Origin of the sequence: Mesorhizobium sanjuanii (assembly GCF_002529485.1) — a bacterium.
Taxonomy (GTDB): Bacteria; Pseudomonadota; Alphaproteobacteria; order Rhizobiales; family Rhizobiaceae; genus Mesorhizobium; species Mesorhizobium sanjuanii.
Genome location: NZ_NWQG01000001.1, coordinates 1 through 51,599 on the forward strand (window position 1 = coordinate 1; position 51,599 = coordinate 51,599).

General features: G+C 62.7%; 46 protein-coding genes and 1 pseudogene. 27 read left to right on the plus strand and 20 right to left on the minus strand.

Annotated elements, in window-relative coordinates; all coding sequences use genetic code 11:
• The 7 genes from CN311_RS00005 to CN311_RS00035 all read left to right on the plus strand — a co-directional run.
• Positions 1 to 976 (plus strand): phosphoglycerate dehydrogenase (locus CN311_RS00005; protein ID WP_425351036.1); only part of this gene is annotated, 976 nt, incomplete at its 5' end.
• Entirely contained in the window at positions 973 to 1,830 is an 858-nt protein-coding gene (locus CN311_RS00010; RefSeq protein ID WP_097571391.1) for an MBL fold metallo-hydrolase, read from the plus strand. The genes CN311_RS00005 and CN311_RS00010, both read left to right, overlap by 4 nt.
• A gap of 21 nt (positions 1,831 to 1,851) precedes the next feature.
• Entirely contained in the window at positions 1,852 to 2,742 is an 891-nt protein-coding gene (locus tag CN311_RS00015; protein ID WP_097571427.1) for an SIS domain-containing protein, read from the plus strand.
• Positions 2,743 to 2,760: 18 nt separating this feature from the next.
• A complete protein-coding gene (deoC, locus tag CN311_RS00020) occupies positions 2,761 to 3,504 on the plus strand; it encodes a deoxyribose-phosphate aldolase (protein WP_097571428.1) in 744 nt (247 codons plus the stop codon).
• Between the two features lie 40 nt (positions 3,505 to 3,544).
• Positions 3,545 to 5,092: a xylulokinase gene (locus CN311_RS00025; protein ID WP_097571392.1), complete on the plus strand. Its 1,548-nt coding sequence runs from the start codon at positions 3,545 to 3,547 to the stop codon at positions 5,090 to 5,092.
• Positions 5,089 to 6,612, plus strand: coding sequence for a xylulokinase (locus CN311_RS00030; RefSeq protein WP_097571393.1), 1,524 nt, complete (start codon positions 5,089 to 5,091; stop codon positions 6,610 to 6,612). Before CN311_RS00025 ends, CN311_RS00030 begins: the two co-directional genes overlap by 4 nt.
• Positions 6,613 to 6,653: 41 nt before the next feature.
• Positions 6,654 to 7,406, plus strand: a complete 753-nt coding sequence (locus CN311_RS00035) for an SDR family NAD(P)-dependent oxidoreductase (RefSeq protein WP_097571394.1) — start codon at positions 6,654 to 6,656, stop codon at positions 7,404 to 7,406.
• Positions 7,407 to 7,517: 111 nt separating this feature from the next.
• Here CN311_RS00035 and CN311_RS00040 read toward each other — a convergent pair whose 3' ends face one another.
• On the minus strand, positions 7,518 to 8,279 hold the full coding sequence (locus tag CN311_RS00040) for an SDR family NAD(P)-dependent oxidoreductase (RefSeq protein ID WP_097571429.1): 762 nt from the start codon (positions 8,277 to 8,279) through the stop codon (positions 7,518 to 7,520).
• A 308-nt stretch (positions 8,280 to 8,587) separates the two neighbouring features.
• Here CN311_RS00040 and CN311_RS00045 point away from each other — a divergent pair, with 308 nt between their 5' ends.
• The 9 genes from CN311_RS00045 (at position 8,588) to CN311_RS00085 (ending at position 19,334) form a co-directional block, all read left to right on the plus strand.
• The gene (locus CN311_RS00045; protein WP_097571395.1) at positions 8,588 to 10,051 is read left to right on the plus strand and encodes an aldehyde dehydrogenase family protein; all 1,464 of its coding nucleotides are present in this window, start codon (positions 8,588 to 8,590) and stop codon (positions 10,049 to 10,051) included.
• Between the two features lie 5 nt (positions 10,052 to 10,056).
• A complete protein-coding gene (gene xylB, locus CN311_RS00050; protein ID WP_097571430.1) occupies positions 10,057 to 11,577 on the plus strand; it encodes a xylulokinase in 1,521 nt (506 codons plus the stop codon).
• Positions 11,578 to 11,596: 19 nt separating this feature from the next.
• Positions 11,597 to 12,277 carry an HAD-IA family hydrolase gene (locus CN311_RS00055; protein WP_097571396.1) on the plus strand — a complete coding sequence of 227 codons (681 nt, stop codon included), beginning with the start codon at positions 11,597 to 11,599 and terminating at the stop codon, positions 12,275 to 12,277.
• Positions 12,278 to 12,291: 14 nt separating this feature from the next.
• Positions 12,292 to 13,125: a MurR/RpiR family transcriptional regulator gene (locus tag CN311_RS00060; protein WP_097571397.1), complete on the plus strand. Its 834-nt coding sequence runs from the start codon at positions 12,292 to 12,294 to the stop codon at positions 13,123 to 13,125.
• A 38-nt stretch (positions 13,126 to 13,163) separates the two neighbouring features.
• On the plus strand, positions 13,164 to 13,874 hold the full coding sequence (rpiA, locus tag CN311_RS00065; protein WP_097571431.1) for a ribose-5-phosphate isomerase RpiA: 711 nt from the start codon (positions 13,164 to 13,166) through the stop codon (positions 13,872 to 13,874).
• Between the two features lie 245 nt (positions 13,875 to 14,119).
• Complete coding sequence (locus tag CN311_RS00070; protein ID WP_097571398.1) at positions 14,120 to 15,214, plus strand: substrate-binding domain-containing protein; 1,095 nt, start codon at positions 14,120 to 14,122, stop codon at positions 15,212 to 15,214.
• A 109-nt stretch (positions 15,215 to 15,323) separates the two neighbouring features.
• Positions 15,324 to 16,850 carry a sugar ABC transporter ATP-binding protein gene (locus CN311_RS00075; RefSeq protein WP_245440664.1) on the plus strand — a complete coding sequence of 509 codons (1,527 nt, stop codon included), beginning with the start codon at positions 15,324 to 15,326 and terminating at the stop codon, positions 16,848 to 16,850.
• Between the two features lie 25 nt (positions 16,851 to 16,875).
• A complete protein-coding gene (locus tag CN311_RS00080) occupies positions 16,876 to 17,880 on the plus strand; it encodes an ABC transporter permease (RefSeq protein WP_097571400.1) in 1,005 nt (334 codons plus the stop codon).
• Positions 17,880 to 19,334, plus strand: coding sequence for an FAD-binding oxidoreductase (locus CN311_RS00085; RefSeq protein ID WP_097571401.1), 1,455 nt, complete (start codon positions 17,880 to 17,882; stop codon positions 19,332 to 19,334). The genes CN311_RS00080 and CN311_RS00085 overlap by 1 nt, the downstream gene beginning before the upstream one ends.
• A gap of 40 nt (positions 19,335 to 19,374) precedes the next feature.
• Here the strand turns inward: CN311_RS00085 and CN311_RS00090 are convergent, their stop codons facing one another.
• The gene (locus tag CN311_RS00090; protein WP_097571402.1) at positions 19,375 to 20,139 is read right to left on the minus strand and encodes an SDR family NAD(P)-dependent oxidoreductase; all 765 of its coding nucleotides are present in this window, start codon (positions 20,137 to 20,139) and stop codon (positions 19,375 to 19,377) included.
• A 31-nt stretch (positions 20,140 to 20,170) separates the two neighbouring features.
• A pseudogene (locus tag CN311_RS00095) lies at positions 20,171 to 20,471 on the minus strand (SDR family NAD(P)-dependent oxidoreductase); the annotation flags it as partial.
• Between the two features lie 321 nt (positions 20,472 to 20,792).
• Here CN311_RS00095 and CN311_RS00100 point away from each other — a divergent pair.
• The 8 genes from CN311_RS00100 (at position 20,793) to CN311_RS00140 (ending at position 30,717) form a co-directional block, all read left to right on the plus strand.
• Positions 20,793 to 21,293, plus strand: coding sequence for a DUF305 domain-containing protein (locus tag CN311_RS00100; RefSeq protein ID WP_097571403.1), 501 nt, complete (start codon positions 20,793 to 20,795; stop codon positions 21,291 to 21,293).
• A 13-nt stretch (positions 21,294 to 21,306) separates the two neighbouring features.
• Positions 21,307 to 22,761, plus strand: a complete 1,455-nt coding sequence (locus CN311_RS00105) for a YncE family protein (protein WP_097571404.1) — start codon at positions 21,307 to 21,309, stop codon at positions 22,759 to 22,761.
• A 54-nt stretch (positions 22,762 to 22,815) separates the two neighbouring features.
• Positions 22,816 to 23,340, plus strand: coding sequence for a sigma-70 family RNA polymerase sigma factor (locus tag CN311_RS00110; protein WP_097571405.1), 525 nt, complete (start codon positions 22,816 to 22,818; stop codon positions 23,338 to 23,340).
• Positions 23,337 to 24,113 (plus strand): anti-sigma factor family protein, encoded by a 777-nt coding sequence (locus CN311_RS00115; RefSeq protein ID WP_097571406.1) that lies wholly within the window; start codon positions 23,337 to 23,339, stop codon positions 24,111 to 24,113. The genes CN311_RS00110 and CN311_RS00115 overlap by 4 nt, the downstream gene beginning before the upstream one ends.
• Positions 24,114 to 24,471: 358 nt before the next feature.
• The gene (locus CN311_RS00125; RefSeq protein ID WP_165779527.1) at positions 24,472 to 25,308 is read left to right on the plus strand and encodes a universal stress protein; all 837 of its coding nucleotides are present in this window, start codon (positions 24,472 to 24,474) and stop codon (positions 25,306 to 25,308) included.
• An 11-nt stretch (positions 25,309 to 25,319) separates the two neighbouring features.
• Positions 25,320 to 26,933, plus strand: a complete 1,614-nt coding sequence (locus CN311_RS00130; RefSeq protein WP_245440665.1) for an MBL fold metallo-hydrolase — start codon at positions 25,320 to 25,322, stop codon at positions 26,931 to 26,933.
• A gap of 115 nt (positions 26,934 to 27,048) precedes the next feature.
• Positions 27,049 to 29,472: a phosphoketolase family protein gene (locus tag CN311_RS00135; RefSeq protein ID WP_097571408.1), complete on the plus strand. Its 2,424-nt coding sequence runs from the start codon at positions 27,049 to 27,051 to the stop codon at positions 29,470 to 29,472.
• 51 nt (positions 29,473 to 29,523) lie between these two features.
• Entirely contained in the window at positions 29,524 to 30,717 is a 1,194-nt protein-coding gene (locus tag CN311_RS00140; protein ID WP_097571409.1) for an acetate/propionate family kinase, read from the plus strand.
• 365 nt (positions 30,718 to 31,082) lie between these two features.
• Here the strand turns inward: CN311_RS00140 and CN311_RS00150 are convergent, their stop codons facing one another.
• From CN311_RS00150 to CN311_RS00170, 4 genes are all read right to left on the minus strand, one after another.
• Positions 31,083 to 32,228 carry a universal stress protein gene (locus tag CN311_RS00150; protein WP_280954018.1) on the minus strand — a complete coding sequence of 382 codons (1,146 nt, stop codon included), beginning with the start codon at positions 32,226 to 32,228 and terminating at the stop codon, positions 31,083 to 31,085.
• A gap of 96 nt (positions 32,229 to 32,324) precedes the next feature.
• The gene (locus tag CN311_RS32385) at positions 32,325 to 32,699 is read right to left on the minus strand and encodes a hypothetical protein (protein WP_165779528.1); all 375 of its coding nucleotides are present in this window, start codon (positions 32,697 to 32,699) and stop codon (positions 32,325 to 32,327) included.
• 12 nt (positions 32,700 to 32,711) lie between these two features.
• On the minus strand, positions 32,712 to 33,326 hold the full coding sequence (fixJ, locus tag CN311_RS00165) for a response regulator FixJ (protein ID WP_097571411.1): 615 nt from the start codon (positions 33,324 to 33,326) through the stop codon (positions 32,712 to 32,714).
• Positions 33,313 to 34,803 (minus strand): PAS domain S-box protein, encoded by a 1,491-nt coding sequence (locus CN311_RS00170; protein ID WP_097571412.1) that lies wholly within the window; start codon positions 34,801 to 34,803, stop codon positions 33,313 to 33,315. The genes fixJ and CN311_RS00170 overlap by 14 nt, the downstream gene beginning before the upstream one ends.
• 299 nt (positions 34,804 to 35,102) lie before the next feature.
• On the opposite strand from CN311_RS00170, the gene CN311_RS00175 reads away from it, so the two are divergent.
• Positions 35,103 to 35,915 (plus strand): universal stress protein, encoded by an 813-nt coding sequence (locus CN311_RS00175; RefSeq protein ID WP_097571413.1) that lies wholly within the window; start codon positions 35,103 to 35,105, stop codon positions 35,913 to 35,915.
• Between the two features lie 54 nt (positions 35,916 to 35,969).
• Here CN311_RS00175 and CN311_RS00180 read toward each other — a convergent pair whose 3' ends face one another.
• From CN311_RS00180 to arcD, 6 genes are all read right to left on the minus strand, one after another.
• The gene (locus CN311_RS00180) at positions 35,970 to 36,479 is read right to left on the minus strand and encodes a GNAT family N-acetyltransferase (RefSeq protein WP_097571414.1); all 510 of its coding nucleotides are present in this window, start codon (positions 36,477 to 36,479) and stop codon (positions 35,970 to 35,972) included.
• Positions 36,480 to 36,538: 59 nt separating this feature from the next.
• Positions 36,539 to 37,186 (minus strand): helix-turn-helix domain-containing protein, encoded by a 648-nt coding sequence (locus tag CN311_RS00185; RefSeq protein WP_097571415.1) that lies wholly within the window; start codon positions 37,184 to 37,186, stop codon positions 36,539 to 36,541.
• 448 nt (positions 37,187 to 37,634) lie between these two features.
• On the minus strand, positions 37,635 to 38,564 hold the full coding sequence (arcC, locus tag CN311_RS00190; protein WP_097571416.1) for a carbamate kinase: 930 nt from the start codon (positions 38,562 to 38,564) through the stop codon (positions 37,635 to 37,637).
• 1 nt (position 38,565) lies between these two features.
• Positions 38,566 to 39,567: an ornithine carbamoyltransferase gene (gene argF, locus CN311_RS00195; RefSeq protein WP_097571417.1), complete on the minus strand. Its 1,002-nt coding sequence runs from the start codon at positions 39,565 to 39,567 to the stop codon at positions 38,566 to 38,568.
• Between the two features lie 18 nt (positions 39,568 to 39,585).
• A complete protein-coding gene (locus CN311_RS00200) occupies positions 39,586 to 40,818 on the minus strand; it encodes an arginine deiminase (protein WP_097571418.1) in 1,233 nt (410 codons plus the stop codon).
• Positions 40,815 to 42,281, minus strand: coding sequence for an arginine-ornithine antiporter (gene arcD / locus CN311_RS00205; protein WP_097571419.1), 1,467 nt, complete (start codon positions 42,279 to 42,281; stop codon positions 40,815 to 40,817). The genes CN311_RS00200 and arcD overlap by 4 nt, the downstream gene beginning before the upstream one ends.
• An 87-nt stretch (positions 42,282 to 42,368) precedes the next feature.
• On the opposite strand from arcD, the gene CN311_RS00210 reads away from it, so the two are divergent.
• Positions 42,369 to 42,620, plus strand: a complete 252-nt coding sequence (locus CN311_RS00210; RefSeq protein WP_097571420.1) for a hypothetical protein — start codon at positions 42,369 to 42,371, stop codon at positions 42,618 to 42,620.
• Between the two features lie 201 nt (positions 42,621 to 42,821).
• On the opposite strand, the gene CN311_RS00215 is transcribed toward CN311_RS00210, so the two are convergent.
• From CN311_RS00215 to CN311_RS00225, 3 genes are read right to left on the minus strand one after another with little or no spacing between them, the layout of a single operon-like run.
• Positions 42,822 to 43,934 carry an ABC transporter permease gene (locus CN311_RS00215; RefSeq protein WP_097571421.1) on the minus strand — a complete coding sequence of 371 codons (1,113 nt, stop codon included), beginning with the start codon at positions 43,932 to 43,934 and terminating at the stop codon, positions 42,822 to 42,824.
• A complete protein-coding gene (gene rbbA / locus CN311_RS00220; RefSeq protein ID WP_097571422.1) occupies positions 43,934 to 46,702 on the minus strand; it encodes a ribosome-associated ATPase/putative transporter RbbA in 2,769 nt (922 codons plus the stop codon). Before rbbA ends, CN311_RS00215 begins: the two co-directional genes overlap by 1 nt.
• Positions 46,699 to 47,769 carry an HlyD family secretion protein gene (locus CN311_RS00225; protein WP_097571423.1) on the minus strand — a complete coding sequence of 357 codons (1,071 nt, stop codon included), beginning with the start codon at positions 47,767 to 47,769 and terminating at the stop codon, positions 46,699 to 46,701. Before CN311_RS00225 ends, rbbA begins: the two co-directional genes overlap by 4 nt.
• A gap of 374 nt (positions 47,770 to 48,143) precedes the next feature.
• Here CN311_RS00225 and CN311_RS00230 point away from each other — a divergent pair, with 374 nt between their 5' ends.
• Positions 48,144 to 49,127, plus strand: coding sequence for a zinc-dependent alcohol dehydrogenase family protein (locus CN311_RS00230; protein WP_097571424.1), 984 nt, complete (start codon positions 48,144 to 48,146; stop codon positions 49,125 to 49,127).
• A gap of 16 nt (positions 49,128 to 49,143) precedes the next feature.
• On the opposite strand, the gene CN311_RS00235 is transcribed toward CN311_RS00230, so the two are convergent.
• The 4 genes from CN311_RS00235 to CN311_RS00250 form a co-directional block, all read right to left on the minus strand.
• Entirely contained in the window at positions 49,144 to 49,734 is a 591-nt protein-coding gene (locus tag CN311_RS00235) for an NAD(P)H-dependent oxidoreductase (RefSeq protein ID WP_097571425.1), read from the minus strand.
• Between the two features lie 30 nt (positions 49,735 to 49,764).
• Positions 49,765 to 50,151, minus strand: a complete 387-nt coding sequence (locus CN311_RS00240; RefSeq protein ID WP_097571433.1) for a hypothetical protein — start codon at positions 50,149 to 50,151, stop codon at positions 49,765 to 49,767.
• Positions 50,152 to 50,474: 323 nt separating this feature from the next.
• Positions 50,475 to 50,924, minus strand: a complete 450-nt coding sequence (gene trxC, locus CN311_RS00245; protein ID WP_097571434.1) for a thioredoxin TrxC — start codon at positions 50,922 to 50,924, stop codon at positions 50,475 to 50,477.
• 27 nt (positions 50,925 to 50,951) lie between these two features.
• On the minus strand, positions 50,952 to 51,599 hold a 648-nt coding region (locus CN311_RS00250; RefSeq protein WP_115504217.1), incomplete at its 5' end, for an HAD-IC family P-type ATPase.

Sequence of the window (51,599 nt, forward strand, 5' to 3'; positions counted from 1 at the left end):
CTGTCTCGCATCGCTGTCGCGTCGGCAAAAGGGTGATCTCGTGGACCGCATCCTTGTCACGCCGCGATCGCTGACCCTCGACCCTCCGCCGGAGCTTCAACTCCTGGCCGAGGCCGGGTTCGAGCTTGTCTTTCCTCCCGCCGGTCGCCAACCGAACGAGGCCGAGCTGCTCGGCCTTGTTCCCGGCTGCGTGGGCTGGCTGGCAGGCGTCGAGGCCGTTTCGCCAAGGGTTGTGGAAGCTGCCGATCGGCTGCGTGCCATCAGCCGCAACGGTGTCGGGCTCGATAATCTGCCGATGCGGGAACTTGAGCGGCGCGGCATTCGTGTTCTCAAGGCCGAGGGCGCCAATTCGATCGGCGTGGCCGAGTTGACCATCGGGCTGATGCTGGCTGCGCTGCGCCGCATCCCGGCGGCCGACTCCGGGATCAAGGCAGGCGAATGGCCGCGCTATCGCGGTGCGGAAATCGCTGGACGGACGGTCGGGCTTGTCGGCTGCGGTGCGATCGGCCGCCATGTCGCCAGCGTGACTTCGGCCATGGGTGCGAACGTCATCGCGTACGACCCGTTTCGACCGGACTTCGAGACATCGGGTCCGTTCGACTGGCGCGAGCTGGACGATGTTTTTCGCGAAGCCGCAATCATATCGCTGCATTGCCCGCCGCCACCCGGCGGGCAGCCGCTGATCGACGCACGGCGCTTGTCTGAAATGAGGCCTCGTTCCATCCTGGTCAACACGGCGAGAGCCGCGCTCATTGACGAGGATTCGGTGCGAACGGCACTCGATGAGGGTCGCCTCGCCGCCTATGCGACAGACGTCTTTGCCGAAGAGCCGCCGCGTCCCGGCAGCTTCGCCAGCCATTCGGGTGTCATCGCCACCAGCCACATCGGCGGCTTCACGGAAGAGAGCGTTGGCAAGGCGACGCGGATGGCCATTGCCAATTTGCTCGACGCCTTGTCAGCGGAGCGCGTCGGATGAGCACACTGGAGGTTATACCCTTCTCCGAGCCGCTTGCCGAAAGGCTCGCCGGTCCGCCGACAGGCACGGTCCTGTTCTGGCTCGGTCAAGCCGGTTTTGCCATTGCGTCGGCGGGGCGGCTCGTCCTGATCGATCCGTACCTTTCCGACAGCCTTGCACGGAAATATCGGGGCAGGGCCTTCCCGCATGAGCGCATGATGCCGCCGCCGCTGGCGATAGGCGATCTCGGGCCTGTAGACTTGGTGCTTGTCACGCATCACCACACCGATCACATGGATCCGGAGACTCTCGCCCCGATAGCCGCGGCTAACGCGCAGTGCCGTTTCGTGGTCCCACGAGCCTCATCGGGCGAGGCTACCCGCCGCATCGGGGTAGGTTCCGACCGGCTGATCGCCCTCGACGCAACCGATACGGTAGAGCCCTTGCCAGGGTTCACCGTCACCGCGATCCGCGCCGCGCACGAGACACTCGAGCGCTCGCCCGAAGGCCATCATCGTTTCCTCGGTTACGTCTTCGCGACCGGTGGCGCGCGTCTCTACCACTCGGGCGACACAGTGCCCTTCGAAGATCTGGCGGCTGAAGTGTCCGCACTGGCACCCACGGTTGCCTTGTTGCCGGTGAACGGCAGAAGAGCAGAGCTGACCGCTGCCGGCATCGCCGGCAATCTGACGCTTGCGGAAGCGTGCCAACTCGCCGGCGCAATCGGAGCAAAGCACCTGATCGCGCACCATTATGGGATGTTCGCTTTCAACACGCTGGAGCCGGCAATCATCGATAGAGCTGCAATGGAGGCTGGTTGCGCGGTCGATATCCATAGGGCACGAACGGCAGTTGAGTATAGACTGTCGAACTGAGCCCTGATGATGAGGATGGAAATGCCCCCCAAGCCAAGACTTTCCACTCCGACAGACGGAAACGACAACATTCTCGAAGTGGTTCGAGTGAAACGCCACGAATTGCGCAAGTCCGACCGCAAGGTCTGCGATGTCGTGCTGGCGGATCCGAAGCGCATCCTCAATGCCACCGTGGCGGAAACGGCCGAGTGGGCCGAGGTCAGTCAGCCGACCGTCATCCGTTTCTGCATATCGATCGGTTGCCAGGGATACCAGGACTTCAAGCTGCGGCTTGCCCAGAGCCTCGCGCTCGGCACGCCCGCAACGCACTCCGTCATCCTCGACACCGATTCATCAGCCGAGGTAGCCGAGAAGATCTTCGATTACACGATCACCAGCCTCGACTGGGTCCGCAATCGCCTGGATCCCGTTGCCATCGGACAAGCGGTGCATATCCTGGAGAAGGCCAACCGCATCGAGTTTTTCGGATTTGGCGCTTCTGGCATCGTTGCGCGCGACGCGCAGCAGAAGTTCCCGCTGTTCGGTGTGCCATGCGGCGCCGAGACCGATTCGCATCAGCAGATCATGCTGGTCTCCATGCTGAAGCCAGGCGACGTGGTCGTCGTGATCTCCAATACGGGCGCGACGCTGTCGATCATCGAGACTGCCCGGCGTGCGCGCGAACGCGGCTGCCAGGTGATCGGATTGGTCGGGATGAACGGACCGTTGGTCCACTATTGCGATGTCGTCATCGTGGTCGAGACGCTGGAAAACACCAACATCTATACGCCGACCATTTCCCGCATCGCGGCCCTGACCGTGGTAGATGTTCTGTCGACGGCCGTCGCCCTGCGTCGAGGCGCAGAACATGTCGATCGCTTCACCGGGATGAAGCGAAACCTGAGTTTTCTGCGAACCACGGACCGGATTTGAACCCGATTGGACAAGAGCATGCTCCGCAACATCCGACCAAACACCACGTCGTCAATTGATGCCCGCGAACTTGCCGCGCTGATCGACATCAGCGCGGTGCAGGCGTTCCACGGCGAGCAGGATGTTCGCGAGCTTGCCGAAATTGCGATCGCGCAGGGTTTTGTCGCCGCGCATGTTCTGCCACATTTCGTGCCGTTGCTGCGCTCGCTCCTGCCGCGCGAAGGAGCCACGATAGTGGGCGGACCCGTGGGCTTTCCGTCTGGTGGGCACACGACGAAGATCAAGGCAGCCGAAGCCGCCGGCCTGGTCGCCGCCGGCGCTCAGGAACTCGACATGATGATCAATGTCGGCCGGCTGAAGTCCAACGATCTCGCTTATGTCCGCGCCGACATCCGCGCTGTCGTCGAGGCGATTGCGCCGGTTCCGTTGAAAGTCATTCTGGAACTCGCGCATCTGAGCGACGATGAAATCCGCAAGGGCGCGGAGATCGTCGCGGATAGCGGCGCCGCCTTCGTCAAGACCGGCACTGGCTGGACGCCCAACGCGACCACGACGGAGAGACTGCGGCTCATCATCGACACGGTCGGCGGGGCTGTCGGGGTCAAGGCTTCGGGTGGCATCCGTAGCCTCGAAGCCATTGCCGAGATGCTTCGTCTCGGCGTGACGCGCTTCGGCATCAACACCAAGGTCGCGGTCGATCTGGTCCGGCAGTGTACGGAATTGCCGGGTGGCAGGTTCGATCTCGCCCAGGAGACTGCCTGACGGCTTTGCGGAAGGCGCTGGCAGGGAGGAAAGATAGCGCATGTCGGTATCGGTAATGGCGTTCGATCTGGGAACCGGTGGCGTGAAGGCTGCGGTGTTCCGGTCCGACGGGGTCTGCATTGCCGAATGCATCGTGCCATACCAGACCTTCTATCCATCGCCGTCGCGGCATGAGCAGCGTCCGCTCGACTGGTGGGACAGCGTGCTCAAAAGCCTGAGAACGCTTCTGGCGGAACCGGCAGTCGATGCACAGTCGGTGCGGGCGATCGCTATCTCCGGGCACAGTCTTGGCTGCGTTCCGCTATCCGATGCCGGCGAGCTGCTACAGGAGTTCACGCCGATCTGGTCGGACGGCCGCGCCGAGCAGGAGGCTGAGGCCTTTTTCTCGAAGACAGATCGGCTGGGCTGGTATCGCAGGACGGGCAATGGATTTCCCGCATCGCTCTACACCCTGTTCAAGGTGCTCTGGCTGCGTCGACACGAGCCGGATGTCTTTGCGCGCACCCGCACCATCATCGGCACCAAGGATTTCATCAACTACCGCCTGACGGGCCGCATTCTGACCGACCATTCCTATGCCTCCGGCACGGGCGCCTATGACTTGCAGGCCGGCCGCTATTGCGAGGAATTGCTGGCTGCCGCCGAGCTCGATGTCGGATTGTTTCCCGATATCGTCGCTTCGACCGATGTGGTCGGCGAGGTTCTGCCTGACGTGGCAGCAATGCTTGGCCTGCTGCGCGGCGTGGTCGTGGTCGCCGGCGGCGTGGACAACAGCTGCATGGCGCTGGGAGCATGTACTTTCGCCGAGGGCGACGCGTTCAGTTCGATGGGTTCGTCGAGCTGGCTGACCGTTTCGTCGTCGCAGCCGCTGCTCGACGACCGGGTCTGGCCCTATGTCTTTGCGCATGTCGTGCCGGGGATGTTCATTTCCGCCACGTCGATCTTCTCATCCGGGACCAGTCTCAACTGGGTTCGCGACAATTTGTTGCCCGACATTGCGGAGAGGGCAGCGGCCGCCGGCCGCGACGTGTTTGATGAGCTTTTCCAGATGGCGCTTGCGTCTCCGCGGGGCGCGCACGGGCTCGTCTTCCTGCCGGCGCTGGGCGGCGGCACTGCATTCGAAGGCGGGCCGGCGGTGCGAGGCGGCTTCGTTGGCCTCGACCTCAGGCATGACCGCGCCGACGTGATGCGCGCCACGCTCGAAGGCATAGCGCTTGGGTTGCGCGTCGCGCTCGACGAATTGCGGCGGATGACAAGCGTGCGCGCCGAGATGATCATGGTCGGTGGTGGTGCCCGCAGCGCCATCTGGCGTCGGATTTTCGCGGATGTCTTCGGCTGCACGATCCTCAAGACAGGCATCCACCAGCAGGCGACCGCGCTCGGCGCCGCCGCGCTCGCCCTGGTGGGCATCGGCGCCTGGCCCGACTTTCAGCATATCCGCGCGCTTCATGTCGCTGAAAACCGTACCGATCCCGATCCCGAGGCTGTTTCCGTCTACGATGCGGCGCTGAATGCGTATCGACTTGCCGCCGGGCAACAGCTCGCGCTTTCGGGGCCGCTATCCGCGCTTCGGGACCTGTCGTCATGACCGCTGAGCTTTTTCTCGCCGTCGACGTTGGTACCGGCAGCGTGCGTGCCGCCCTGGTCGATCCGCGCGGTAGGATCCTGGCGATCGTGGCGCGCGAGCATGACCAGATCGTACCCGAATTTGGATGGGCCGAGCAGCGGCCGCTCGACTGGTGGGAAGGCGCGCGGGCCAGCATCGCAGCCGTCCTCGATCGGATTGACGGCGCGCGCAACCGTGTCTTGGCGGTCTGTGTTTGCGGGCAGATGCACGGGCTTGTGCTGCTTGATGCAAACGGTGTGCTGACGCGTCCCACCGCATCGCTGTGGAACGACAAGCGCACGGTCGACCTCGTCCGGCGGTTCGAAGAGGAAAACGATCCGGAGAGCTATCTCGCCGAGAGCGGCAACACGCCGACGCCGGCGTGGCCTGGCTTCAAGCTGCAATGGGTGCGCGACAACGACCCCGATGCCTATGCGCGAAGCGCGGTGGCGATAATGCCGAAGGACTACATCAACTATCGTCTGACCGGCGAGATCGCTATGGACACCGGCGATGCCTCCTGCAGTTTCCTGATGAATCCCGAGCGCCGTGATTGGTCGTCCGTGATGATCGAGCGCATGGACCTGGACGGCAGCAAACTGCCTGCGATCCGCAACCCGCTCGATATCATCGGGCACGTCACCAAAGCAGCCGCCCGGGACACCGGCCTGAACGCCGGTACGCCGGTGCTGGTTGGCGGCGCCGACTTTCCCGTGGCGCTCCTCGGCTCGGGAGCGTGCCGTCCAGGCATCGGCTCCGACAGCACCGGTACCGGCGCAATCATCACGGTCATTGCCGAAAAGCCGTTGCTTGATCCGGAAATCTCCAACGTGGCCACGATCGAGGGAAATTGGGGACCCTTCGTGCTGCTGGAGACCGGTGGCGACGGGATGCGCTGGGCGCGGCGCGCCTTTCATGACCGCGCGCTCTCCTACGATGAAATCGTCGCACGTGCCGCCACCGCCCCGGCAGGATCGGACGCGCTTTTCTTCCTGCCCTTTCTCACCGGTGAGCGCCTTGGCAGGCACCGCAACGCCAGGGCTCAGTTCTTCGGGCTCGGTGCCGCGCATGGAATGGAGCATCTGCATCGTTCGATCCTGGAAGGCATCGCCTTTGCCGTCGCGCGCCAGATCCGCATCATGGAGAAGGCGTCGGGAAAAGCGCTTGAACGTGTAATCGCCGCCGGCGGCGGCGCGCGTAACGAACTCTGGCTGAAGATCAAGGCCAGCATGTTCGGGATCCCCATCCTCGTCCCGCGGGAGCCGGAATGTGGGATCGTCGGCTGCGCCGCCATGGCTGCTACCGCGACGGGGCGCTTCGGCAAGGTGGAGGATGCCGCCAAAAGCTTCGTCGCATACGGCAAGGAAATCCTGCCCGATCCCTCATGGGCCGAGACCTACCACCGCATGCAGCCGGTCTTCGACAAGCTCTACCACCACAGCCAGGCGCTCTACGACGACATCGATGCCCTGAACGCTGCTTCGCGCGTGCGGGACCGATGAAGATCGCCTGGCTCCAGGATGATCCAACATAGGAGGAAAACTTGCAGGAGATCATCGACAGCTTTCGGCCTGGCCTCTTCAAAGGCAAGACGATCCTCGTCACCGGCGGGTCGAGCGGCATAGGTCTCGCCATCGCGAAGGGTTTCGCTCGCCTCGGCGGCTCGGTCATCGCCATCGGCAGTTCGGAGCAGAAGCTTGCGGCCGCGCGTGCCGGGAGCCCGGACATTCGCTTCGAGCAGGTCGATGTGCGCGACGCCAAGGCCATCAAGTTGTTCGTGGGAGGTCTCGACAGGCTGGACGTGCTGGTAAACGGCGCCGGCATCGCGCGCCCGGTGTCAGAGTTCGAGGACGAAACCTATCTCGAGGTCATCGACGTCAATCTCAACGGCCAGATGCGTTTTGCCATGGCCGCGCGCCCATTGCTCAAGGCTTCGGGCGGCTCGATCATCAACATCGCCTCGATGCTGAGCTACCTGTCGGATCCCGCCGTTCCCGCCTATGGCGCCAGCAAGACCGGTGTGCTCGGCTTGACCCGGCATCTTGCGCACGCCTTCGGACCGGAGGGCATTCGCGTCAACGCCATCTCCCCTGGCTACCACAAGACCGATATGACGAAAGCGCTGTGGACCGATCCGCTTGCGGCGGAAAAGATTGCCGCCCGCTCCGCATTGAAGCGCTGGGGGACGGTGGACGATCTTGTCGGGACGGCGTTGTTCCTGTCGTCGCCGGCGGCGACCTTCGTGACGGGCGCCGACCTGCCTGTGGACGGCGGCTTCGTGGTCGGCGGATTTTGATGGTAGGCACTGGCCAGAGCCTTTTCCGACGATCAGCAGCTTGCATTGGTGGGGGGCGTTGCATGGCGAGATCATCGCCAGCCGCTATCGCCATGAACTATTTCTCACGGCTCAGATAGAGGTGTAGCCCGCGTCGGCGCTGACGATGCTGCCGGTCATCAGGCTCGAAGCGTCGGACGCCAGGAAGAGAACGACCGATGCGATCTCGTCGGGCCTGCCCATCCGCTTCATGGGCGTCAGGTCGATCCAGCGATCGACCAAGTCCTTGCTCTGTTCCAGGTTCGCAAGCAGCGGCGTCTCGATATAGGTGGGCGCCACCGCGTTGACGCGCACGCCACGCTGTGCCCATTCGACGGCCAGCGATCGCGTCAAGTGATGCACGCCGGCCTTGGAGGCGTTGTAGTGGCATTGCGGCTGCGGCGTGTTGACGATGTCCGCCGACATCGAGCCGATGTTGATGATCGACCCGCGGCCGGCCTGGAGCATCTTGCGCCCGAAGGCGCGGCAGCACTTGAAGACGCCAGTCAGGTTGACGCCGATGACCCGGTCCCATTCTTCGTCGGTCAGATCCTCGGCCGCTATGTTGGAGACGACGCCCGCGTTGGCGACCAGGACATCCAGGGGCGGCAGCGAGCCGGCGAGCTTGTCGAGGGCCTCGCTCCTTGTAACGTCCAGGTCATGCGCGTCGGCCTTCAAGCCGCGGCCCGCGAGTTTTCCGGCGACCGCCCCTGCGCGAGCGCCGTCGATGTCGGTGACATGGACATAGGCCCCGGCTTCAGCCAGCGCCGTCGCACAGGCCTCACCAATCCCCTGGCCCGCGCCCGTTACCAGCGCGATTCGGCCCGTCAGGTCGAATTTGGATATGTATGGCATGGGTTCCTCCATAGTTCGGTCTCCGCGTTCCCGCTTATAGTAGTAGAACTACCATTTTTCGCATCTTCGTTATCGCTATCGCCTTCTGCCAAAGCGGTTGCAGAGCCGAAAACACAATGAAATCCAGGCCGCTCCTCAAGAGGTTAGTTGATTCACATATGAAAAGCAAAGGGTTAGGAAAATAGGGGCAACATCAGAAGATAGACTGCAGGCGCGGCCGGGAAGAGGTTGCGCTAACTAGTAAATCTAGTTTATGAGGATCAGTGGACAAAACCCCGGAGGTGCGGGGCAGGTAGAGGAAGCCGTCCTTGATAACGGAACTTGCCGAGAAGCTTTTCATAGACGGTGCCTGGAAGGTGGGCGAGGGTGCCCGCTCCCCGGTTGAGAATCCCGCGACGGGCGAGGTGCTCGCTCATATTGCCGCGGCGACGCCGGCCGAGGTCGATCTGGCTGTCGCGGCCGCCCGGAAGGCCTTCACGAGCTGGTCGCGAGTCGCGCCGGTCGAGCGCTCGAAGGCGCTCCACCTTCTGGGCGACATCATCAGCGCCGAGGCGGACGGCATGGCCCGCATCATGACGCTGGAGCAGGGCAAGCCGCTCAACGAGGCCAGGGGCGAAATCCTGAAGCTTGCAGAAGCCTGCCATTTCTACGCGGAAGAGGCGGTGCGCATCCATGGTGAGATCGTGCCGAACAGCACGACCGACATCGACAGCCTCGTTGTGCGCGAGCCGATCGGCGTGGTCGGCGCCATCACGCCCTGGAATTATCCAGCGGAGCTGATCGGCTGGAAACTCTGCGGGGCGCTCGCCGCAGGCTGCACCATCGTCATCAAACCGGCCGAACTGACGCCGTTTACAGCACTTGCCATCGCCAGCATGGTCGAGAAGGCCAAGATTCCCGCCGGCGTCGTCAATGTCGTCACCGGTCCCGGGTCGAAGGCGGGGCAGGCGCTTGTGGAGCACCCCGGGGTGGACAAGATCGCGTTCACCGGCTCCAGTGCGGTGGGCCTTCACATCCAGCGGTCGTGCACCACCATCAAGCGACTGTCGCTGGAACTCGGCGGAAATTGTCCCCTCATCGTCACGGCCTCGGCCGATCTTGATGCTGCGGTGAAGGGTGCGGTCCGCCGCTCGTTTCGCAACATGGGCCAGATCTGCATCGCCATCAATCGCATCTATGTCGCGCGGCCGATCGCGGACACGTTCGTGGATCGCCTCGGAAAGGCGGCCGACAGGCTGGTCATCGGCAATGGCATCGAGAGGCCGGATGCTGATGTCGGCGCGATGGCTTCCGCCGAGCCGCTCAACAAGACGAAGGAACATCTCACTGATGCGCTTGCAAAGGGCGCGAAGCTCATCGCCGGCGGCAGTGCGCCGGAGGGTGCCGCCTTCGCCCGCGGCTATTTCTTCCGCCCGACCGTGGTTGCCGGATGCACGCACGACATGAAGGTGATGACGCAGGAGACCTTCGGGCCGCTCGTCGGCGTGATGGTCTTCGATGGGCTCGACGAGGCGGTAGAACTCGCCAACGACACACCTTTTGGTCTTGCCTCCTACGTCTATGCCAAGGACATGGACGAGATCCGCTATTTGTCGAGCCGGCTCGACTACGGCAACGTTGCCGTCAACAATGTCGACGCAGGCATCATGAACGCCCCCTATGGCGGCCGCAAGCAGAGTGGCGTCGGCTACGAGCATGGCCGCGAAGGCATGCTCGAATACCTCAACTTCAAGCATGTCCGCATCCGCTACGACGAGCCGAAGGGGAGGTGAGCGCGGTGACGCAGGCTCTGCTTGGCATCGACATCGGCACGTCAGGCTGCAAGGCGCTGCTCATCGACGCCGATGGCGCAGTGCTGGCAAGCTGCACCGAGACCTATGGGCTCTCGCAGCCGCATCCCGGCTGGACGGAGCAGGATCCGCAGCTTTGGATCGAGGGTGCGCGGGTGGCCGTCGCCGGCATCCTCGCGCGCAAGCCGGATGTCGAGATCGTAGCCGTCGGTCTCTCCGGCCAGATGCATGGCCTGACACCCCTCGACGAGGCGCACAAGGTTCTGCGTCCGGCGATCCTGTGGAACGATCAGCGCAACGGGCCCGAGTGCGACGAGATCAATGAGCGAGCGGGCGGCATCGAGGGGTTGCTGGCGCGCACCAACAACCGCATGCTGGTCGGCTACACCGGTGGCAAGATCCTGTGGATGCGCAACAACGAGCCGGCATTGTTTTCCCGGTTGCGTCATGTCCTGAACCCCAAGGACTATCTCCGCCTGGTGCTTACGGGAGAACTCGCGACCGAGGTTTCCGACGCGTCGGGTACCGGCCTGTTCGACACCCGCAAACGCGTCTGGGCAACCGGCCTGCTCGGTCTGCTTGGGCTCGACTCGTCGCTGCTGCCGCCGTGCCACGAGTCGCATGTCGTCAGCGGGCGTGTCAGCAAGTCCGGCGCGGCGCTGTTCGGGCTCCCGGCCGGCGCCCCGGTGGTCGGTGGTGGCGGGGACAGCGTCATCCAGACGATCGGTTCGGGGGTTATCGCGCCGGGTGAGCTGCAGACCACAATTGGCACGGCAGGCATCGTCGCGACAGCGCTCGACGAGCCGGTGGCCAATCCGGACGGCCGGCTGCAGGTCTTCTGCAACGTGGCCCCGGACAAGTGGCATTGCATGGGCGTTTCGCTCAATGCCGGCGGTGCTATGGACTGGCTTCGGGCGTTGCTCGGCAGCTTCGCGGGCGGCGATACACCGTCCGCCGAGCGAATGGTAGCGATTGCGGCCGAAGCGCCGGTCGGGTCGCGTGGCCTGCTTTTCCTGCCCTATCTCAATGGTGAGCGCTGTCCGCATCCCGACCCTTCCGCGCGTGGCGGTTTCGTCGGGCTGACCGCACGCCACGGCGCCGCGGACATGGCCCGCAGCGTCATGGAGGGCGTGACCCATTCGCTGTTCGACATCTACGCGCTGATGGAGAAGGTCGGCATCGGCCGGACCGTCATCAAGGCCTCCGGCGGCGGCGCACGCTCGGCGCTGTGGCGGCAGATGCAGGCGGATCTCTTCGGCTGCGATGTGGTGACGACGGAAGGGGCGGCGGAAGGCGGCGCCTTTGGGGCGGCCCTGATTGCAGGCGTCGGGGTGGGGGTCTGGCCTAGCGCAATCGAGGCGGCAAGATCGTGTCGTCCCGTCACCCGCGAGACAGCCGATGCCGCCGCAGGCGAATTGCTGCGCAAGGCCTTCGAGATTTACGGCGGCCTCTACGGCGCGCTGGTCCCAAGCTTTGCCGCAATCGGTAAGGCTGGACTCGACCGTTGATGGCAGAGGGAGGCGTCGCATGAGCCTACGCAAGGACAGCTACCAGGCGCTTGTCTTCGACCTTGACGGTACGCTTATCGACAGCGCGCCCGACATCGCCGCCGCTGTGAACAAGGTGCTGGAACGTCGCGGCTGGCCGACGCAGGGCGTCGCCTTCATCGAGACGTTTATCGGTTTTGGGCCACGCAGATTGCTGCTCGACATGTTTGTGGCTCTCGGCCTGCCGAGCGACGATGCGACGGTTGACGAGGCGGTGAAGGAGTATCTCGACAACTACAACCGGGAGCCTGCTGAACGCACGCTGTTCTATCCGCATGTTCGCGAGGATTTGGAGGCGCTCCATGGCGCTGGCGTGCGTCTCGGCATCTGCACCAACAAGCCGCAAGGACTGTCGCTGAAGGTGCTCGAAATCCTGGGCGTCGCGCCGCTGTTCGAAGCGGTTGTGGGCGCCGATGCGGCACCCGTTTGCAAGCCCCACCCAAGCCATCTGCTCGCCGTCGCCGAACGCATGGGCATCACTGGCGAGGTCTGGGCTTATGTCGGCGACACTGCCGTCGATCAGGCGACCGCCACCGCGGCCCGCGTACCGTTCTATGCCGTTTCCTGGGGATGTGGCAAACAGGTCGCCGTGGAATCCAAGTGGCGCCTTGACCGCCTGATCGATCTGGCAGCCAATTCCAGACTTGTTCAGGGCAGGTAGGGAGGCCGGCGGCGATGAGCCTGTTGCAACGCATCGTGCAGGAGAGCGGGGAGATGGGCTCGGCCGAGCGCAGGGTGGCCCGCTTCGTCAGCGCCAATCCGGGCGACGTCATCCATATGAGCATGGCGCGCCTTTCGGAGCAGTGCGCGGTAAGCGATCCGACCATCATGCGCTTCTGCCGACGCTTTGGCTTCCAGGGATACCAGGACTTCAAGCTCAACCTCGCCCAGAGCCTGGTGCCGTCCGCGCCCTTCGCCTACGAGCAGATCGTTCCAGGCGATTCGATCCAGAACGTTGTGCGAAAGACGGCACGCAACTCGCTGAACGCCATTCAGCGGCTGCTGGAAGATATCAACCCGGGCGAGGTCGAAGCCGGAGCGAGGCTGCTGTCCGCCGCATCGTGGGTCGGCATCTATGCCAGTGGTATTTCCGAGATCACGGCGCTCGATGCCGAACACAAGTTCCAGCGCCTGGGCATGCGTTGCGCAGCCCTCATCGGGCGCAAGAAGCAATGGCTGCATGCGGAAACCTCGCGACCGGACGAGGTCGCGCTGATCTTTTCCCAGTCGGGACACACCAAGCAGATGGTTGACGTTGCGACGGCATCGCGCGCCAAGGGGGCGCGCGTGTTGTCGGTCACCGCCGCGGGGAGCCCGCTCGCGCATGTATCGGACGTCCTGATTGCGGTGCTGCCCTACGACCGGACCGAGATCATGACGCCGCTTGCGTCGCGCCTCAACCACCACCTCGTCGTCAACATGTTGGTGACGGCGATCGCCATGACGAGCGGCAGCGAGTTCCCCGACCAGTTGCCGGCTCTCGATTCCTGGCAGACAGAAAAGATTTGAACACTGCCCGCATGCGAGCCGCCGAAAAGGAGACGACAATGAGCGCCCAGGACGAAGCCAAGAAGGCGGCCGGACGCCGCGTGATCGAGGAGTTCGTCACAGACGGCATGAAGCTCGGCCTCGGCTCCGGCACGACCTCGCACTTCTTCGTCCGCGAACTTGGCAAGCATGTCGCGGACGGCCTGAAACTCACCTGCACGACCACCTCTCGCTCTACCAATGACGTCGCCCGCCAGGTTGGCATCGCGCTTACCGATCCCAACGAGATCGGCGAGCTTGACCTGACGATCGACGGTCCCGACGAGATCGATCGCGAATTCAACATGATCAAGGGGGGCGGGGCCTGCCTGCTGTGGGAGAAGATCATTGCCCATGCGTCCAGGCGCATGATCACCATCTGCGATGAAACCAAGATCGTGGAGCGGCTCGGCGGCTTCCCGTTGCCGGTGGAGGTGGTGCAGTTCGCCTGGAAGCAGACCGAACGCATGGTCGTCGAGGCACTGACCGACCATCGCATCAAGAATGCGATCATCGAGCGCCGCATGCGCGATGGCCAACCGGTCGTTACCGACAGCGGCAACTTCATCCTCGATTGCCGCTGCGGTGTCATCCCGTCGCCGGCCAAGCTGGAGACGGAGTTGAACCGTATTCCCGGCGTGGTGGAGAACGGCCTTTTCACGCGCGAGTCGCGAGGAATGGTGGTTGGCCGCCTCGACGGTACGACCTACGTGGCTATGCGTAGCGCGTAGTGAAGTCTATATTTTGATTGATGCCATCGACGGACGCCGGATCAGTACGCGACCGGCCGAGCAGGGCCTGCGTCTTGTGGCGTTCGGCCTAATACTATGAAAACAATCGGGTTTTGTTGAAAATCTGAAACTCGCGAAACCAAACTTTATGAGCGAAGATGCTGGAGATAAGGCGAGCTTGCCCCCTTGCCTTGGTTCTGAATAACTAGTATTGCTAGATAAATCACATCCTGGGAGGAAAACAGATGGATCGATTGAACGGACTGACGCGGCGCGGCTTGCTGAAGGCGGGCGGCATGCTGGGCGCGGCCATGGGCGCGAGCGCCCTCGTGGGCAAGGCAGCCTGGGCGCAGGAAGCCGGCTTCATCCCTTTCAGCAACAAGAGCCTCGATTACTACTTCTTCGTCATCCAGGAAGAGGCAGTGAAACGCGCTGTCGGGGCGAACAAGATGAAGTTCCAGGCAACCAACGCCAGCTTCGACAATACGCGTCAGCTTGAGCAGTGGCAGAGCCTCATGCTGAAACAGCCTTCGGCGATCGTGTCGGATCCGATCGACAGCCAGGCGATCGTCTCGGCCATCCGCCGCTACAATCAGAAGAAGATTCCCGTCGCGATCATCGACACCCCCTCCGACGGCGGCGACGTGGCGATCACCGTCAGCTTCGACAATAAGCTCGGCGGCGTGATGGCCGCGCAGCAGATCATCAAGCGGTTGACCGAAAGACATGGCAGCCCAAAGGGCACAGTGCTCAACTGCTTCGGCGCGCTCCAAAGCGTGGCTTGGCGTCTGCGCAAGGAAGGCATGGACGAGGAATTCGCGAAATACCCGGATATCAAGTATCTGGCGCGTCCGACCGAAGGACAGCTCGATCAGATGCTGGCCGTGACCCTTTCGACGCTCTCCGAATTCCCCGATCTCGATGCAGTCCACGCGCCGTCGGACTCGCCGTCGCGCGGCATCGTCACCGCGCTCCAGCAGAAAGGCCGCTGGAAGAAGGTCGGCGAAGACGGTCATGTCATCTTCGTTAACATCGATGGCGAACCGGTGGCGCTGAAGTGGATCCAGGATGGTTTCATGGACGCCTGTGTCTCACAGGATCCGATCGCCTACGGCGAAATCGCGGTCGAGATGCTCGTCAAGCACTCGCTCAAGAGTGAAGCCGTGCCGATCGGCACCTACGAGAACAAGAAGTACTTTTGGGAGAAGGGCGAGATCGTCGCCGGCGCCACCGGCCCGACTCTCATCATCCCGCCCTTCGTCATCGATGGGTCCAATTCCGGCGACAAACGTCACTGGGGTGCGATCTCGGAGAAGGAATGGGGTATTCCCTACACTTGATCGACCGCGCAACGCGTCCTCCCGTGCCACGCCCGTTCCCGCAGGCGTGGCACTTGCCGCGTAGGCAACCGCGTCGTGCGACAGCAACCCAACCGATCGGGAGTTCATGTTGACAGCCGCTTCCGCCAGGCAGCCCAGCGAAGACCCGTTTATCTTCCGGGTCGAGAACCTCACCAAGCGCTACGGTTCAACCCTGGCGCTGCGCGACGTATCGCTCGGTATCCGGCGGGGCACGATCCATGGGCTTCTGGGCGAGAACGGCGCCGGCAAATCCACGCTGGTCGGCTTGATCTCCGGTCAGCGCGTCCCGTCCGGCGGCACCATCTATCTCGACGGCCGGCCAATCGAAAACGTTGACGTGAAGGAGATGGAGCGGGCCGGCGTGTTCCTGGTAACGCAGGAGCCGATGATCATCGATCACATCACGGCCGCCGAAAACCTCATGCTCGGCATCTGGCCGAGCAGAAGCGGTTTCGTGAACTGGCGCAAGCTCAGGGCCGACGCTTCACGCATGCTGGAGGGCACCGGCATCGACCCGCAGGCGATGGCGGGCCGGCTGGACGCGGTTGCCCGCCGCAAGCTCAACATACTGCGCGCCATGTTCAGCGGCGGCAAGGTGATCATCCTCGACGAGCCGACCGCGGCACTGACCGTCGAGGACCGGGCCCATCTCTTCAGCTTCATGCGCGAACTGAAAGCGCAGGGCGTCACCTTCATCTTCATCTCGCACTACAATGACGAGATCCTCGAGATCTGCGACGCCTGCTCGGTGCTGCGCGACGGGGTACTGGCCGGCGGCACGGAGGATGTCGGCAGCCTGACGTCCGAACAGCTTTCGGAGCTGGTGCTTGGCCGGGGGCTGGTGCTGTTTCAGCGCGAACGCCGCACATTCGCGGGCGAGGAGACCGCGGTGCGACTGCGCGATGTGGCCAGTGGCACGATCGGCGTCAAGGCGCTCGACCTGCGTCCCGGCGAAATCGTCGGCTTCACAGGCCTGCCGGGGGCAGGGGCCAAGGAACTGGCACGCGCGATCTTCGGGCTCGCGCCCGCCCAGTCCGGAACCATTGCGTTGGGGACCGAAAACCCGCGTCCGCTGCCCGCTACCCCGCGCGACGCTTTCGACATGGGCATCGCCTTCCTCTCCGACGACCGGCATCGCGACGGCCTGGTGGCGCAAATGAGCATCGGCGAGAACATCTCGCTTTCCTCGCTCTCAGCCGTGGCGCGCGCCGGTTTTCTGCGGCCCGAGGCCGAGAAGCTGCTCTCGGACCGCTATTTCCGTGCCATGGGCATCAAGGCCGCTGGCCCCGCGGCGGTGGTCAACACGCTAAGCGGCGGCAACCAGCAGAAGGTCTGCCTTGGCCGTGTGCTGGCGACGAAGCCGCGCCTGCTCATCCTCGATGAGCCGACGCGTGGCATCGACATAGGTGTCAAGCAGGACGTGTTGCGCATTATCGACGAACTCGCCCGCGACGGCGTGTCCGTCATTATCGTCTCGACCGACACTGACGAGATCGTGCGCGCCGTCGACCGGGTCTGCGTGTTCGAGGACGGCTCGATCCGCGAAGAATTTTCAGGCGAGGCGATCTCCAGCGAGCGCCTGCGCCAGGGAGCCAAAGAGCGGGCGGATGGATGAAAGCCACCGGACAAGGACAGACACCATGAGCCAAACGACTGCCGCCGCCGCCGAGCCAACCACGGCCTCCGCCCCGCGGCAAGGCGGGAAGTCGGTGCTGGGCTGGGTGCTGCACAACGTCGTGTGGATCTGGCTGATCGCGCTGGTGGTGATCTTCGGTCTGTTCAACGAGTTCTTCTTCACCACCTTCAATCTGCAAAACATCATGGTGCAGGCCACCGTGCTCGGCATGATCGGGCTTGCGGTTGCGCTCCCGCTGCTGGTCGCCGAGATCGACCTTTCGCTTCCGGCGAACCTCGGCTTCTCCTCGGCGATCGGCGCGATGGCCTATTCCGATCTCGGCTTGCCGTGGCTGCTGGCGATGCTGGTGGGGATCGCTGTCGCCACCTTGATCGGTTTCTTCAATGGCCTCTGCATTACCAAGCTCAAGATGGTCTCGCTCATCCAGACCCTGTCGATGATGATCATCCTGCAGGGCGCTCTTCTGGCGCTTACCCAGGGCCGCACCATCACCAACCTGCCGGACGCCTATGTGTGGATCGGCCAGGCCGCCATCGGCGGCGGCTGGCCTATCATGCCGGTCGTCTTCATCATAGCGCTTGTCGCCATGGCCGTGCTGCTGCGCAACACCGTGCTCGGCCGCAGCATCTATGCGGTGGGAGGCAATCCCGTCGCCTCGAATTCGGCCGGCATCCGCGTCGACCGGATCAAGATCATCACCTTCACCATCGCTGGCTTCCTCGCCGGGGTGGCGGGCTTCCTGCTTGCCTCGTGGCAGATGGCGATCACCTCCAACCAGGGTTCCAGCTACCTGCTTTACGCCATTGCCGCGCCGATAATCGGTGGCGTGAGCGTGTTTGGCGGGCGCGGCAACATTATCGGGGTGCTGGGCGGCGTGCTGCTGCTCACCGTCATCCAGGTCGGCCTCGCCATTATCTCCGTGCCGTCCTTCTATGTCGGCATGATCGGCGGCTTCATGATCTTTATCGCCGTCGCCATCGACGCGATCCGCGTGCGTTACTTCGGCTGATGCCACCCGCCGCGCCAACGGCCACCAGCGGCGAGCCCGCCGGCGCCGCACTCGAAGCGCTTCGCTCCGTCCTCGATACCGCAGGCTTCATCGACGGAACGGGGCCAGAAGCCGAGCGCTACCTGCACGACTGGACGGGTGATTATCGCGGCACGGGGCTTGCCGTGCTGCGGCCGAAATCGGTCGAGGAGGTGCAGGCGCTGGTACGCATCTGCGCCGAGCACCGCGTTCCAATCGTCCCGCAAGGCGGCAATACCGGGCTTGTCGCCGGCACTATTGCGGATGGCCCGCCAAGCGTCGTTGTGGTTTCGCTCGAGCGGCTTAACCGCATACGCGGCATCGACGCTGTGAACTTCACGCTGCGGGCCGATGCCGGAGCCGTCCTGCAGACGCTGAAGGATGCAGCCGAATCCGAGGACATGCTCTTTCCGCTGGCGCTGGGTGCGCAGGGCTCGTGTCAGATCGGCGGCAACGTGGCCACGAATGCCGGCGGCATCAACGTGCTGCGCTACGGCATGACGCGCGATCTCGTTCTAGGGCTCGAAGCCGTCCTGCCCGATGGCAGCCTGTGGCAAGGCATGACCGGACTGCGCAAGGACAACCGCGGCTACGATTTGAAGCAGCTTCTGATCGGGTCGGAAGGAACGCTGGGCATCGTGACGGGCGTCGAATTGAAACTCTTCCCGCGGCCAGCCAATGTGGAGACGGCCTATCTCGGCCTGGGTTCCTTCGCTGACGCCATGGCGCTGTTCGGCATGGCGCGCCGCGTGTGTTCCGACCTTTTGACGGCCTTCGAGGTGATCGGCTCCGAATGCATCGCGTTCGCCACCTTGAGCAATGCCCAGACGCGGGTGCCGTTGGCAGGCGAGTGGCCGGTGCATGTCCTCATGGAGCTTGGCTGCAGTTCTGCCATCGACGGCCGTGCGCTGCTCGAGGCGCTGCTCGGCGAGGCGTTCGCGGCCAGCCTGCTCGGCGACGGGACAATCGCGCAGAGCCGCGCCCAGGCGCGCGCCTTCTGGGCGATCCGCGAAGACCTCGTGGAAGGGCAGGCGAAACGCGGCCGGCACATCCGTACCGACCTGTCCGTGCGCCTGAGCGATGTGGCGCCGATGATCGAGAATGCGCGCGGTTACGTTCTGTCGAATTGGCCCGGCTGGGAGCCGATCGCCTACGGCCATGCCGGCGACGGCAACATCCACTTCAACGTCATGCCGCCGACGGGCCTGTCGGCCGGGGAGGTGCGCGAGCGGGGCACGGAGCTGTTGGACGGGCTCTACGGCATCGTTCACGGCTTTTCTGGTTCCTTTAGCGCCGAACATGGCGTCGGCCGGAGCCGTCGTGCGGTCTACTGGAAGTGGCTGACGCCGGAGCAGCAGAAGGCTGCCGCCGCGATCAAGGCCGCCTTCGATCCACTGGGCATCATGAATCCCGGCTGCCTGATTCCCGACCGATGAAACGCCAGCGTCAGAGCATGCCCTCCAGGCAACTCCCCGCTTAACGTGTCGTGTAACCACCGTCGATGACGAGCACTTCGCCCGTGACGTAGCTCGCTGCGTCCGAACAAAGGAACACGGCTGCCGCCGCGATCTCCTCGGGCTGGCCGACACGGCCCATCGGCGTCATGCGTCGCCAGATCGGAAACCAGTCCGGGTTCTCGATCCCGCCGCGCGACATGTCGGTATCGATGTAGCCGGGCGCGACCGCGTTGACGCGGATGTTCTCGGCCGCGACCTCGCTCGCGAGACTCCTGGTCATCATGTGCACCGCAGCCTTGGAACTGTTGTAGGCGACCTGGTTCTGCGGAATGTTGGAGACGATCCCTGATATGGAGCCGATATTCAGAATGGCGCCCTTGCCCTGATGTCGCATTGGCGCAAGTGCTGCGCGGCAGCACCGGAACACAGCATCGACATTGACGGCCATGATCCGGCGCCACGCCTCGTCGGGATAGTCGGCGCTATCGCCGTGGATGGCGATGCCGGCATTGTTGACGAGGATGTCGAGCCTGCCTCGGCGAGCGACCACATCGGCGACCAGTCGGTCGGCAGCGGGAGCATCCTCGAGGTCGGTGGCGATGAAGTTGAAGTCGATACCCACGCCGAGAAGCGTTTGCTCGGCCTCCTTGCCAAGACTTCTGCCGCTTATGACGACGCGCGCGCCGACCTCACCCAGCGCCTTGGCTATGGCGAGGCCGATGCCGCGGGTGCCGCCGGTCACCAGCGCCACCTGTGAATCAAGCCGGAATCGATCGAGGATCATGGGTGTCTGTCCTTTGGAGACGGGAGCGCCTTCAGATGTCGACGCTCCGGGGGAGTATGACCAAATCGCGAATGGTGACGTTGCGCGGTCGGTGAGCATGAATAGCACTGCTTCGGCGAATTCGCGAGGCTCCATCAGGCTGTCCGCGGCGAGCGCTTCGTCCATCTTCACCTTCGGCCAATCGCTGAGCAGCGCCGTCACCACCGGGCCGGGCGCTACCACGCCGACGCGGATGCGGTATTAGCGACCTGCCGTCGGACCGTATGCATGAAGGCCTGCACGGCATGCCTGGAGGCGGTGTATATCGGCTCCCGGACCACCGGCATCATCCCGCGACCGAACTTGTGTTATCGAATAGATTGCTCACGCTGAGGACAATGTCGTTCGAAGTATCACAGGGCACGCGTCGCAAAAGCCTATCTGATTGCGCGAAAGGCGCGACAAGCGCCGACTAAGAGGCAAAGCTTTCCCGGCGGCCTGCATGGATACCAGATGACGGCATCCAGGCCGCCAATGCTGCATTGTTATCTCAATGCCCCAGGTCGCCGTAACCCGGTACGGCATCGCCAAGAAAAATTTCAGTTCGCCCGGAATAATCCGCTGTCTGCGGTGTCTACCCTCCTGAACTCTTCGAGAGAGATCAGGAGATAACGATGACCGCCTTGTTTCGCAGTATCTGGATTCTGGCAACCACATCGCTGCTCACCGTCGTCTCGGTCTCGGCCTTTGCCCGGGATATGCCAGCCCACCATCATCAGACCGTATCCGGTATGACGGACGAAGCACCGTTTCTGCAGGAAAACGACGCGGCCATGATGAAAATGATGAGCGACATGGCGGTCAAGCCGACAGGCGATGTCAATCGCGATTTCGTCGAGATGATGCTCCCGCATCACCAGGGAGCTATCGACATGGCCGTCGCCTACCTGCGCTACGGCAATAACGAGCAGCTCAAGCGGATCGCGCAAGAAATCATTGTCGATCAGCAACAGGAAATCGCGGCCATGCGCATGGCGCTTGGCGATCCGCTTCCCGCCTCCACCGCGGTACCGACGCAGGTCGATCCCAACGATGCGAAGACAACACACAGCTCCGACGAAGAGACGTCATCAAAGGCCCCGGCCATGCAGATGATGATGAAACCGGCCAACTGAAAAGGACCGAGACATGAGAGCCGATCTGAAGATCCTTGCTCTTCTGGCAAGCACCATGATTGCCCCTGTGGCAGCTTTAGCCGGCCAGGCGCCCGGCCTCGCTTCCGACCCGGACATTCCGATCAGCCACAAGGACCGCATCTATGCGGCCGAGCAGTTCTCCAACACGGTGTCGGTTTCCGACCCGGTCGACAACAAACTCCTCGGCGTCATCAAGCTCGGCGATCCACAGCCCGGCAACCTGAGCCCCCTCTACAAAGGCCAGGTTCTCGTCCACGGCATGGGTTTCTCTCCGGATCACAAGACGCTGGCGGTCGTGTCGATCGGCTCCAATTCGGTTACTTTCATCGATACGGCAACCAATGCCGTGAAGCACACAACCTATGTCGGGCGATCCCCGCATGAGGCCTTCTTTACGCCCGACGGCAAGGAAGTCTGGGTGACGGTCCGCGGCGAAGACTATATCTCCGTGATCGACGCGGCCACTTTCGAAGAAAAGACCCGGATCAAGGTCGCTCCTGGCCCGGGCATGCAGATCTTCTCGCCGGACGGCAAATACGGCTATATCTGCTCTTCCTTCAATCCGGATGTCGCCGTCGTCACCGTCGCAGACCATAAGATCGTCGGCCATGTAAAGCAGGAAAGTCCATTCTGCCCGAACATTGCCGCCTCCGCCGACGGCAAGCAGGTTTGGTTCACGCTGAAGGATGTCGGCAAGACGCAGGTCTTCAATGCCGAGGCGCCCTTTGACCTTATCAAGACCATCGATACCGGACCGATCACCAACCACGTCAATCTCGTCGTCAACAAGAACGGCAGTTTTGCTTACGTGACCGTGGGTGGCTTGAACGAAGTGAAGGTGTATCGCACGGATAATTTCGAGCAGGTCGCGACTATCCCGGTCGGCAACCTGCCGCACGGTATCTGGCCTTCGGGCGATGGCACGCGAGTGTATGTTGGCCTCGAGAATGCCGACCAGTTCGCCGTCATCGATACGCTGACCAACAAGGTTATCGCCAACATCCCGATCGGCCAGGCGCCGCAGGCGGTCGCCTACGTCCCGAACGCGGTGCCCGAAGGCGATGGGACGCAAAACCTCGTGCCGCTCGGTGGGGCGGGAGACGCCGCTCACCTGAAGCTTGCGGCCAAGGGTGACAAGGGCAAGAAGCCATCGACGAGCGTCACGCTCTTCAATCAGGGGCTGACGCAGGTTCTGCAAGCTGCTGTCGCTGGCCTCGATCCGAAGAAGCCGTACGTGCTTGCGCTTTCCGAAAAGCGCGATGGCAGCGGTCAGCTCCAGGGCCTTGCAGCATTCATGACCAATCCCGCCGGTTCGGCTATTGTTAACGCGGTCGGCCCGATCCGACAGATCGTCGAAGCCAAGCACAGGGACGAGAAGCGCTATCTCGTCGTTGCCACCTCTGCCGATGGCAAGCCCAGCGAGATTGTTCAGGTTCAGGCAGAGTAAGTGAAATGGCCCGCCTCGGTCGGGGCGGGCCAACCCACGGGTAGCAGATGTGTGATGGATGATCTTCTTTTCCAGGTCGAACCGATGATCCCGGCATTACGACGCTATGCCCGCGGTCTCGTTCACGATGCGGTCGCCGCTGACGATCTCGTGCAGGACTGCCTTGAACGCGTGATCTCCCATTGGCACCGGCGCCGAAATGATGACGCCCGCACCTGGGTGTTCACCATCCTGCATAATCTTGCAGTCAACCGGCTGCGGCAGGCCGCCCGGCGCGGTCGGCATGTTGCCATAGAAGAGATCGGAGACGATCTCATGGCGCATCCGCCTACACAGGAGGACGATCTTGCAAGAGCGGACGTCGTCTCGGCTATCCAACAACTGTCGGACGAACAGCATAGCGTGCTGCTGCTGGTAGCTGTCGAAGACCTTAGCTACGCCCAGGTTGCCGAAGTACTGGCGATCCCTGTCGGAACCGTGATGTCGCGACTGTCGCGCGCCCGCGAGCGTCTGCGGCAGATCTTGGAAAGTCCCGCCAGGGGCGCTAGACCGGGCTCGCATCTGCGGAGAGTGAAATGACGGATAGGCCAATCACCGAGGACGATCTCCACGCCTACGTCGACGGCCGGCTTGACGTTGCCCGAAGCGAGGAGGTCTCTGCGTATCTCGGCAAGCACCCGGATGTCGCCAATCGTTTTGCTTCCTATTCCGTCCAGCGCACTCTTTTGCAGGGCGCCTTTGATCCCGTCGCTGGCGAGCCAGTCCCATCAAGGCTCAATCTCAGTCACATGATTGCCTCCAGGCGGCAAAACAGGGTTTCCACCTGGCGGCTTATAGCAGCAGCTGTCGTGCTTCTGTTCGCTGGAGGATCCGGCGGCTGGTACATGCACGATATGATGGTCCCTCCAACCGAAGGCGTGGTCGCCCTCGCCCGGGAAGCCTCTGACAGTTTCGCCACCTATGCGGGAGACAGGACCAGGCCGGTGGAACTCCGGGCCGATAATATGGTCGAACTGGTTGGCTGGGCGACTGAACGGATCGGGCGCAAGCCTGTCCTGCCAGACCTGTCGAAGTCCGGCTACCGCCTGATGGGCGGTCGCGTCGTTTCCACACCTCACGGCGCCGGCCTGATGCTGATGTATGACAATGACCACGGCACGCGCCTTGTCATGTTGACAAGACCAATGGCGGTGGACCAGACGCGGACGATGACGCCTCATTCCCAAGGCAAGGTTGACGGCTGGGCCTGGGCGTCAAACGGTATGGGTTACAGTCTCGTGGGCTCATTGCCCTCTGAAGCGCTGCACCCACTCGCTGACGATATCCGCAGGCAGGTACAGGGCGAGGCCTAAGAACCCCGCCGCGGCCTCCAGCAGCGTGGTGATGCTGGGCTGGCTGGCCAGACGCAAGCGCGATCTCCTCCCGGTCTCCTGTAGTCGTCTGTCTCGTTGGGAAACTGGCGATTGCCTGGAGACCATGTTGGTCAATGACCGACGCCTTCGGTCGCGCGCCGCCTGGAGAAGAATGGCGATCATCGTCCGTCTCCTCGTCGCGGGCGGAAACGGAGGGCGCGACGTCGCGTCTCATTCGCAACGAGCAGCAACGGGACGCTACGTATTTGCGGTGGATCAAAGCCGGGCTCGTCCCTTGTGACTACAAATGTCGCGAAAGATGGCCCTTTGGGCCTTGCACCAATGGAGGCGAAATCAGATGAAGCTTATGGCAGTCCTCTGTCTGGCGACCTATCCTGAAGCGAACTCCCCGGCAGTAGCCGTAAACGCAGTTGCGGTCGCCAAGCAACTCGGCTCAACCCTTCATGCGATTGCCGTCAATGTCGACATTCCAGACGTTTCGAATGCGCTGTCGAGCTACCTGCTCGACCTTCCCACCAAGATCCGGGAGGTCGAGGCGACCAGCCGCAAGCATGGCAAGGCCTTGCTTGAAGCGGTTGCCAAGGAGGCCTCAAGAGGCGCGGTGACCGTGACCACGCAGGAGATCGCGGCGCAGCCGGCCCTGATGGGCGACGAGGCCGCAAAACAATGCCGTTACTTCGATCTCTGTCTGGTCGGCATGGCATCGGGCAACCAGACGGCGCGCATGACTGCCGAGGCCCTGCTGTTCGGCGCAGGCCGGCCGACACTGCTGCTTCGCGATGCAACGGATGTCGGTGCGCTTGACCATGTCGTCATCGCCTGGGACGGCAGCCGTGTGGCGGCGCGGGCCGTCGCCGACGCGCGGCCGTTCCTGGAACGCGCTTCCAAGGTGACGGTCGCCAGTGTGACCGATGAAAAGCCGCTGCCTGGAAAAGACATCGGAGAGCGTCTTGCGGAGGGCCTGAGGACACGCGGGCTGACGATCGAAACCGCTTCGATCCAGGCCGGTGACCTTTCGATCGCCGTCGCTCTCCAGGAGTACGCCCTGAAGATCGGCGGCAAGCTGCTGGTCATGGGTGGATACGGTCATTCGCGTGTCAGGGACTTCGTGCTCGGCGGCGCGACCGGGGGTGTTCTCGCGGATTTGCGCCTGCCTGTCCTGCTCTCGCACTAGGGCGCGGCGACATGCAAGGCAGTCGCGGCATGGATCCGGTTCTGCGCTTCCATGGCGCGGCCCACGGCGTCACCGGCTCATGCTATGAGATCGAAACGCCTCGCTGGCGGGTTCTCATCGACTGCGGCCTGTTCCAGGGATCGAAGTCGGAGCGGGAACTGAACTATGGCGCGTTCCCGTTCCCGCCGAAGGCGATTGACGCCGTCATCCTGACGCATGCGCATATCGATCACAGCGGCCTTTTGGCGAAACTGGTCAAACAGGGCTTTTCCGGACCGATCCACACGACCCGCGCCACCATCGATCTTTGCTCGGTGATGCTGCCGGACGCAGCGCATATCCAGGAAATGGAGGTCGAACAACTGAACCGCCGCAATGCACAGCGCGGAAGGCCGCTGGTCGAGCCGATCTACAGCCTTCAGGATGCGGCTGCCTGCATGACCTTGTTCCGGGCTCTGGAATACGGCGATTGGACAACCATAGCCGATGGCCTTCGCGCGCGCTTCTGGAACGCCGGCCATTTGCTCGGCTCCGCCTCGGTCGAACTCGAGATCGATCTGGATCATCAGAAGACCCCGATGCGGATTTTGTTTTCAGGCGATATCGGGCCTGGTCACAAGTTGCTGCAGACCGATCCAGAAGGTCCGGCCGGTGTCGACTATCTCATCTGCGAATCGACCTATGGCGATCGGGACCGGCCGGACGTCTCGCCCGAACAACGGCGATCCATGCTCGGCGACATCGTTCGTGGCGCAGCCGCGGCCAGCGGCCCGCTGATCATTCCATCCTTCGCGGTCGAGCGGACGCAGGAGCTGCTGGTCGACCTCCACCTGCTCATGCAGACCGGTGCCGTGCCGACGGCGCCGGTCTTCGTAGACTCGCCGCTGGCCACACGCGCCAGCGCGGTTTTCGAACGGCACGCCGACGACATCGAACAGGGCGACGTCTTGCGCCAGGCCCTCAGCTCGAAGGAGCTGCGCTTCACCGAGACGGTGGAACAGAGCAAGGCGATCAATCGCCTAACCGGCTTCTTCGTGGTGATCGCCGCCAGCGGTATGTGCGATGCTGGGCGTATCCGCCATCATCTCAAGGCCAATCTCTGGCGCCGGAACGCTACAGTGATGATCGCGGGGTACCAGGCCCAAGGAACGCTCGGCAGGGTGCTGCTCGACGGGGCGCGGCGTGTGCGCATCCAAGGTGAAGAGGTCGAGGTCAAGGCGCATATCAGCCTGTTCGACCTCTATTCCGGCCACGCCGATGCCGCCGAACTGGTGGCCTGGGTCGAGGCCAGAAGTCCGGTCAAGCAGGTGGTATTCCTGACGCATGGCGAGGACGAAGGGCTACGTGGTTTCAGCGAGCGGCTGCGATCGATGATCCCAGACGACAGGATCATCATGCCGCGGCTGGATGATGCCTTCCAATTGACGCTCAGCGGCAGTTTGCCGGTCGAGACCAACGAGCCGCGCCGTCTGAGGCCGGAAAAGGTTGCTCGCCTCGACTGGCACAATGACCTTTCAAGACTTCTCCTGGACATCAACGAGGCGGTCGGCGCCGCTGCCGACGAACGGGGCCGCGCCGCGGTGATCAGGCGCATGCGCCGGGCGCTCGAGGACAATGACGCTTAAAGTCTGCGGCGTGATGAACTGAAAGCGCGCCAACGCGTTTGTGTCCATTCGCTGCAGGTCGACGAACACAGGCGCACGTCGCAATCCGGCGACCGTCGCCAACAAGGAGCCAAACATGACCGAGCATACGAAACCCCGAGCTTCCGGTAGTCTTCTGTCTGACCGCGAACTGCACGATATCGATGCCTATTGGCGCGCCGCGAATTATCTGACGATCGGTCAGATCTACCTGCTCGACAATCCGCTGCTACGCGAACCGTTGCGGCTGGAGCATGTCAAGCCGCGCCTGCTCGGCCACTGGGGAACGTCGCCGGGGTTGAGTTTTATTTATGCCCACCTCAATCGCGTGATCAGGCTCAGGGACGCGAATGCGATCTACGTCTGTGGTCCCGGCCATGGTGGCCCGGCAATGGTGGCGAACACCTATCTGGAGGGCACCTACAGCGAGTTCAATCCAGACGTCACGATGGACGAGCAGGGGATGCGCAAGCTGTTCCGGCAGTTCTCCTTTCCAGGTGGCATCCCGAGCCATGCTGCGCCCGATGTGCCCGGCTCGATCCACGAAGGCGGCGAATTGGGCTACGCGCTTTCTCATGCCTACGGTGCGGCCTTCGACAATCCGGACCTTGTCGTCGCCTGCGTCGTCGGCGACGGGGAGGCCGAAACCGGGCCACTGGCCGCTGCGTGGCATTCCAACAAGTTTCTCAACCCGGCGCGAGATGGGGCGGTGCTGCCGATCCTGCATCTGAACGGCTACAAGATCGCCAATCCGACCATCCTGGCCCGTATCCCCGAAGACGAACTGCGCGCGCTGTTCATTGGCTATGGCTATGAGCCGCTGTTTGTCGAGGGGCACGACCCCGCGCTGATGCATGAGCAGATGGCGATCGTGCTCGACGACGCGCTCGATCGCATCCGAGCGATCCAGCATGCCGCGCGTTCTGGTTCCACGGTGCCAGCGGCGCGACCAAAATGGCCGATGATCGTGCTGCGCAGTCCCAAGGGCTGGACCGGCCCGAAAGAGGTCGATGGGCTGAAGACCGAAGGCTTCTGGCGCTCGCACCAGGTTCCCTTGTCGGGCCTTGCGGAAAACCCCGCGCACCTGAAGCTGCTTGAGGACTGGCTGAAAAGCTACCGGCCGGACGAACTGTTCGACGCCGCCGGCGCTCCTGTCGCCTCGATCCGTGCTACCGCACCTGAGGGCACACGGCGCATGGGCGCCAACCCACATGCCAATGGCGGCTTGCTGCGCCGCTCCCTTGATCTGCCAGCGCTGCAGGACCATGCGGTTGCGGTCGAACGACCGGGCGCGGTGAAGGCAGAGTCGACGCGTACAATGGGCAAGTTCCTGCGTGCCGTGATGGAGCTGAATGAGGCGGCGAAGAACTTCCGCATCGTCGGTCCGGACGAGACAGCCTCGAACCGGCTTCAGGACGTGTTCGAGGTCACCGAGCGCGCCTGGATGGAAACGATCCTGCCCGAGGACGTTCATCTCGGCCGCGACGGCAGGGTTATGGAAATCCTGTCCGAGCACACCTGCCAAGGCTGGCTCGAAGGTTATATTTTGACCGGGCGGCACGGCCTGTTTTCCTGCTACGAGGCATTCATTCACATCGTCGATTCCATGTTCAACCAGCATGCAAAATGGCTCGATGCCTGCCGCGACATTCCATGGCGACGGCCGGTCGCCTCGCTGAACTACCTGTTGTCGAGCCATGTCTGGCATCAGGAACACAATGGGTTCAGCCATCAGGACCCCGGCTTCATCGATGTTGCCCTCAACAAGAAGGCCGACATCGTGCGCGTCTATCTGCCGCCGGATGCCAACACCTTGCTTTGCGTGACCGATCACGTGCTGCGGACTTGGAACCGCATCAACGTCATCGTCGCCGGCAAGCCGCCGTCATGGCAATGGCTGTCCATGGACAAGGCCGTCGTCCATTGCAGGACAGGCATCGGTATCTGGGACTGGGCATCGACCGAGGATGGCGACGAGCCGGCCGTTGTGATGGCTTGCGCCGGCGACGTCCCGACCCTCGAAACGCTAGCTGCCGTGCAGATTCTCAGGCACCACGTTCCTGAACTCAGGATCAGGGTGGTCAACGTCGTCGACCTGATGACCCTGCAGCCCAAGGAGCATCACCCGCACGGGCTCTCGGATCGCGATTTCGATGCGTTGTTCACGACCGACAAGCCCGTCATCTTCGCCTATCACGGCTATCCCTGGACCATCCATCGCCTGACCTATCGGCGCACCAACCACGACAACATCCATGTGCGCGGCTACAATGAGGAAGGCACGACGACGACGCCTTTCGACATGACGGTGCTGAACGGCCTTGACCGGTTCCATCTGGTCCAAAGCGTCCTCGACCGCCTGCCAAAGGTCAAGGGCGCCAATATTGGCCTGATGCAGGCAATGGAGGGCAAGCTGCTTGAGCATCGAGCCTATATTCGCGCGCATGGGCAGGATATGCCGGAGATTCTTGGCTGGAAATGGGAGCAGGGCCCGGCTGCAGCGCCAAAACCTGCTGAATGAGCCGATGGGCAGCCTTTGGCGCATCGCAATGGCACGGGATCGGATGACTGCATGACCGATGCGATCCTTGTCCTGAACGGCGGGTCATCGAGCCTGAAATTCGCTGTGTTCGAGGCAAGCGCGGAGCCTCCCGCGCTGTTGCGCGGCAATGTCTCGTCGCTCGGACAGCATCCGCGCCTGCACGTCGCGGCTGCGGCCGGATCTCCTGAAATCGAACGGAACCTGGGCGAAGGACCGATCGATATCGACGAGGCATTCGCAACGGTCGCTTCGCTGCTCGGTGATCGCGATCTCCTCCGCTCCATCGACAGGGTCGGGCATAGGATCGTCCATGGCGGGCGCGACTTCACCGAAGCGACGCGGCTTGATGAGCAGACCCTTGAAGCGCTGCGCCTGCTCGAGCCGCTGGCGCCAATCCATCAGCGGATCAATCTTAATATTGTCGGACTAGCTGCCGAGCTCCTGCCGCAGGCTGTTCAGGTCGGATGCTTCGACACCGCGTTTCATTCGGCCCGACCGGAGCTTGCCAAGATCTATGGCCTCCCACGCGAGCTGACCGAAGCGGGCGTTGTTTCCTATGGCTTTCACGGCCTGTCCTACAGCCATATCGCTTCGAAGCTGCGGGACCGCTACGGTGCGGGTGCCGGCGGCCGGGCGATCGTCGCTCATCTCGGCAGCGGTGCCAGCCTGTGCGCCATGGACGCCGGACGTAGTGTCGCCACGACGATGGGGTTCTCGACGCTGGACGGACTTGTCATGAGCACGCGTTGCGGCGCGCTCGACCCGGGGGTTATCCTCCATCTGCTGAAGGATCGGAAGCTGCCGGCCGACGAACTGGTCACGCTTCTGTACGAAAAATCCGGCCTGCTCGGTGTGTCCGGAATATCCGGTGACATGCGAATGCTGATCGGCTCGCACGAACCTGCCGCCGCCGAGTCCATCGCTCTTTTCGTCTATCGCATCGGCCGCGAGATCGGGTCGCTGGCCGCTGCCCTGGGAGGGTTGGATCGGCTGGTCTTCACGGCCGGCATCGGCGAAAACGCGCCGTCGATCCGGGAAAAGGTCGGGGCCTTTGCCGGTTGGCTCGGCGTAGCGATAGACAAGGACCGCAACCAGCGCGGCGACGAAATCATCAGCCTTGCCGGTTCCAGGGTCGAGGTCCTGGTGGTTCCCACGGATGAGGAGAGGGCCGTGGCCGCCGAATTGCTCCGGCACGATCGTGCGTCACCTGAGCGCGCAAGCTGATGTCAGTTCTTGTCGGACAGGAAACACAGGAGAGTACGCGCCAAGAGCGCGATAACGACGCCGGCTTGTCTCAATCGGCGGCGACGACGTTCCTGCCGCCAGGCCTCACCGCGGCCGAAGTACAGGCGAGGCTCGTCGCCGAAGGCTTCAACGAACTACCCAGATCCAACAGCCAGCGAACCAAAAAAGTGTCGGGTCGCCGGGGCAGGTCGTGACGGTGGACCCCAATGTCGCGTTCGACCTCATCGCCGCCAGCCGCTCGTGGGAAACCTCCTTCATCCTGCCGAGAAAGCGAAAACGCAGGTCTTGCGGCGTCACATGGGTGAAGAACTCGTAGGCGGCGGCCTGATTTTCAGCGAAAGCGGTCAGTTCGAGAACAGCCGATTGACTGAGCCCTGCTTGAGCAAGGAGCGGGTCATGCCGCCAAAGGCCCATTCACGGAGTCGGCTATGGCCGTAGCCGCCGGCGACAACAAGTTCTGCATCCATCGCGCGGGCGAGCTCGGTGACGGCTTCGCAGGCGTCCGCATGACCGGCGCCCAGAACCTCCGATCTTGCCTTGACGCCATGTCTCATCAGGAACCGGACGACGTCGCCGATGCTCTCGCGTGCGCTTCTCTGGTTCTGCTCCTCAATCGTCGCCACGAGCACATGCTGTGCGCCGGTCAAAAAGGGCATTGCATCGCTGACTGCGCGCCGAGCTTCGCGAGTATCCTTCCACGCCAACAGAACATTTTTGGGGTTCAGCGGAGCAAGTTTGTCAGCCGCTAGTAGCACGGGCCGTCCGACCGACAGAATCAACGTTCCGGTATCGACCCTCCGATGGTGATCAGCGCCGTTTGCCGAAGATCCGGTCACGATGAGGTCCGCGGCGCGGGCATGCATCGCCAGCAGGCGTGTCGGATCACCGATCTCCTCGCGCCAGGAGGCATCGTCTCCTGCAAGGCTCAGGAATTGTTCCTTCACGATCTTCAGGCGATCCTCGATCTCCGTCCGGCGTTGACGCATTATTTCCGCCGCCGCCGCGCCGCCATCATTCCCAGGAATAAACACATAAGGATCGGCTGCGGCGAAGCCGATCAGTGCGGCTTCGAACCGCCGCGCCAACGTCTGGGCGTAGATCGTTCGCGGAGCCGCCGGAGAATCGACATCCAGTTGAACCATGATGGTGTTGAAGATCATTTTCATGCCTCCGTTGGGATTTGTCGCAGCATCACCTGAGGTCCGAGCTTGCGCCTTGATGCGCATCAAAACCGGCATATCTGGCCAGTTCGTCAGGGCACGTTTGTAACCATCGGCCGTTCCGCCTTCCGCCTCCCAATCCGACATCCCCTTGGGACGCACGCCATCGCCAAACATCGCGTGCGCGAGGATGGTCGACGTGCTGGTGCCGTCACCGACCATGTCGCCGGTTTTCTCCGCAGCCTGCCTCAGCATTCGCGCGCCGAGATTCTCCTCGGGGTCCTTCAGGTCGAATTCCTTGGCGATGGTTACCCCGTCGCTGCAGACGATCGGCGCCCCCCAATTCTTTCAATCAGCATTGCCTGGGAATACCAGAGGAAGTCTTTGCACTGACGTGTTTCCTGCTGTCTGCCAAGGCCAGTTTCATCAACGGCAGTTGCCATCTCGTGGACGGTGGCTACACAGCCAAATGACTTGGACCCTTGCCCGTTCAAAACGATTGACAGGCATCTGACCGGTGCTCGCACCGACAAGTTTCGAAAAATGATGCAAATCAAGGCGCGGCTTGCCGTTTGCGAAGATCATGAACCAATGTGGAAGCAAATCCAAAGCGCTCCGTTTGGTCGCGATCTCGAACTGGCCGTCTTCGACGAAGACGGTGAGCATGCGCTCGTGTTTGCTTGTGTAAGGGACCTGAAAGGCTGGAAGAATGCCGTAACCGGCGCCCGAGTCGACATCAGCCCGACGCACTGGCGCGACTGGGGAGAATCCCTGCGACAGGTGCAGAGTGGTCAAATCCAAGACGGAAAGTCTTTAGGCCTTGGCTTCAACAATCAGCGCCATGCGCACGAGATGCGACAGGCTGGTTGCGGCCATCTTGCTCATGACATTGGCGCGGTGGATCTCGACCGTGCGCGGGCTGATCCCCAAATCGTAGGCGATCGTCTTGTTGGGTAGGCCCGACACGAGCCCGTCCAGCACTTGCTTCTCCCGCTCCGACAGCGTTGACAACCGAGCTTGGATTTCTGCTGATTGCGGGTGTGTTGCAGCGGGTCGATCGCGGTTAGACAGCGCGGAGCGGATCGCGTCGATCAGGATGTCGTCGTCAAACGGCTTTTCGATGAAATCGGCGGCGCCTTCCTTCATCGCCTGTACGGCCAGCGCCACATCGGCATGACCGGTCATGACAATGACCGGAACCGAATGGCCGCGGGCCCTGAGCTGGCGCAGCAACTCGATGCCGTCGATGCCGGGCATGCGCACATCGGTCACGATGCAGCCGTCGATATTGCTCGTCGCCGTTGACAGAAACGCTGTCGCCGATTCGTGCAGGCGTACGGCAAAGTCGGCCGTCGCCAGGAGAAAGCCCAGCGACTTGCGAACGTCCACGTCGTCGTCAACCACGTGCACAAGATCATTCCCGGCCATTGGCGACCTCTTCCTTCTCAACGATGCGCAACGTGAACCGGAAGGCAGTTCCTCCTCCAGCCATTGCCTCGGTCCAGATATGACCGCCATGCGATTCGACGATGGTACGGCAAATTGACAGACCGACACCCATTCCTTGCTTCTTGGTGGTGACGAATGGCTGGAAAAGCTGGGCCGAGACCTCCGGTGCCAGACCCGAGCCGGTGTCGATCACGCTCACCTCAGCCATCCCATCGTCGCGAGCCCTGGTAACCACCCGCAATTCGCGGCGTGGCGCGCCTTGCATCGCCTCCACTGCATTTCGCATGAGGTTGAGCAGAACCTGCTGGATCTGGATGCGGTCGGTCAAGACCAGCTCGGCAGCGGGATCGAGGTGATAGCTGACACGCACGTCGGCCTCCCTGGCTCCGACCAAAGCGAGCGACGAGGCTTCCTCGATCAGTTTCGGCAAGAGTTCGACCTGACGCTCGCTTTCGCCCCGGGCGACGAAGTCCCTCAGATGGCGAATGACATCCCCGGCCCTCAAAGCCTGTTCTGCCGCCTTTTCCACGGCATCTCGCAGCATCGGCGCGTTCTCCTCCGTGCTCTTCTCGAGAAGGCGGCGGCTGCCCTTCAGGTAGTTTGTGATGGCGGTGAGCGGTTGGTTGATCTCATGCGCCAAGGTCGAAGCCATTTCGCCGAGCGCGGTGAACCGCGCCATGTGCAGAAGCTCCTGCTGCTGCTCCTGGATTCTCGCTTCCGCCCGGTGGCGTTCGGTCAGGTCGCGGCAGAAGCCGGTAAAGAAGCGCCCGGTTCCCGGATGCATCTCGCCGACGGAGAGCTCCATGGGAAAGGTGGAACCATCCTTGCGCATCCCCGTGACGGTGCGGCCAAGTCCGATGATCCTTCGCTCTCCCGTCGTCAGGAAGCGGTGCAGGTAGGCGTCATGCTCGTCGCGATAGGGCGACGGCATCAGCAGGCTGACATTTTGACCAATGACTTCGCTGGACTGGTAACCGAACAGCGTTTCGGCGGCCGTGCTAAAGGACTGAATGCGGCCCTGTTCGTCGATGACGACCATCGCGTCGGGCACCGTCGCCAGGATCGAACGCAGATGGTCTTCGCGCAACAGGAGCGCTGCGTTGGCAAAGGACAAGTCGCTGACATCCGTGCCCTGAACAAAGATGGCGGTAATATTCCCATCCTCGGCTCTGATCGGCTGATAGACGAAGTCCAGGATGCGCTCCTCGGCGGCTGCGTCATGAACGTTGCGAAGCATGACTTTAACGCCACGGCCGACATAGGGTTCGCCGGTGTCGTACACGCGGTCCAGCTGTTCGAAGAAGCCCTGGCCCTCCAGTTCCGGCAGCGCCTCCTGCACGGATTTTCCAATCACCTGTCTTTGTCCGATCAGCCGTTGATAGGCTGCATTGGTCAATTCGAAGACGTGGCCGGGTTCGCTTAGCAAGGTCATGAAGCCCGGAGCCTGCTCGAACATCAGCGCGAGACGCTGGTGCTCTCCCAAACTACCCGGCGCGCTCAGTCCAGGATCGACTACCGGCGCGACTTTCGCATCGTCGGCGGATGGGAATGGGTCTTTCTTGCTCACGTGCAGTCCTTGGATCTGGGAACCGGCAATCTGAGTGATTAGCACTCATCCCTCCGCGCGCAAAACAAGTTGAAGGAGAGGCCGCAATGCGCCGCCTGCGAAGGTAGCGCATTTGACCCGCATCAAGGTGCGATGCACCGGAGCATGCAATTCATGGCCCACACCACCGGTTCCAGCGCGAGGTTTGCATGTCCTACAAATCGATCATCGTCAATCTTGCCGTGGACGAAGATCCGGCGCCAATCGTGAAGCTTGCAGTGGAGCTTGCTGGGCGCTTTGGCGCTCACCTCATTGGCCTGGCGGCAGCCGACGTTCCGCCACTGGTCGCGACCGGCGACGGCATGGTCTACGAAGGCGAGATCATGCAGGTCCAGCGCACCGAGATCGAAAAGCGGCTTGCGGAACTGCGCGGCGAATTCGAAAAGCTGGTCCCCAACTCGATCAGTTGCGAATGGGGACAGGAGGTTTGCAGTCCGACGCGTTTTCTAAGCGTTTCCGCCCGCGCGGCTGACCTCATCGTCACCGGCGGTGAAGAGGGAGAGAATGTCTTTCGTGCCGTCGACGTCGGCAGCCTGGCGCTCGGTACGGGCCGCCCGGTCTTCGTCGCCGCAAGCAATGTCGAACATATTTTGGCAAAGACCGTCCTGGTTGCCTGGAAGGACACCAGGGAGGCTCGCCGGGCGGTGGCAGATGCATTGCCGTTCTTGGCCAAAGCCTCGGAGGTCGTCGTCGCCACGATGGACACCGACCACGACGGGAGCATTCACAACAGCCTCGCCGACGTCGCGGTCTATCTCGAACACCACTGCATCAAGGCGCGAACCGAAATGCTTGCCGGCGAGGCGGATGGAGACCGGCTGGTCGCGTTCGCACGCTCGATCCACGCCGACCTGATCGTCTCCGGTGCGTATGGCCACAGTCGCCTGAGGGAGTGGGCGTTCGGCGGCGTCACCCGCACGCTCATCCAGAAGAGCGGCATTCATCGCCTCATGTCGTATTGACGGCCTGTCATGCCCAGCGAAGTCGATCAATCCCGATACCGGTCTGTCGATCGGTCAACCGGCCTCGCCGAGCCGCCGACGAACCAGAACAAGTGTCGGATCGTCGGGGTAGGCCGTGACGGTGAACCCCATGTCGCGTTCGAGCTCGATGGCCGAACGGTTTTCGCGGTTCTCGATCGACTCGATGGTCTCAAGTCCCATCCCTTCGGCATAGTTTGCGATATGGGCGAGAAGTTCCCAGCCAACGCCCAAATGCTTGCGATCCGCGCGAATGCAGATCGCGACCTCGCCTACGCGGTCGGCCGGATCGCATGCCAGTGTCGCCACCGCGATCAGCATTCCGTCGGTCGAGAACGCAAGAAAATTATGGATATGGGCGTCATCGGAACGCGTCATCGCCACCAGCCGCTCATGGGAAACCTCCTTCACCCCGCCGAGAAAGCGAAAGCGCAGGTCCTCCGGCGTCACATGGGTGAAGAACTCGGCCACGGTCGGCTCATCTTCAGGGCGTGCGCGACGCACTTCGAAACGAAACCCGGTATGCGTGGTAAGTGTGTTGTTCATCGTCGACTGGTCCCTGAGTTGTGGCCGTTCTGAAGCGTCGCTGCCTTCGGAGGGCGTGCTTATTCGCCCATGTCCTGCAACACGTCCTGCTTGAGGATTTCGATGCTGCGCAGGTTAAGCAGGCGAATGACGCCGTTGTCCTTCAAGCGGGTGAAGACCCGCGACACAGTCTCGATGGTGAGGCCGAGATAGTCTCCGATGTCCATACGCGACATCGGCAGTTCGACCTGCCGCAACCCACCCTGCCGCTCGACCATATCGACCAGGAACGCAGCAACGCGTTCGATGGCATTCTGGCGGCCGAGAACAAGGAGATGCTCCTGGGCTCTGGTCAATCCCTTGAGCGCCAAGGGCAGGAGTTGACGGGACATGTCCGCACCGGCGGTCAATCGGAAAACACGAACACCAGTCGCGTTGATTGCCTCGGCGAAGAAATGATGGGTGCTGTCGGCTTCGAAGCCGAATGTCTCTCCGGCCAGGTGGAAGGCACTTATCTGCCTGCGGCCGTCGGCGAGCAGACGGTAGATGCGGACGGCGCCGAACTCGATCTGATAGAAGGCGCCGGCCTTCTCGCCCTGGGCGTAGATTTCTGCCCCCGCGGAAAAGAAGCTGACAGGCTGCAACGGCACGCTGTCGAGAGCTGCCGACAGGCTCGACGGTTGGAGGTGAGACGGCAGTGCAATCTTGGAAGTCGTGTGAGCGTACATTGGCTGCGTTCCCGGTTGATCCGTGGCTACAGAAGTCGCGCAATTCCGAGGGCAGCGAAATTCGGTTATGTCCCTAAGGGAAACCACCTAGTGGCCGCCAGACGAAGCAGATGCCGGCAGGGCCCGCTCGTTCGTGCGTACCGCCGTTGTTTGAACAGGCGGGAAAGCTGGGCACGGAAAGTGCCGGTCGCGCCGCCCAAACTGAAAGTCTGGGAGACTATCGGAGCACCAAATCCATGGGTGACAGGCCGCTATCGCATGGGTTTCGGAATTGTGCCCGAGGCGATAGGGGCCCGGCTTCGACTCTTCATCGAACACCATTTGCCGGAAGCGGCACCGTCCCGTCGGCTTGGCCTGATCTTCGCGACTGCATATGCGCGCTGGTGCACTGGCCGGATGGCAAAAGACGCAGTCCGTTATTCGCGACGGCGGGGGCTCACGCAGTCCCTTAGACAGGCTGAGCGAGCCGGGCGCTGGCGCCGAACCATGTGCCGCGCTCACCCCTGACAATATCGAGGGCATCGTCAAGCCTGCCGATCGCGGCAGGCTTGCCTGTTGCCTCAGCGAACTCGATTGCGGCGCCGACCTTTGGCCCCATGGAGCCGGCCGGAAAATCCCGCCCTGATATCTCCGTCGAGGTAACCCGCCGCAATGGGCGGGCGGCGGCTGTTCCGTAACCGACATAGACTGCGTCGACGTCGGTCAGCATGAGCAGCATGTCGGCCTTCAATTGGCGCGCCAGAAGCGAACTTGCCAGATCCTTGTCTATGACGGCCTCCACACCGCAAAGACTGCCGTCATCCCGCGCTATCACCGGGACCCCGCCGCCGCCGGCGCAGATCACGATGACCCCGCGTTCGACGAGAAACGAAATGACGGAGGCTTCCATAATCTCCAGCGGCCTGGGCGAGGGCACGACGCGGCGCCACTTATCGCCATCCGGCGCGATCTGCCAGCCGCGTTCTTCAGCAAGCCTGCGTGCGGCTGCTTCGTCGTAGACCGGGCCGATCGGCTTCGTCGGATGCGCGAAAGCCGGATCGTGCGGGTCCACCTTCACCTGCGTCAACAGGGTCGCAAACAGCTTCTGCTTGAGGAGGTTGCCGAGTTCCTGCTCGATGACGTAGCCGATCATCCCTGCGCTTTCGGCGCCAAGCACGTCGAGGGGAAACGCCCCGTCACCCGGGCTGGCTGCAGCCTGCAGCGCGAGCAGGCCCACTTGCGGACCATTGCCATGCGTGATCACGATCGAGTGCCCCGCTGCAACGAGTTCAGCCAGCACAGAAGCGGCACGTACTATGTTGGCGCGCTGGTTCCCAGCCGTCATCGGCTCGCTACGGCGCAGCAGTGCGTTTCCGCCCAACGCAACGACGATAAGCATCTCAGTTGCCGATCGTGGCCACGAGCAGGGCTTTGATCGTATGCATGCGGTTTTCGGCCTGGTCGAAGACGATCGATGCACCCGACTCGAACACCTCGTCAGTGACCTCCATGCAGTCGATACCGTATTCCTTCGCGACGAACGCGCCGACCTCGGTATCGGTGTCGTGGAAGGCCGGCAGGCAATGCATGAATTTGACGTGCGGGTTGCCGGCGGCGGCCATCACCTCGCTGGTGACACGGTATGGCGTCAGAAGGCGAATGCGCTCGGCCCATCCGGATTTGTCTTCGCCCATCGACATCCATACGTCGGTGTAGACGAAATCAGTATCCTGGACGCAGCCCGCCACGTCTTCGTCCAGCCTGAAGCGGCCGCCACTTTGTGCTGTAAGGTCCCTGATATGGGCGCAGAACTCCTCGTCCGGCCACAGTTCTCTTGGCGAGGCGATGCGCATGTCGATGCCGACTTTCGCCGCGCCCAGCGCCAGCGACAGCGCGACATTGTCACGGCCTTCGCCGACGAAGGTGACGGTCATGTCCGAAAGATGCTTGTGCGTGAACTCGCGCATGGTCATGAAATCGGCGAGAATCTGCGTCGGATGCGCCTCGTCGGTGAGGCCATTGTAGACGGGTACGCCGGCATGCGCGGCAAGCAGTTCGGCCTGGTGCTGGCCAAAGCCGCGATATTCGATCGCGTCGTACATGCGGCCGAGCACGCGCGCCGTGTCCTTCATCGATTCCTTGTGGCCAATATGGCTGCCGGTGGGGCCGAAATAGGTGACATGCGCGCCCTGATCGTAGGCCGCCACCTCGAAACCCGTCCGGGTGCGCGTCGAATCCTTCTCGAAGATCAGCGCGATGTTTTTTCTGACCAGACGCGGTATCTCGTGCCCGGCGAGCTTGGCTGCCTTGAGATCGGCGGCCAGCCTCAGGAGAAAGCGGATCTCGTCGGCCGTGAGATCGTCCAGGGTCAGGACGGAGCGGCCGTGAAGATTGATCGACATGGGGAAGTTCCTCTCGGGTCAGATCGGGTCGCGGGCAATCGGACAGGTCATGCAGTGGCCGCCGCCGCGACCGCGGCTGAGTTCGGCGCCCTCGACCGTGATCACTTCAACACCTGCCCGTCGTAGAAGCGTGTTGGTGTAGACATTGCGGTCGTAGCCGATGACCACGCCGGGCTCGACCGCAACGACGTTGTTGCCGTCATCCCACTGCTCGCGCTCGGCCTCGTAGCGGTCGCCGCCAGTGGCGATGATCCGCAACGATTTCAAGCCGAGCGCTTCGGCAACAACTGCCGTGAACGGCTGGGTTTCTTCCGTGACCTCGACTGCCGCATTTCCGTCGCCTGGCCGCAGCGAGAAGGTACGCAGCCGCTCGACCACCGGCGGGTAAAGGGTGACCAGGTCGCGATCGCAGAAGGTGAAGACGGTATCGAGATGCATGAAACTGCGGTCACGCGGCATCAGCGCCGCGATCACACGCGTTGCTTCGCCGGCCGCGAACAGACTGCGCGCGAGATCGCCGACCGCTTGCGGCGTGGTGCGTTCTCCCATGCCGACGAGAACCGTTCCACCGCCGATCGGCATGACATCCCCACCCTCCAGGCTGGTGCCTGTTCCCAGGTCCGGCGAAACGAAGGGGACGCCGCTATCGCGAAAACGGGGATGGAAGCGGTACACGGCTTCGACATTGGCCGCTTCCGGCCGCCTTGCCGGCCAGTACATGGCGTTGACCGAGACCGAGCCGTAGATCCAGCAGGAGCTGTCGCGGGTGAAAAGCTGGTTCGGCAGCGGCGGCAGCACAAAATCCTGGGGCGCGAGCGTCCTTCCGGTCAATCCCTTCGGCTCGAACGGAAGCTCGGCGCGAGCGATGCCACCAACGAGATAGGCCGCCAGCTGCCCCGATGGCATTTCATCGAGCCATCCGCGCATCTCGCCGACCATGTCCAGCCCGACGATGCCGGCGTGAATCCTGCGGTCCAGAAGCCAGTCGCGCGCCTTGGTCAGGCTCATGGTATCGGCCAGGAGTTCACCGAACGAATGCACCACAACGCCGCGTTCGCGCAGTGCGTCGACGAAGACATCATGCTCCTGCCGGGCCTTCTTGACCCAGAGAACATCGTCGAAGAGCAACGCCTTGCAATTGTCCGGCGTCAGCCTTTGCAGGCTGAGATCGGGACGGTGCACCAGCACCTCGCGGAGCAGGCCGACTTCGGAAAAGGCGCCAAGCTTGGTCGTGGTGATAGGAGCGTTCATAGCGGGCTGATGCTCCCGTTCCAGATGAGATAGGCGGCTGCGATACCGGCCGCGACGAGGGCTGCGGCAAGGCCTGCTTCGACTGGATGGAAAACGCGCTGGCTGGTCTCGCGGCGTGCCCAGATGTAGAAGATGATGCCGGGCGCGTAGAGGATCGCGCACATGAACAGGTAGGCGGGTCCGGCCGCGTAGACCAGCCATAGCCCGTAGACGGTCGCCACCAGCCCGGCGACAAGCGGGCCGGCGCGTTGTTCGCCATTCGCGTAGCTCTCTCCGGTCAGCGCCAGCTTGGCCGCGTAGGCACCCGAAAAGATGTAAGGCACGAGGATGGCGGCCGATGCGATGTAGAACAGCGCCTGATAGGTGCTTTGCGCGAAGAGCGTAATCACCAGGAAAGCCTGGACGAGCAAATTGGTGATCAAGAGCGAAGTCGAAGGCACGCCGCGATCGCTCTCCTGGCCGAAGAATTTCGGCATCGTTCCATCCTTGCCGGCGGCATGCGGTATTTCGGCGGCAAGCAGCGTCCAGCTCAGGAAGGCGCCGACCACGGATATGACCAAGGCGATGTTGATGAGGATGGCGCCCCAAGGACCGACAACCGCCTCCAGCACGCCCGCCATTGAAGGGTTCTTCAGCGCGGCGAGCTCAGGCTGGCTCAGGATCCCGAGCGACAGCAGCGAGACCAGTGCGTAGAGCGCAAGGCAGGTGAAGAAGCCAAGAACGGTTGCTGTGGCGATGTCCTTGCGACGCTCGGCACGGCTGGAAAATACGCTGGCCCCTTCGATGCCGATGAACACCCACAGGGTCACCAGCATCGTGCTCTTCACCTGCGCGCTGATCGAACCGAGGTCGGCGTTGCCAAGCCCGCTGAAGTCGAGCGACCAGACATCCAGCTTGAAGGCGACGGCAACGACTCCGACGAACAGGACGATCGGAGCGATCTTTGCCACCGTGACAATAAGATTCACCACGGCCGCCTGCCGGATGCCGGCGAGGATCAGGACATGGATCAGCCACAGCAAGATCGATGCACCGAGCACCGCCTGCCAGGTGTTTCCATCACCGAAACTCGGAAAGAAATAGGACAGGGCGCTGAAGACGATCACGGCATAGGAGACATTGCCGACCCAGGCGCTGATCCAGTAGCCCCAGGCGGCGTTGAAGCCGATAAATGGCCCGAACCCCGCCTTGGCATACGCATAGGGGCCAGCGTCGAGTTCGGGCTTGCGGGTGGCAAGCGACTGATAGACGAAGACCAGCGCCAGCATGCCAACCGCGGTGATCGCCCAACCAATAAGGATCGCGAGCGGGCCGGCCCCGGCCGCCATGTTCTGTGGCAGGCTAAACACGCCGGAACCGACCATCGAACCGATTACGAGCGCCGTGAGGGATCCTAATCGAAGCTTCGTCGCCGCTGTGGTCGTGACTTCCCGACCAGGAATGTTGATATCGGCCGTAGCCATGATGCTCTCCCGGATTTGAGGCTCTGATAGGAGGCACATGAACAAGAAAGAAGAGCGGGGGCTTTGATACGGGTCAAATCTGAAGTCATGATTGAAGGCTGCCACGAGCGAAGGCACTTCTGGCTGCCGGAGATGCGGACCGGCTCGGCGGCATCGCCCTTCTGGCGCGTTCTGGCGACTTTCAAAGGCGAGCTGATCTGGTCCGCTCGCCGAGCCTGCGCATTTTGCGATCCATTTCGTCGCGTCGCTGGCGCCCTGGATCGCGCCGAACAAGGTTTGCCGCGCCGGACCAATGCTGACAAGATGCGGGATATTCCGTCGCATCCCGGCATGTCGTGACCAAGAACCAGAGGCGGTAAAAGAACTCGGGCATGCCCATGGTCACGACGACCCGGGTGTCACTTTCCATCGAACAAGAAACCCATTTGACCGTCAAGCGCCAGTGGAAGCCTTGCACGCAGCCTTCTGCGCGCCAAAATAGTGCGTTTGCCCGAGCGGTGATTGGGCGGCAAGGCGAGGAGGAGGTGACTTCCCGATCGCCTATCTCAGGAACTCGCGAAAACGGCGCAGCGAGAAGGCAAACAGAGCGACGCCAATGGCCAGGAGCGCTGCAAGCTGAGGCCAGACGACATCAAGGCCGGCGCCGCGGAAGAGCACCGCCTGCGCCAGCATCACGAAATGCGTGTTCGGTGCCGCGAACATGATCGCCTGGATGATCTCTGGCATGCTTTCGCGCGGCGTGACGCCGCCGGACAGCAATTCCAGCGGAAGCAGCACCATCATCAGCAGAAGACCGAATTGCGGCATCGACCCGGCGACGGTCGCCAGGAAAATCCCGAGGCAGGTCATGGCGAATATGTCGAGCATCGCTCCCGTCATGAAAAGCGCCAGAGATCCGTTCGTGGGGACGGCAAGCAGGCCTTGCACGACGACCACCAGGCTAAAGCCGGACGCCACCAGCACCACCAGGCCCATCGACCAGACCTTGCTCACCATGATCTCGAAGGCGGTCACCGGCATGACCAGGAGATGCTCGATGGTCCCGTGCTCGCGCTCGCGGATCAGAGCCGCGCCCGTCAGAATGATCGACAGCATTGTGATGGAATTGATCACGTCGCTGATGGCGCCGAACCATCCCTTGTTCAGCTCCGGATTGAAACGGGCGCGCAGGTCGAGAGCGACGGGCAGCGCAGTCTCCGATCGGTAGCGGTCGAGGAACTCGCTGACCTCTCCCGACACGATTGACTGGACATATCCCCCGCCTGTGAACGCCTGCGACATGCGCGTCGCATCGATGTTGAGCTGAATGGTCGGTGCGCGGCCGGCGAGAAGGTCGCGCTGGAAGTTTGGAGGGATGTCCAGCGCAAAGGTTTCGAGGCCGGCATCCATGCGGCTGTCCATCTCCGGTTGGGAGATAAGCACGGGCGCGACGAAATAGGGTGGGTAGAAGGCGCTGACGATCCTGGAGGCCACGGCGGACTGGTCCTCGTCCACGATAGCGATCGGGGCGCGATTGAGCGTTTCCGGCATCGCTTTCGATGCCGTATAGATCGCTATCGTGAAGGAATAGAAGATCAAGACGAGCAGCATCGGGTCCCGCGACAGGCCGCGCAGCTCCTTGATACCAAGCTGGAGGATGTTGGCCGGGCGCATCAGCGGGCCTGCTTCCTGAGGAGGATCGTGCCGAGGCCGAGCAGAACGGGAATGGCGATCAGCAGCGGAATGAAAGCGCTGGACAGATCATCGAAGCCGAGCGCCTTGGAGAACGTTCCGCGCGAGATCATGACGAGATAGGTCGTCGGATAGATCTTGCCGATGAAGGCGCCGAAACCCTGAAGCGACGAGACCGGGTCGATCATGCCGGAATATTGCGTGGCGGGGATCATCGTGAGGATCGCCGTCCCGAAGATCGCGGCGATCTGGCTGCTCATGAAGGTCGAAAGGACAAGCCCCATCGCGGTCGTGACGATGACGTAGAGAAATGCCGCGACCGCGAAGGTCGCGAAGCTGCCGGTGAAGGCCACGCCGAAGCCGTAGATGGCGAAGGCCGTCAGTAGCAGGAAATTCAGCATCGCCAGCCCCACATACGGAACCTGCTTGCCGAGCAGGAACTCAAGCCTGGTCACAGGGGTTACGTAGAAATTGATGATGGAGCCGAGCTCCTTCTCGCGCACCACGCTCAGCACCGCCAGCATGGCCGGTATCATCAAAAGTAACAGCGGGATCACTGCCGGAACGATGGCGTCGAGACTGCGGACGTCCGGATTGTAGCGGTAGCGGATCTCCAGTTGGAAATCGCCGACTACCGCGGAATCGCCACGGATTTCGCGTGCCTTCTGGGTGAGCCAGCGCACGTGCATGCCTTCGACATAGCCGCGGACGGTTTCCGCACGCGTCGGCATCGCGCCGTCGATCCAGGCGCCGATCGCGACGTCGCGGCCGCGCGCCAGATCGCGTCCGAACCCCGGCGGTATTTCCAGCGCCAGGCTGATTTCGCCGCGCTCCATGCGCCTGTCGAGATCGGTGTAGCCGGACAAGGGCGCCTTTTCGGTGAAATAGCGCGAGCCGGCAAGCTGCAGGACGTAGTCGCGGCTGATGGCAGTATCGTCGTGATCGAGAACCGCGAATGACAGGTTCTCGACATCCATATTGATGCCGTAGCCCACCACGAACATCAGGATCAGGCTGCCGACGGTGGCGAGCGTGGCCCGGATCGGATCATGCAGCAGCTCCAGCGCCTCTCGTCTTGTGTAGGCGAACATGCGTCGGAAATCGAAGAACAGGCCGAGCGTCGCCCGCCTGGGCGCCTCCCCGGCGGGAAGCACCATTGGCATCGCATCCTGCGCAAGGGCGGCTGCCTCGGGGGCATCGGTCCGCATCGCCCGTTCCAGGTAGCCGATGAAGGCCTCCTCCAGGGTCTCGACCGAGCGGCTGGCAATGATGGCCGCCGGCGTATCGCTGACAAGAACCTTGCCCGCATGCATCAGCGAGATGCGGTCGCAACGCTCCGCCTCGTTCATGAAGTGGGTCGAGACGAAGATGGTGACGTTCTGCCGGCGGGACAGATCGATGAGAATACGCCAGAAGCCGTCACGGGCGACGGGATCGACGCCCGAAGTGGGCTCGTCGAGGATCAGGATGTCCGGTGAGTGGATCATGGCGACGGCCAGCGACAGGCGCTGCCGGATGCCGAGGGGCAGAGCATCGGGCATCGTGTCCCTGTGATCGACGAGATCGAACTGCCTGGCCACCTCGTCGACCCTTTGGGGGATCGCCGCCGCGTCGATCTGGAAGAGACGTGCGTGCAGTTCGAGGTTCTGGCGGATCGTGAGTTCCGAATAGAGTGAGAAGCCTTGCGACATGTAGCCGACGCGGCGTCGCACCTCGATGTCGCGCGGGTCGATTTCCTTGCCGAAGAGCTTTGCCTTGCCTTCGCTGGCGTCGAGCAGGCCTGTCAGCATCTTCATGGTCGTTGTCTTGCCGCAGCCGTTCGATCCCAGAAAGCCGAAGATCTCGCCGCGGCCGATGCGGAAACTGACGTCCTCGACGGCGGTAAAGTCGCCGAAGCGCCTTGTCAGGTGCTCTGCCTCGATGGCGGTCTCGTCTTGCGCATCCGGGGAACGCGGCGGGATGACCACCTGGTGGTACCCCTCGCGCCTTTCGGCGGGCAGCAAGGCGATGAAGGCGGCGTCTAGGTCTGGCGCACCCGTCTGCTCGAGCAGAGCGCCGGGCGTGCCCGTGGCCAGCACCCGTCCGCCATCCATCGCCACCAACCAGTCGAAGCGCGCTGCCTCCTCCATATAGGCGGTCGAGATGATCACGCTCATCCCTTCACGGCCTCGGCGGATACGCTCGATCAACTGCCAGAACTGGCGCCGCGACAGCGGATCGACGCCGGTGGTCGGTTCATCCAGGATCAAGAGGTCCGGATCGTGGATCAGGGCGCAGCACAGGCCGAGCTTCTGCTTCATGCCACCCGAGAGCTTGCCGGCCGGCCGATCGGAGAATGGGGCCAACCCGGTGCTCTTCAGAAGTTCGCCGATGCGTTGCTCGCGCTCATGCCGCTCCTGGCCGAAGAGACGGCCGAAGAAGTCGACATTGTCGAAGACGGAGAGGGTCGGATAGAGGTTCTTGCCCAAGCCTTGCGGCATATAGGCAATACGTGGATAGGCGTTCCGCCGTTGAACCACGTCCGCCATATCGCCGCCGAGTACTTCGATCCGGCCTTGTTGCATGGCGCGCGCCCCGGCGATCAGCGAGAGCAAGCTGGACTTGCCGACCCCATCGGGGCCGATCAGCCCCACCGTGCAGCCGGAAGGGAGATCGAGCGTTATAGCATCGAGCGCCCGGGTCTTCCGATAGGAGAGGCCGACATTTTCCAGCCGCGCCACCAAGCGCGCGGAAGGCACTTGCATGCTCATTGAACCAGCGTTCCCTGCAGGCTATCGGGCCATTTGGCATTCGGGTCGAGGCGAATATAGGCCGTGCCGGGAAGACCGGTCTTCACCTGCTGGATATATTTGCGCAGCAGTTCGGGCGGTATCTGCGCCTTGATGCGGAACATCAGCTTCTGGCGCTCTTCCTCCGTTTCCACCGTCTTCGGTGTGAATTGCGCGACGTCGGCGACGAAGGTGGCCCTTGCCGGAATAGTGTATTGTGGCGCGGCGTCGAGGACGAGGCGAACTTCCGTTCCGATGGCCACACGCCCCGCCTGCGCCGTGGGCAGGAAGAACGTCATGTGGACATCTTCCAGATCGACCAGGTTGAGGACCCTGCCGCCCCCGGCCAGCACCTCGCCGGGCTCGGCCACTCGATATTGCACGCGCCCGTCGCGCGGCGATTTAAGCGTCGCATCATCGATCTCGGAATCAATGCTCTCGATGGCGGCTTGAGCTGAATCGACCGCCGCCTTGGCGTCCACGACCTGAGCCTTGGCGGCGTTGATCGCCGCTTCGCTGGCGGCGAGTTGGGCCACGGCCGCCGCCACCGCAGCCTTGGAGCCTTGTTGGGCCGCCCGGTCATTGTCGAGAACCTGTTGCGAAATCGTGCTGTTGGCCGCGAGTTGCATGGAACGCCCGAACGTTCGCTCGGCGACATCGAGTTCGGCTTCGCGTTGCGCGACGACCGCTGCCGCTGCCGTTCTTTCAGCCTGCCGTTGGACGATCAGCGTGTTGGCGGTGTCGACGCCGATACTGGCGCGCTGCAACTGCGCTTGCGCCTGCCTGCGTTGCGCCTCAAGCTGCGCGGTGTCCATGCGGGCAAGCACCGCGCCGGCTTTGACGAAGTCGCCTTCATCGGCAAGGATCTCCTTGATCCGTCCTGCCGATTTCGTGGCGACGTCGATCTCGACCGCCTCGATACGACCGTTGCCGCTCGCTATCCCCGCCGGCAGCTTGCCGTTCTGGGACTGCTGCCAAGCATAGTATCCGCCGGCGGCAACGGCTGCCAGCAGGCCGGCCAATAGCCATATGCGCCCGGTACGGTTCATTGTTGCCTCTTGCCGTTGAATACGATCCCACGGAACCGCTTGGTGTCGTGGATTGCGCGGATCAAAAGCAGAGGCCGGGATCAACAGCCTTGATCGATGTCAATTCCGATGTGATCGGTGGCTATCGCGGCTTTCACCCGCGACGGACTTGACCCTTGTCAAAGAAGCGGCTGCGAGTTTGTGCACCATGGCGATTTGGGAGGAATGCGCGACCGACAGGCTGTCTTGCAACCACTTGAATTTGCTCGAAGCCCCTCGTCCGTGTCCGGAGCGCGTATGGTCGAGGACCACATTGCAATCGCTTGATGCATCGGAACGTCAACGGGGATCATGATACACTCCCTTTGTTCCTCACGGTACACCCAGGAGCTGTCATGAGAGCGATGGTGCTCGAAGGCGTGGGCGCCCCTTTGAAGCTGGTCGAGAGACCCGATCCCCTGCCTGGGGCGGGCGAGATCAGGCTGAGGGTCGAGGCCTGCGCGGTCTGTCGAACCGACCTGCATGTCGTGGACGGTGATCTGCTCCACCCCAAACTGCCGCTCGTACCCGGTCATGAAATTGTTGGTGTCATTGATAAGGTCGGTGAAGGCGTTGCCCGGTCCCGGCTGGGGCGGAGAGTGGGGGTGCCCTGGCTTGGGCACACCTGCGGGCATTGTCACTATTGCGCTGAAGGCAGTGAAAATCTTTGTGATCAGCCACTGTTCACCGGCTATACGCGAGACGGCGGCTTCGCCAGCCATGTTATCGCTGACGGTCATTTCGCCTTCGATCTGGACCAGGACGCAGATCCCGTATCGCTGGCACCGCTGCTTTGCGCAGGTCTCATCGGCTGGCGCTGCCTGAAGAAGGCTGGCAACGGTCGGCGGCTGGGCATCTACGGCTTCGGCGCCGCCGCGCACATCGTCACCCAGATCGCGATCTGGCAAGGCCGCGAGATTTTCGCGTTCACGCGCCAGGGCGACAAGCAAGCCCAGGAATTTGCCCGTTCACTGGGTGCCAGTTGGGCCGGCAATTCGGATGAGCCGCCACCCCAGCGGCTCGACGCCGCCATTATCTTTGCTCCTGTTGGCGGCCTGGTGCCGCTGGCGCTGCGTGCCGTTCGCAAGGGCGGCCGGGTGGTGTGCGGCGGTATCCACATGAGCGACATTCCGGACATGCCTTATCGATTGCTCTGGGAGGAGCGTGAACTGGTGTCGGTCGCAAACCTGACGCGCCGCGATGCGGAAGAGTTCTTCCCCATCGCGACGAGCGCAAAGGTTCGCACGCATACAAAGGTCTATCCGCTGGAACAGGCCAACCAGGCGCTGGACGATCTGCGCGCCGGGAGACTGACCGGCGCGGCCGTCCTGGTCCCCTGACAACGCTCAACGGACGCTATCTGGCCAGCTGACCGAGTTTGCGCATCTGCGCGATCCATTTCGCGCGGGTTGCGTCACTGCTGCCGGCAACCATGCCGAACAGGGTCTCGCGCACCGGACTGATGCCGGCAAAACGCAGAACGCTCCGCCGCATGCCCGCAAGGCCGTGGCCGAGGAACCAGAGCCGGTAGACAAAGGACGGCATTCCCATCGTCACCACGACACGCGCGGAGCGGCCGCGAAGCAATGTCCTGGGCAAACGCCCAGCGCCGTCCGGGTAGGCAAAGGCAGTTCCCGGCCGCATGACCTGCTCCAGAAATGCCTTGAGCAGGGCCGGCATGGTACCGAGCCAGAGCGGGAAGACAAAGACAATGTGTTCCGCCCAGACGATCGCGTCGGCTGCATCCTTCAACCCGTCCGGGACTGCACCGTGTTCGAACTCCTGCATTGTCCGCAGCATCGGAAAATCAATCGCCGCCAGATCGACCTGGCGGACGGCATGCCCGGACTGCCCCGCGCCTTCGGCATAGGCATTGGCAAGACCGCGGCAGAGCCGGTCCGGGGACGGGTCGGGATGGCCGATCACAACAAGGATGCGCCGTGACATGGCTTTCCCCTGGATGCTGCCTGCCAGCCGCTAAGGCCGTTCGACCCGCGCCACCTGGTAGGTGTGCATGGCTCCATTCCGCGCGATCGAGACATATTCTCCTGTCACGAAGCGCTCTTCGCCAAGATGGAAACCGATTTCGTCGTCGCGGTCGCCTTCGGCATAGTCGAAATACCATTGTCCGCCGGGTTTGCGCCTCAGTCTTCCGATCAGATCCTCCTCGCCGGTGCGAAACCGGCGGACGCGGCAGGAAGCCCTGTGCGACTTCCATTCCTCCGCATCGATCCGGCCTTCGCCGGTCAATGGAGCCAGCACGTCATAACCCTCTTCGCGGTCACCTTCGGGATGGCCCTTCTCGCGAGCGAGCAGCAGCCGGACATTGCGGAAATTCGGGGTGAGGTCCTTCAAACTGGTCATTGCGATCTCCTTTGAAGGCGTTCCATAGAGCGGTGGCGGGACCTTGCCCTTGATCCGCATCAAGAAGGCTCGAGCTTCTATCCAGGACCGAGCAATAAGAGGGCGCAGATGCCCATGGTGGCGGCGATCAAGGTTGCGACGGCCAGCGGCAGCCAGAACCTGACCGGACCGGCAAATATTGCGAGCGACAGGCGACCGATCGCGTTTGCTGCCTGCGATCCGGGGCGTCACGCTCGCGCCAACCGCGCTCCAATCCGACGAGGAGACCAATTGCCGAGACCAATCCAAGCCGGGCGATGAGCGTATCCAGGGTTGGCGCGGCCTCAGGCGGCGACAGTTGGCAGACGGTCGCGCACCCATCTGACGATCTGCCCCGCCGTCATCGCGCCGGAGGTGCGCGCAATTTCACGCCCGCCATGGAAGAGGATCATCGTCGGGATGCCGCGAATGCCAAAGCTTGCCGAAACGGCCTGTTCCTTGTCGGAGTTGAGCTTGATCAGGCGGACATGTGGTTCCAGTTGGTTGGCCGCAGCCTCGTACGCCGGCGCCATCATCTTGCAGGGGCCGCACCAGGGCGCCCAGATGTCGACTACAACAGGAAGGCTGCTGCGCGTGATCTGACGATCGAAAATCTCAGCGTTGACGTCTTGCGGGTGTCCCGAAAACAGCTTGATCCCGCATCGCCCGCATTTTGCCTCCAAGGCATTGCGGGCCTGCGGCAGACGGTTGACGCCGCCACATTCGCTGCAAACCACCAGATCCTGCAGTGCCATGGCCATTCACCGATTTACTGTCGTCTACTATGCGCGCCCGGGACGTCCGTTGCCAAGAGCACGCAGCGCGTTCAGGATGACCGCGACGTCGATCCCCTCCTGCAGCAACGCGCCCGCCACCGGCGTGATCTGCCCCATGGCTGCGGCAACCATCGCCAAGGCCGAGAGCGCGAGCCCGGCGATGATGCTCTGCAGGGCAATCGCGCGGGTGCGTTGGGCAATCCGCACCGCGTTGGCGACCGGCTGCAACCTGTCGGCCAGTATGATGACGTCGGCCGCCTCCGAGGAGGCCGTTGCACCGCGTGCACCCATGGCAACACCGACCGTCGCGGCAGCGAGGGCAGGGGCATCGTTGATACCATCGCCGACCATCATTGTGGGGGCCTGCGCTTTCTCGACCCCGACCGCAGCGACCTTTTCGGCGGGGGTGGCGTTGGCGACGATCACATCGAGGTCGAGCAAGCGGGAAATGCGGTTCGCAGCCACGCTGTCGTCGCCTGTGAGCATGACGACGCGCTTGATGCCTGCCTGCCGAAGTTCGTCCAACGTATCGCGAGCGTCCGCTTGCAAAGCATCCCCGAATGTAAAAACGCCGGCAAGGCGCTTGCCGAGCGCGACAAAGACCCTCAGCACAGGCTCGTCCCGGTAGCGGTCTTCGCCGCTTCTCGCCCAGGT

Coding starts and splice junctions, on each gene's coding strand:
- CN311_RS00010 (WP_097571391.1), top strand. CDS start 973: ATGAGCACACTGGAGGTTATACCCTTCTCCGAGCCGCTTGCCGAAAGG.
- CN311_RS00015 (WP_097571427.1), top strand. CDS start 1,852: ATGCCCCCCAAGCCAAGACTTTCCACTCCGACAGACGGAAACGACAAC.
- deoC (WP_097571428.1), top strand. CDS start 2,761: ATGCTCCGCAACATCCGACCAAACACCACGTCGTCAATTGATGCCCGC.
- CN311_RS00025 (WP_097571392.1), top strand. CDS start 3,545: ATGTCGGTATCGGTAATGGCGTTCGATCTGGGAACCGGTGGCGTGAAG.
- CN311_RS00030 (WP_097571393.1), top strand. CDS start 5,089: ATGACCGCTGAGCTTTTTCTCGCCGTCGACGTTGGTACCGGCAGCGTG.
- CN311_RS00040 (WP_097571429.1), bottom strand. CDS start 8,279: ATGCCATACATATCCAAATTCGACCTGACGGGCCGAATCGCGCTGGTA.
- CN311_RS00055 (WP_097571396.1), top strand. CDS start 11,597: ATGAGCCTACGCAAGGACAGCTACCAGGCGCTTGTCTTCGACCTTGAC.
- CN311_RS00060 (WP_097571397.1), top strand. CDS start 12,292: ATGAGCCTGTTGCAACGCATCGTGCAGGAGAGCGGGGAGATGGGCTCG.
- rpiA (WP_097571431.1), top strand. CDS start 13,164: ATGAGCGCCCAGGACGAAGCCAAGAAGGCGGCCGGACGCCGCGTGATC.
- CN311_RS00070 (WP_097571398.1), top strand. CDS start 14,120: ATGGATCGATTGAACGGACTGACGCGGCGCGGCTTGCTGAAGGCGGGC.
- CN311_RS00080 (WP_097571400.1), top strand. CDS start 16,876: ATGAGCCAAACGACTGCCGCCGCCGCCGAGCCAACCACGGCCTCCGCC.
- CN311_RS00085 (WP_097571401.1), top strand. CDS start 17,880: ATGCCACCCGCCGCGCCAACGGCCACCAGCGGCGAGCCCGCCGGCGCC.
- CN311_RS00090 (WP_097571402.1), bottom strand. CDS start 20,139: ATGATCCTCGATCGATTCCGGCTTGATTCACAGGTGGCGCTGGTGACC.
- CN311_RS00100 (WP_097571403.1), top strand. CDS start 20,793: ATGACCGCCTTGTTTCGCAGTATCTGGATTCTGGCAACCACATCGCTG.
- CN311_RS00105 (WP_097571404.1), top strand. CDS start 21,307: ATGAGAGCCGATCTGAAGATCCTTGCTCTTCTGGCAAGCACCATGATT.
- CN311_RS00110 (WP_097571405.1), top strand. CDS start 22,816: ATGGATGATCTTCTTTTCCAGGTCGAACCGATGATCCCGGCATTACGA.
- CN311_RS00115 (WP_097571406.1), top strand. CDS start 23,337: ATGACGGATAGGCCAATCACCGAGGACGATCTCCACGCCTACGTCGAC.
- CN311_RS00125 (WP_165779527.1), top strand. CDS start 24,472: ATGAAGCTTATGGCAGTCCTCTGTCTGGCGACCTATCCTGAAGCGAAC.
- CN311_RS00130 (WP_245440665.1), top strand. CDS start 25,320: ATGCAAGGCAGTCGCGGCATGGATCCGGTTCTGCGCTTCCATGGCGCG.
- CN311_RS00135 (WP_097571408.1), top strand. CDS start 27,049: ATGACCGAGCATACGAAACCCCGAGCTTCCGGTAGTCTTCTGTCTGAC.
- CN311_RS00140 (WP_097571409.1), top strand. CDS start 29,524: ATGACCGATGCGATCCTTGTCCTGAACGGCGGGTCATCGAGCCTGAAA.
- fixJ (WP_097571411.1), bottom strand. CDS start 33,326: ATGGCCGGGAATGATCTTGTGCACGTGGTTGACGACGACGTGGACGTT.
- CN311_RS00170 (WP_097571412.1), bottom strand. CDS start 34,803: ATGTTCGAGCAGGCTCCGGGCTTCATGACCTTGCTAAGCGAACCCGGC.
- CN311_RS00175 (WP_097571413.1), top strand. CDS start 35,103: ATGTCCTACAAATCGATCATCGTCAATCTTGCCGTGGACGAAGATCCG.
- CN311_RS00180 (WP_097571414.1), bottom strand. CDS start 36,479: ATGAACAACACACTTACCACGCATACCGGGTTTCGTTTCGAAGTGCGT.
- CN311_RS00185 (WP_097571415.1), bottom strand. CDS start 37,186: ATGTACGCTCACACGACTTCCAAGATTGCACTGCCGTCTCACCTCCAA.
- arcC (WP_097571416.1), bottom strand. CDS start 38,564: ATGCTTATCGTCGTTGCGTTGGGCGGAAACGCACTGCTGCGCCGTAGC.
- argF (WP_097571417.1), bottom strand. CDS start 39,567: ATGTCGATCAATCTTCACGGCCGCTCCGTCCTGACCCTGGACGATCTC.
- CN311_RS00200 (WP_097571418.1), bottom strand. CDS start 40,818: ATGAACGCTCCTATCACCACGACCAAGCTTGGCGCCTTTTCCGAAGTC.
- arcD (WP_097571419.1), bottom strand. CDS start 42,281: ATGGCTACGGCCGATATCAACATTCCTGGTCGGGAAGTCACGACCACA.
- CN311_RS00210 (WP_097571420.1), top strand. CDS start 42,369: ATGATTGAAGGCTGCCACGAGCGAAGGCACTTCTGGCTGCCGGAGATG.
- CN311_RS00215 (WP_097571421.1), bottom strand. CDS start 43,934: ATGCGCCCGGCCAACATCCTCCAGCTTGGTATCAAGGAGCTGCGCGGC.
- rbbA (WP_097571422.1), bottom strand. CDS start 46,702: ATGAGCATGCAAGTGCCTTCCGCGCGCTTGGTGGCGCGGCTGGAAAAT.
- CN311_RS00225 (WP_097571423.1), bottom strand. CDS start 47,769: ATGAACCGTACCGGGCGCATATGGCTATTGGCCGGCCTGCTGGCAGCC.
- CN311_RS00230 (WP_097571424.1), top strand. CDS start 48,144: ATGAGAGCGATGGTGCTCGAAGGCGTGGGCGCCCCTTTGAAGCTGGTC.
- CN311_RS00235 (WP_097571425.1), bottom strand. CDS start 49,734: ATGTCACGGCGCATCCTTGTTGTGATCGGCCATCCCGACCCGTCCCCG.
- CN311_RS00240 (WP_097571433.1), bottom strand. CDS start 50,151: ATGACCAGTTTGAAGGACCTCACCCCGAATTTCCGCAATGTCCGGCTG.
- trxC (WP_097571434.1), bottom strand. CDS start 50,924: ATGGCACTGCAGGATCTGGTGGTTTGCAGCGAATGTGGCGGCGTCAAC.